The organism is Luteimonas mephitis DSM 12574, from assembly GCF_000422305.1.
GTDB classification, from domain to species: domain Bacteria; phylum Pseudomonadota; class Gammaproteobacteria; order Xanthomonadales; family Xanthomonadaceae; genus Luteimonas; species Luteimonas mephitis.
The window spans coordinates 57,202-112,450 of record NZ_KE383817.1 but is presented as its reverse complement, the minus strand read 5'-3'; the positions used below and the strand labels follow the sequence as shown (position 1 = coordinate 112,450).

Genomic DNA, 55,249 nt, shown 5'->3' with positions numbered 1-55,249 from the left:
GCGGCGAGCGGCGGGCGTCGCCGAACTTCTTCGCGTCGGCGAGCAGTTCGTCCTTGATCAGTTTGCGCAGCTTCGCCTTCGAGCCGAGGGTGGCGATCAGGCGGTCGCGTTCGCTGTCCAGTTCGTCCTGCTCGCCGCGGATCTTCATTTCCTCCAGCCGCGCCAACTGCTTGAGCTTGGTTTCGAGGATGTATTCGGCCTGGTCGTCGGACAGGTCGAAGCGCGCGATCAATGCCGGCTTGGGTTCGTCCTCGCTGCGGATGATGCGGATCACCTCGTCGAGGTTGAGGAACGCGACCAGCAGGCCTTCGAGCAGGTGCAGGCGGCGCTCGACCTTCTCCAGCCGGTGGTTGAGGCGCCGGGTGACGGTGTCGGCGCGGAACGTCAGCCATTCGGCGAGGATCGCCTTGAGGTTCTTGACCTGCGGGCGGCCGTCCAGGCCGATGATGTTGAGGTTGACCCGGTAGCTCTTCTCGAGATCCGTGGTGGCGAACAGATGGCCCATCAGCTGTTCGGCGTCGACCCGGTTGCTGCGCGGGATCAGCACCACGCGCACGGCGTTGGCGTGGTCGGACTCGTCGCGGATGTCTTCCAGCCACGGCAGTTTCTTGGCGCGCATCTGCGCGGCGATCTGCTCGATCACCTTCGATGGCGACACCTGGTAGGGCAGGGCGGTGATGACGATGTTCGCCGCTTCCCTGGCGAACGTGGCGCGCGCGCGGATGCTGCCGGTGCCGGTCTCGTACATCGCCTGCAGGTCGGTGGCGGCGGTGATGATTTCGGCGGTGGTCGGGTAGTCGGGGCCGCGCACGTGCTCGCACAGGTCGCGCACCGTGGCGTCGGGGTCGTCGAGCAGGCGCACGCAGGCGCTGACGATTTCATTCAGGTTGTGCGGCGGCACGTCGGTGGCCATGCCCACGGCGATGCCGGTGGTGCCGTTGAGCAGCAGGTGCGGCAGGCGCGCCGGCATCCAGGCGGGCTCTTCCAGGGTGCCGTCGAAGTTCGGCGTCCAGTCGACCGTGCCTTGGCCCAGTTCGCCCAGCAGCACCTCGGCGATCGGGGTGAGCTTGGACTCGGTGTAGCGCATCGCCGCGAACGACTTGGGGTCGTCCTGCGAGCCGAAGTTGCCCTGCCCGTCGATCAGCGGGTAGCGGTACGAGAACGGCTGCGCCATCAGCACCATCGCCTCGTAGCAGGCCGAATCGCCGTGCGGGTGGTACTTGCCGATCACGTCGCCCACGGTGCGCGCGGACTTCTTCGGCTTGGCCCCGGCCGCCAGCCCCAGCTCGCTCATCGCGTAGATGATCCGCCGCTGCACCGGCTTGAGTCCGTCGCCGATGAAGGGCAGGGCGCGGTCGAGCACCACGTACATCGAGTAGTCGAGGTAGGCGCGCTCGGCGTACTCGCGCAGCGGGATCTGCTCGAAACCGTGGAAGGTGGGGCGGACGACGGAGTCGGTCATTGCGGAATGGAGGCCTGGATCGGAAGCGATCCGGCAATTCTACCGGCCGCGTCCAAGTCCGGATGGCCCGGCGCTTGCCCCGTGCAAAAAACAAAACCCCCGGCTGGCGGGGGTTCTTGGCAGCCGGGAGCGGGAGCGCGGCTTCAGCGATGCAGTTCGCCGGCCGCCTCGGGCTGGTACTTGATCGACAGCACGCGCAGGTTGATGTGCCGGTTGCCGGGCATCGGCCAGTCGATGCTCTGGCCCACGCGCAGGCCGAGCAGGGCGCTGCCGACCGGGGCGAGGATCGAAACACGGCCGGGCTCGCCGGTGGCATCGCGCGGGTAGACCAGGGTCAGCTCGCGCTCTTCGCCGCTGTTCTCGTCGAGGAAGCGGGCGGTGGAGTTCATGCTGATCACGTCGCCCGGCATCTGCGCCGGTTCGACCACGTCGGCGCTGGAGATCTCGGCTTCGAGGGCGCTGGTGTCGATGCCGCGATCGCTGGCGCTCTCGATCAGGGCCTCGATGCGGTCGTAGTCCAGGCGCGACATGACGATCGACGGACGCGCGGATTGGGGTGTTGCCATGACGGACTCCAAAGCGGAAGGGGGCGGCGCGCTGAGCGCGTCGCCCGCGGGTCAGGTGTGATGTTTCGACGTTAGCCCCGAAGCCGGCGGGCATCAAGCGGGCGCGTCGAGCCATGCCCCGCGGAACCAGCCGGCTCGCGGGGCGCGGACGCGAAAAACCCCCGCAAGCGGGGGTTTTCTACAACCTGGTGCCCGGGAGAGGACTCGAACCTCCACGGAGTTGCCCCCGCTAGCACCTGAAGCTAGTGCGTCTACCAATTCCGCCACCCGGGCGGGTGCAGGCCGCGTATGTTGCGGTGCAAGGCTGGCCTTGTCAACGTTTCCGGCACGGAGTCTTGCGAGGCGGCCGTGTAACATCCACGCGATGGCGAAAACTCCCAGCAAGCGCGGCGGTGTCCGCGGCAAGACCGGTGCCGGAAATGGCAAGCCGGCGGCGAAACGCGATGGTTCGAAACCCGCCGGCAAGGCCGCGGGAGGCAGGAAGCTGCCGGGCTGGATGCCGGACGTGGCGCCCGGACCCCGAAGCCCCGCGGACTCGAAGCCCGCGCGGCGCGGCAAGCCGGAAGCGGGCGCGGCGCATGCCGGCGCAGCGCGACCGGCCGGCGGTCGCGGCGGTGTCCATGACCCGCACGCCGAGCGCGAAGCCGGTCGCTACGAGAACCCGATTGCCAGCCGCGAGGCGATCCTGCAGCTGCTGGTCGACGCCGACGGCCCGCAGTCGGCGCAGTCCCTGGCCGAGCGCCTGCAACTGACCGAGCCCGAGCGCTTCGATGCGCTGGGCAAACGACTGGCGGCGATGGTGCGCGACGGCCAGATCCTGCAGAACCGTCGCGGCGGTTACGTGCCGGCCGAGCGGCTCGACCTGGTGCCGGGCACGGTGATCGCCAACCCCGACGGCTTTGGTTTCCTGCGCCCGGACTCGGGTGTGGGCGACGACCTGTTCCTGCCGCCGTTCGAGATGCGAAAGGTGATGCATGGCGACCGCGTGCTGGCCTCGGTCACCGGCATGGACCGGCGCGGCCGCCGCGAAGGCGCGATCGTCGAGGTGCTGGAGCGGCGCCTGAACCGCCTGATCGGCCGCTTCGAGATGGAGTCGGGGATCAGCTTCGTGGTCCCGGACGATGCCCGCGTGCAGCGCAACATCCAGGTTCCGTCCGACGCGCGGCTCGATGCGAATCCCGGCCAGCTGGTGGTCTGCGAGATCGTGCAGCCGCCGACCTCGCACCGCCCGCCGATCGGCCGCGTGCTGGCGGTGCTGGGCGACAGGCTGACCGCGTCGCTGGCGGTGGAGGCCGCGATCCACGGCCACGAGATCCCGCACGAATTCCCGCCGGAAGTGCTGTCGCAGGCCGCTGCGGTGCCCGTGGATGTCGAGGCCGCCGACGCGGCCGCGCGCGTCGACCTGCGCGCGCTGCCGCTGGTGACCATCGACGGCGAGGACGCCAAGGATTTCGACGACGCGGTGTACTGCGAACCCAATCGCAATGGCTTCCGCCTTGTGGTCGCGATCGCCGACGTGTCGCATTACGTGCGCCCCGGCACGCCGCTGGACGACGAGGCGCAAAAGCGTGCCACGTCGGTGTACTTTCCCGGCTACGTGGTGCCGATGCTGCCCGAGACGCTGTCCAACGGCATCTGTTCGCTGAAGCCGAAGGTCGACCGGCTGTGCTTCGTCTGCGACATGCAGGTGGACCGCAATGGCCAGGTGGCGGAGTCGAAGTTCTACGAGGCGGTGATGAATTCCCACCAGCGCCTGACCTACACCCAGGTCTGGAACGCGGTCGGCGACGGCGTGCCAGAGGAAGACCGCGCGCAGGCACGCGCCTTCGTCGGCGCGCAGCTGCCGCAGGTCGAGCGCCTGCACCAGCTGTATCGCGTGCTCGACAAGGCCCGCCGCCAGCGCGGCGCGATCGATTTCGAGACCTCCGAGGTGCGCTTCGTGCTCGGGCCGCAGGGCGAGGTGACCCAGGCCGGGATGATCCAGCGCAACGACGCGCACAGGCTGATCGAGGAATGCATGATCGCCGCCAACGTCCAGGCGGCGAAGTACCTGCTCGGCACCGGTGTACCGGCGCCGTACCGCGACCACGACAAGCCGCCGGAAGCCAAGTACGCCGACCTGCTCGAATTCCTCAAGGAGTTCCAGCTGCGCATGCCGCCGTGGGCCAAGGTGCGGCCGATGGATTTCCGCAAGCTGCTGGAAACCATCCGCGACCGCCCCGACGCCGCCCTGCTCGAATCGGTGGTGCTGCGCAGCCAGAGCCTGGCGGTGTACGCGCCGGAAAACATCGGCCACTTCGGCCTGGCGCTGGATGCCTACGCGCACTTCACCTCGCCGATCCGCCGCTACCCCGACCTGCTCGTGCACCGCGCGATCAAGCACGCGCTGGCCGGCGGCAACGCCGACCGCTACCGCTATTCGCACAGCGACATGGCGGCGCTGTCGCTGCAGTGCTCGGAGCGCTCGCGCCGCGCCGACGAGGCCCAGCGCGAAGTCGACGACCGCTACCGCGCGGCGTGGATGGAACAGCACGTGGGCAGCGAGTTCGACGGCGTGATCAGCGGCGTCACCAGCTTCGGTCTGTTCGTCGAGTTGGACGAATCGAAGGTCAACGGGCTGGTGCACGTCACCCAGCTGCCCAACGACTACTACCACTTCGACCCGATCCGCAAGACCCTCACCGGCGAGCGCGCCGGCCGCCAGTTCCGCCTGGGTGACCGCGTACGCATCGTGGTGCTCAAGGCCAGCCTGGAGGAGCGCAAGATCGACTTCCGGCTGGTCCGCGAGGACGGCGATGGTGGCGCGAAGCCGCTGTCGCCGCGCGGGCAGCCCGCCAAGCGGACCAAGAAACCCTATTGACCTTGCAGGAGCGCCCCACGGGCGCGATAGCCTTGCCGGGAAGGCCGTCGCGCCCATGGGGCGCTCCTACGACCAGCAGAAGACGACATGAGCAAGGAAAACCAGTGGATCGCCGGCATCAACGCCGTGGCCGCGGCGGTCGAGCACGATGCCGGCAACGTGCGTGAGGTGCTGCTCGAGGCCGGCGCGAAGAATCCGCGCATCGCCGAGATCGAGACCAGCGCGCGGCGCAAGGACATCGACGTGCGCCGGGTCGCCCAGAACGCACTCGACGGCGTCGCCGGCGGCCTGCGCCACCAGGGTGCGGTGGCGCGCTATGCAGCCGCGAAGACCTGGGACGAGGATGCGTTGCCGGGGCTGGTCGAGGCGGCGCAGGGCAAGGCCCTGCTGCTGGTGCTCGACGGCGTGCAGGACCCGCACAACCTGGGCGCCTGCCTGCGCAGCGCGGCAGCCGCGGGCGCAACGGCGGTGGTGATCCCGAAGGACAAGGCGGTGCAGGTCAACGCCACGGTGCGCAAGACTTCGGCCGGCGCGGCGGACAGCGTGCCGGTGGTGCGCGTGACCAACCTGTCGCGCACGCTGCGCGAGGTGCAGAAGCTGGGCGTGTGGATCTACGGACTGGCCGGCGACGCAAGCGCGTCGCTGTACGCGATCGACCTGCGCGGCAACGTCGCGCTGGTGCTCGGCGGCGAGGCCGACGGCCTGCGCCGGCTGACGCGCGAGCACTGCGACCAGCTGGTGACCATCCCGATGCCGGGTGACGCCGCGCAGGGCGTGGAAAGCCTCAACGTGTCGGTCGCTGCGGGCGTGACGTTGTTCGAGGCGGTGCGCCAGCGGCTGGGTTGATTGTCCCCGCCCCAGCCCGTGTAGGAGCGGCGGAAGCCGCGAGCTCTCGCCCTGGTTCGTACCCGCAGTAGCCGGAAAAGGCTGCGCGGGGGCCGCGGTTTGCGCTGAGCCCAAGTGACCTTCCCAAGCCTTCCCACCTTTGCAGGGGAACCAAGGCTCGCGGCTTCCGCCGCTCCTACGGGGTCGCGGGTCGTGCGGCGCGTGCGGCGCCGCCGGCCATCGCCCGCGGCCAGGCATTGGCGATCCTGCAGAACACCTGCGCGGTGCGTTCGGTGTCGTAGACGGCCGAATGTGCTTCCTCGCTGTTCCACTCCAGACCTGCGGCCCTTACCGCGCGCGCGAGCACGGTCTGGCCGTAGGCCACGCCGGCCAGGGTCACCGTGTCGAACACGCTGAACGGGTGGAAGGGATTGCGCTTGTGGCCCACCCGCGCGACCGCGGCATTGAGGAAGTGGAGGTCGAAGTGGGCGTTGTGGCCGACCAGGATCGCGCGCTGGCATTCGTGCCTGCGCACGGCTTCGCGCACCGCGGCGAAGATGTGGTCGAGGGCCTCGCGTTCGGGTTTGGCGAAGCGGAACGGATGGTCGAGGTCGATGCCGGTGACTTCCAGCGATTTCGGATCGATCTCGGTGCCGGGCGCGGGGATGACGTGGGCGCTGGCGACCTCGCCGGGCACCAGTTCACCGGCGTCGTCGAGTTCAAGCGGGATCGCGGCGATTTCCAGCAGCGCGTGGCGGTTCCAGTCGAAGCCGCCGGTCTCCACGTCGACCACCACGGGCAGGTAGCCGCGGAAGCGCTCTGACATCCTGCGGAAGGCGGGTGCGGCGGCGTCGGTCTGCGTCATCGTGTCAAGCCTAGCAGACGGTCTTTTGCAGCGTGGTGGGATGCCGATTGGTAACCGGAGAAAAGCCGTCGGCGGCGTAGGAGCGCCCCATGGGCGCGAGACCATGCCGGAAAACGCATCGCGCCCATGGGGCGCTCCTACAGGCGGGTGCCGAGGATCGTGCCTTCGCGATGCAGCTGGGCCAGCATCGCGGCGCCGTCGTGGAGGAAGGTGCCGGCATCGCCCGCGCCGGCTTCGGCGGCGAGCGCAAGCAGCTGCTCGCGCCCCGACAGGCCCGGCGCCTGATCCAGCCGCTGCAGCAGCCGGAACGTCAGCGCGCCGAGGGTGTGGAAGCTCACGCGGCCATCGGATTCGCGACGCAGCAGCAGCAGGGTCGGCTCGGCGGGCCTCTCCAGCGGCCGGTGGTCCGGTCCGATGCGGTGCACCGGCCAGGCGTACGCCAGCGGCCAGGCCAGCGGCGAGGGCAGCGGACGTCCGGCCAGCAATGCCTGCGCCGGATCCGCCCCGGGCTTGTCGAGCGGGTCGTGCGGGATGTCGTCGCGCGTCGCCTCGCTGATCTGCAGCGCAAGCTCCACCCATTCGTAGTGCGCCAGTTCGCGCAGCCACGGCATCGCCAGGTCTTCATCGCGTGATTCGAGGAAGCGCAGGAACTCGCGCGGCAGCTCGGTGAACAGCGGCGTGCGGCTGCCATGGTCGCGGTAGAACGCATGCACGAGCGCCTGCCAGGCAGCGTCGCCGTGGATGCGCCGCAGCACCGGGAAGTTGCCGCCCAGCAGGCCGGAAACATTGTTGAAGAACAGTTCGCGGTAGACATCCAGGCGCCGTTGCTCGATGCCGGGCGGTGGCGCGTGGGTGGCCGGTTCGCGGATCCATGCCGCGAGCGCGTCGAGCTGCGCCTGCAGCGCGCCGCCGGGCGATGGCGCCGGGGAGCTTTCAGGCGACATGGCGCGCTCCGCTTCCGGCATCCGCGAGGTGCTGGCGCACGATGCCGAGTTCGTCGACGAGCTCCGCGAACGGCGGGAAGTTGAAGTCGCGCTCCAGCAGCGTCGGCCGGCGGCCGTGGATGCGGTAGGCCTCCGCCAGCAGCGCCCAGACCGGGTCGGACACGGCGGCGCCGTGGGTGTCGATCTTCAGGTCGGGCGCCTCGTCGCGATGGCCTGCAACGTGGATGTAGCGGATCCGCGCGGAGGGCAGGGCGCGCAGGAAACCGCTGGCGTCGTAGCCGTGGTTGGTGGCGTTGACGATGATGTTGTTGACGTCGAGCAGCAGTTCGCAGTCGGCTTCGGCGAGCACGGCGTTGACGAAATCGATCTCGGCCATCGTCTGGAACGGCGCGGCGTAGTAGGAAATGTTCTCCACCGCGATGCGCCGGCCGAGGAGGTCCTGCGCCTGGCGGATGCGCGCGGCGACATGGGCGACCGCTTCCTCGGTGAACGGCAGCGGCAGCAGGTCGTAGAGCTGGCCGTGGCTGTCGCCGCAGGCGCTCAGGTGTTCGCTGTAGATCGCGACGTCGTGCGCGTCGAGGAAGCGGCGCAGCCGGCGCAGGAAGGTCTCGTCGAGCTCGGCCGGGCCGCCAAGCGACAGCGACAGGCCGTGGCAGACCAGCGGATGGCGCGCGGCGAGCGCGGCGAATGCGTCGCCCAGCGCGCCGCCGACGCCGATCCAGTTCTCCGGCGCGGCTTCGAGGAAGTCGAACGTGCCGGCCGGTGCGGCCTGCAACGCTCCCAGCAGGGAGCGCCGCAGGCCCAGGCCCACGCTGTCGTCTTTCAGGCCCATGGCCGCGGGCGCGTCAGCGTCGCCCGGTGGCAGCGTGCAGCCGGTGATGAAGCGCGTGCATCACATCCCGCCGCACTTGCCCTCGCCGCACTTGCCTTCCATGCCGGCCTTGTCGCCCGCTTTTGCGTCGCCGGCCTTCTTGTCGGAGCCGCAGCGACCTTCGTGGTGCGCCTTGTGTTCGGCGTCGTCGATGAAGCCGTCCTTGTTGGTGTCGATGCCGTCGAACTTGTCGGTCTTGCCGGCGTGCGCGGCTGCGAATTCGTCACGCGAGATCTTGCCGTCCTTGTCCGAGTCCATCGCGGCGACGCCGCACTTGCCTTCCTTCATCTTGCCGGCGCCGCAGGAGCCTTCCTTCATCTTGTCCGCGCCGCAGGAACCTTCCTTCGCCTTTTCGGCCGGGGCGGCTTCCTGCGCGCCGAGCAGGTAGCCCTGGGCGAGCGGGGTGGAGGCGAATGCGGAGCCGGACAGCATCAGTCCGCTGGCAAGGGTGGCGCCGATGGCGAGCGCGACGGGTTTCCTGTTCTGGGACATGGCTTCTCTCCTGGGGTACGGGCGGGGGCCCGGGTGTGGAGTGGCGATGTTAACCCGATGCCGTGCGTGCGATTCGTCCTGGCCGGCCGGGCATCGGCCGGTGCATGGCAAGCCTTCAGGCAGGCCGGGCGACGCGCCGCCGCAGCGGCCGAGGAGATCGACACGTGTACAGGTTGCGATCAGTTCCGTGCCTGCCTCGGGGCGCTGGGATGGGCATCGACTGGTTTCGCGCGCGGAGCAATCGTCGGCCTGCCTCACGTGGCGGTGTTGGTCTCGTCGCGCTTCTCGCGCGGCGGCAGCGGGGCGTCGGCGTGGACCTGGAACCAGATGTTCTCGGCGATGTTGGTGGCGTGGTCGCCGATGCGCTCCAGATTCTTGGCCATGAACAGCAGGTGGGTGCACGGTGTGATCGCGCGCGCGTCTTCCATCATGTAGGTCAGCAGTTCGCGGAACAGGCCGGTGTACTCGGCATCGAGTTCCGCGTCGCGGGCGCGCACCCGCTGCGCCGCCTCGGCGTCGTTGTCGCGATAGGCCTCCAGCACCGCCCGCACCTGGCGCACCGCCAGCATGCCCAGCGCGTGCAGGCCGCGGATGTGCGGCAACGGCGGCGACAGGTTCAGCGCCTTTGAGCGCTTGGCGACGTTGGCCGCGTAGTCGCCGATGCGCTCGATGTCCGAGGCGATGCGCAGCGTGGCGAGGATCTCGCGCAGGTCGCGCGCCATCGGCCCGCGCAGCGCCAGGGTCATGGCGTCGTGGCTGATCGTGGTTTCCAGCGCATCGATGGCTTCATCGTTGGCGACGATGCGCTCGGCGGCGCGGTCGTCGCGGCGCTCGACCACGTCCAGCGCGGCCTCAAGCTGCGACGCGGCCATCTCGCCCATGCGCAGGATCTCGCCGATGACGCGGTTGCGCTCCTCGTCGTGGCTTTTGACGATGTGGTCGTGGGGTTGGGTGGTCATGGTGTGTCCTGGATGAGGGCTTGGCTCGATGGTCCGCTGCTGCCATCCATGGCGAAACGACGTGGGCTTCGGGTCGCCCGGCCCGGCCATCCATGGCCGGGCGTTCGGGGACGCAGCCGATGCCGATAGGGCATCGGCCGGGCGCGTCCCCTCACCCAAACCGCCCCGTGATGTAGTCCTCGGTCTGCCGCTTCGAGGGGTTGGAGAAGATCGTCTCCGTCGGCCCGTGCTCGACCAGGTCGCCCAGATACATGAAGGCGGTGAAGTCGGACACGCGCGCGGCCTGCTGCATGTTGTGGGTGACGATGGCGATGGTGTAATCGACCTTCAGCTCCTCGACCAGCTGTTCGATGCGGCTGGTGGAGATCGGGTCCAGCGCCGAGGTCGGTTCGTCGAGCAGCAGCACGTCGGGCTTGAGCGCCACCGCGCGGGCGATGCACAGCCGCTGCTGCTGGCCGCCGGACAGGCCCAGCGCGCTCTGGCCGAGCTTGTCCTTGACCTCGTCCCACAGCGCCGCCTGGCGCAGCGCCTGCTCGACGCGAACGGCCATCTCCGCCTTCGACAGTTTCTCGTGGTGGCGGATCGCGTAGGCGATGTTCTCGAAGATCGTCATCGGGAACGGCACCGGCTTCTGGAACACCATGCCCACCTTGCTGCGCAGCCGGTTCATCGGGTACTTCGGCGACAGGATGTCCTCGCCGTCGAGCAGTACCTGGCCGCTGGCGACCAGCTTCGGGTAGAGCGCGTAGATGCGGTTGAAGATGCGCAGCAGGGTCGACTTGCCGCAGCCCGACGGCCCGATCAGCGCGGTCACGCGCTTCTCCGGGATCTCCAGGTCGATGTCCTTCAGCGCGTGGAACCTGTCGTAATGGAAGTTCAGGCCGCGCGCGGCCAGCTTGACCGGCGCCGCCGCGCCTGCCGTGCGGGCGGTCGTGGCGACGGCGATCCGCGGCGACGCGACGTCAGTGGCGTGGAGGTCGTTCATGGCGTTGTTCCGGGAGGAAGAGGTGAACATGGCGATCTTCAGTCGTTGACGATGCGCTTGCGAAGCAGTAGGGCGCGCGCGCCGAGGCTGACCAGCAGCACGAACACCGTGAGCACCAGCGCACCGGCCCAGGCCAGCTGCTGCCAGGTCTCGTAGGGGCTGCCGGCGAACTGGTACATCACCACCGGAACGCTCGCCATCGGCTGCATGACGTTGCCATTCCAGTACTGGTTGCCGAAGGCGGTGAACAGCAGCGGCGCGGTCTCGCCGCTGATGCGGGCGAGCGCGAGCAGGATGCCGGTGACGATGCCCGCCGACGCGCTGCGGTACAGCACCTGCACGATCACCTTCCATTGCGGCACGCCGAGTGAGAGCGCAGCCTCGCGCATCTGCACCGGGACGAGGCGCAGCATCTCGTCGGTGGTGCGCACCACCACCGGCAGCACGATGAAGGCCAGCGAGATCGCGCCGGCCAGGGCCGAGAAGTTGCCGCCGGTCTGCATCACCACCAGGGTGTAGACGAACAGGCCCAGCACGATCGACGGCGCCGACAGCAGGATGTCGTTGACGAAACGCACCACCGTGCCGACCTTGCGCGCGTTGCCGTACTCGGCCAGCCAGGTGCCAGCCGCCACGCCCAGCGGCGTGCCCATCGCGATCGCCAGCCCGCACATCACCGCGCTGCCGAAGAAGGCGTTGAGCAGTCCGCCCGTTTCCATCGGTGGCGGTGTCATCTGGGTGAACAGCGCCAGGTTGATGCCGCCGGCGGCCTTGGCCACCAGCGTCCACAGGATCCACGCCAGGAAGACCAACCCGAACACCGCGGCCACGCACGAGAGCGTCAGCGCGGCCCGGTTGAGCAGCTTGCGGCGCGTGTAGAGCCGGTCGGCGACGGCGAATTCGCGTGAGACGGCGTTCATCAGTTGCCCTCCCGGCGCGCCAGCTGCGCCAGCATCAGTCGCGCCAGCGCCAGCACCACGAAGGTGACGATGAACAGCACGAAGCCGAGCAGCAGCAGCGCCGAGCGGTAGGTCTCCGTGGCCTCGCCGAAGTCGTTGGCAATCAGCGCGGCGATGGTGGTGCCGGGCTCCAGCAGCGAGGGCGACAGCCGCACCGCGTTGCCGACCACGAAGGCCACCGCCATCGTTTCGCCGAGCGCACGGCCCAGGCCAAGGAAGATGCCGCCGATCACCGCCGAGCGCGTGTACGGCAGCACGATGTCCCAGCTGACTTCCCAGCGCGTGGAGCCGAGCGCATAGGCCGATTCCTTCAGCCGCGTCGGCACGGTGAGGAACACCTCGCGCATCACCGAGGTGACGAACGGGATCACCATGATTGCCAGCACGAATCCCGCGGTGAGGATGCCGATGCCCAGTGGCGGCCCTTGGAACAGCGCGCCGATCAGCGGCAGCGTTCCCAGGTGGTCGTTGAGCCACGGCGTGACGTGCTCGGTCATCACCGGCACCAGCACGAACAGGCCCCACATGCCGTAGATGATCGAGGGAATGCCGGCGAGCAGTTCGATCGCCGTGCCCACCGGCCCGCGCAGCCAGCGCGGCGCGACTTCGGTGAGGAACAGCGCGATGCCGAAGCTGATCGGCACGCCGATCAACATCGCGATGATGGCGGTGACGACGGTGCCGTAGATAGGCGCCAGCGCGCCGTACCTGTTCTCGACCGGGTTCCATTCGGCTGAAAGGAAGAAGCCCAGCCCCTCGTGCGCGAGGACCTCGCGCCCGCCCCAGAGCATCGACAGCGCCGCGCCGGCCAGTGCGACCAGCACGAACACGACCGCCGCGGCCAGGGTGCGGCGGAACAGCCTGTCGTTGCGGGCATCCCGCACGTCGCGCCCGGTGGGTGCGACGGCGGTGGAGAGGACGGATGCGTTCATCGGGAGGCCGGTGGCGTGCGATTACCTGGCGAACTCGGTCGACCAGTAGGCCTCGATCTGCTGCACCAGCTCCGGCGGCAGGGCCACGTAGTCGAGCGCTTCGGCCTGCTGCTGGCCGTTCTCGAAGGCCCACTTGAAGAAGGCCAGCGCGTTGGCCGAGCGCTGCGCATCCTGCGGCTGCTTGTACATCAGGATGAAATTGGTGGCGGTGATCGGCCAGGCCTGGTCGCCGGGCGCGTTGGTGATGACCAGGTTGAAGTCGCTGGCGTTCTTCCAGTCGGCACCCGCGGCCGCGGCCTGGAACGTCGCGGCGTTGGGCTGCACCCAGTTGCCGGCGGCGTTCTGCATCGACAGGTAGTTCATCCTGTTCTGCAGCGCGTAGGCCAGTTCGATGTAGCCGATGGAGCCCTTGATCTGCTGCACGTACGAGGCCACGCCTTCGTTGCCCTTGCCGCCGACGCCGCCGGTCCACTGCACCGACTTGCCTTCGCCGACCCTGGACTTCCACTCCGGATTGACCTTGGACAGGTAGTTGGTGAAGTTGAAGGTGGTGCCCGAGCCGTCGGAACGATGCACGAGGTTGATCTTCAGGTCGGGCAGGGCGACGCCCGGGTTGAGCGCGGCGATTGCCGGGTCGTTCCAGCTGGCGACCTTGCCCAGGTAGATGTCGCCGAGCACGGCGCCGGTGACGCGCAGCTTGCCGGGCTCGAAGCCTTCCAGGTTGACCACCGGCACCACGCCGCCGATGGCCGAGGGGAACTGGCCGAGGCCGGCTTCGGCCAGCTCCTCGCTCGACAGCGGCGCATCGGACGAACCGAAATCGACCGTGCCGGCCTTGATCTGGGCGATGCCGCCGCCGGAGCCGATCGACTGGTAGTTGACCTTGTTGCCGGTCGCCTTGTTGTAGTCGGACGACCACTTGGAGATCAGCGGATAGATGAAGGTGGCGCCGGCGCCGGTGATGTTGGCCGCGACCTTGTCGCCGGCTCCGGTGCCGCCGCTGGCGCCCGGAGCGCTGGCCTCGCCTGCCGGCGCCTGGTCGCCCGTGGGCTGGCAAGCCGCGACGAACAGCAGGGTGGACAGGGCGAGCGTGGTGGTGCGGAAGATCGACGTGTTCATGTGGGCTCCGTGTGGGGCGCGGTCGCGCCTGCTGGGGATGCGCACATGAAATGATGTTTTTGTTACACCACGATGACAGTGGCGCCGCAATCGTCATCGGCGATATCGAAGCCATGTGGGGACTTCAGCCGTTCCGCGGGATGGTGGGCGCACCGGGCGCGAATGCCCTTCGGCGCGAATGTCCCCCGGCGTCGGCCTCCGGCCGACGCCTCCTCCTTGAGTTCGCACCAAAGGGCATTCGCACCCGTCGTCCAGATCTGGACGGTGGTTCCAAAGGCGAAAAAGCAGGGAGCCTGGCTCTTTCCGGCAAGCTTGATGGGACAAGTCCTTCCCAAGCATCAAGCGAAGAAAAAAAAGCGGGCCCGAAGGCCCGCATCAAGGAGAGAGAAACCCGAATGGAGGTAAAACCCGGGTCGGGGGCGACCCGTCTGCTACGTCGTGCCGGAGGCGTCGCTCAGTACGCCATGTTCTGCGACCAGTACGCCTCGATCTGCGTCACCAGTTCATCGGGCAGCGGCACGTAGTCGAGCGCCTTGGCCTGTTCGTCGCCGCTGGCATAGACCCACTGGAAGAACTCCCTCGCGTTCTTCGCGCTGGCGGCGTTCTTCGGCTGCTTGTACATGAGGATGAAGTTGGTGGCGGTGATGGGCCAGGAGTTTTCGCCCGGCGCGTTGGTCATCACCAGGTGGAAGTCCTTCGCGCTGGCCCAGTCGGCGCTGGCGGCCGCGGCGGAGAAGGTCTCGTCGCGCGGTTGCACGAAGTTGCCGGCGGCATTCTTCAGGCGGGTGAAAGTCAGCTTGTTCTGCAGCGCGTACGACAGCTCGACATAGCCGATGCCGCCATCGATCTGCTTGACGTAGGCGGCCACGCCCTCGTTGCCCTTGCCGCCGATGCCGGTCGGCCATTTGACCGACGTGCCTTCTCCGACCGTTGACTGCCACGCCGGGCTCACCTTCGACAGGTAGTTGACGAAGTTGAACGTAGTGCCGGAACCGTCGGAGCGATGGACCACGGTGATCTTCTTGTCGGGCAGCTGCACGCCGCCGTTGAGCGCGACGATGGCCGGGTCGTTCCACTTCCTGACCTTGCCGAGGAAGATGTTGGCCAGGGTTTCGCCGTCGAGCTTCATCGCGCCCGATTCGATGCCCTTGACGTGCACCACCGGCACCACGCCGCCGATCACCGACGGAAACTGGGCGAGGCCGAATTTCTCCAGCTCCTCCGGCTTGAGCGGCGCGTCGGACGAACCGAAGTCCACGGTGCCGGCCTTGATCTGGGCGATGCCGCCGCCGGAGCCGATCGACTGGTAGTTGACCTGCTTGCCGGTGGCCTTGTTGTAATCCGAAGACCACTTGCTCATGACCGGATAGATGAACGAAGCGCCGGCGCCGGTGACGTCCGCGGCCTGCGCGTTGAAGGTGAAGGCGAGGGCCGCGCTGGCGACGGCGGCATGGAGGATGGAGGGTGTGCGCACGGATGACTCCTGGAGTGGATGCTGACGGGCCTTGCCCGCTCGCGATGCATTTCATATCTCCGACGTGACAGCGCCATGTCTTGCATGTGTCGGTTCGATGACGCCGGGTGTCGCGGGCGCTTCATTTCATCGGTGGGATCACCAATGAGCCCCTTTTCCGCCAGCCGGGAAAAGGAGCAAAAAAAAGGGGCGCGGCTGCCGCCGCGCCCCCGCAGGACGGGTGAGGGCGAACCCGTCGCCTTACCAGTAAAACTGGGCGCGCGCCTCGACGATGTCCGGGTCGTCGCTCAGGCCCTGGCGTTCGCTGTTGACCTTCACGTAGTTCAGCGCGAACTTGAAGTTGGAACGCCAGTACCAGTTCACGCCTGCGGTCCAGGTGTTCATCTTGCCGCCCTCGACCGCGCCGTCGTTGAGGTCGATGGTGTCGTAGCGCAGGCCCAGCTGCCACATGCCGCTGCCGGGTTCGCTGGGCAGCGGCGTTGAAGGCACGCCGCCCTTGTAGCCCCAGGTTTCGCCGGTGATGTTCCAGAGTCCCTGGATATAGCCCGCGGTACTGGTGTAGTCGCTGTTGGCCAGGCGCTTGATGTCGCTGGTGTAGTACTCGCCCTGCAGCTTGAACGGCCCGTTTATCCACATGGCCTCGAGGCTGGTGGTCGCGACGCGGTCGGTGTCGGTCATGTTGCCGGTGTCGACCAGGCGCACGCTGGCGAGGTCGGCATCCGGGCGTGCACGCAGGCGGAAGGTGTCGGCGTCGGTGTCGTAGTTTGCGTACGCCAGGCCGATGTGCACGATGTTGCCCTTCTCGTTGATCGGCGCCCAGGTGCCACGCAGGCCGTAACCGCTGCCATGGGCGAGGTTGCGGGTGAGTTCGCGGCCGAAGTAGCTGGCGTTGATGCTCCAGCTGTCGGTGCCGAAACCGTAGCCAACGCCGAGCCTGCGCCCGATCGCATAGGTGTTGGTGGCCACGGACTTGGAGATGAAGTCGTTGTTCTTGGTCGAGGACGACTCTTCCATGCTGTTGGGCTGCTTGAACTGGCCCACCTGCACGAAGTGGCTGCCGTTGCCGCCGAGCTTGTACTTGACGTTTGCGTCGAGGAACTTGTCGGCCTTGGCGTCGTAGCCGATGACCCATTCGTAGTTGCCCGGGCCCTTGCCCTTGAGGACGATCTCGGCGCGGCGCAGCTCGAACTCGCTGTCCTTGCCGTTGTTGCCGATGCCGTTGAGGTCGGCCAGGTCGTTGTTGAACCAGTTGCCGTCGGCCTGGATCAGCCCTTCGAGGCTGACATCGGAACCGGCGATCGAATCGATCGTGATTTCGGCGCGGGCGGCGGGTGCCGCGAGCGCGGCGAGCAAGGCGAGGCTGAGGGTGAGGCGGGGAAGGTTCATGGCGTGCCCTGGGGCGTGGAGAGGAGACGCCGCGCAGACTATGGCGTGAATATTTCGTTGGCGTGACAGGAAGAAGCCGGATGCGTCCGATCGCACCACGCCCCTGGCAGCGGCTGTCGTTGCCGGCGAGGGGGCGCAGCCGCCGCGAATCGCGAGACATGCGCATCGCCGGTCCGGGGCCGCGCACGGCTGCGTGGCGACGTCATGTTTCGCCCCGATGATCGGCGCATGACAGCGGCATCCTTTCAATCTTCGGGATCGCCGGCGGTCTTGTCGGGGAACCGGCACAGGTCGCGGATTACGCAGCGCGGGCAATCCGGCTTGCGTGCCTTGCAGGTGTAGCGGCCGTGCAGGATCAGCCAGTGGTGCGCATCATGCCGATACTCGGCGGGCACGACCCTGAGCAGCCGGTCCTCCACCGCGCGCACGTCCTTGCCGCGCGCCAGGCCGGTGCGGTTGGACACGCGGAAGATGTGGGTATCCACCGCGATGGTCGGTTCGCCGAACGCGGTGTTGAGCACCACGTTGGCGGTCTTGCGGCCGACCCCGGGCAGCGCTTCGAGCGCTTCGCGGGTGCGTGGGACTTCACCGCCATGCAGGTCCAGGAGCTGCCGCGACATCGCCACCACGTTCGCGGCCTTGGCGTTGTACAGGCCGATGGTGGAGATGTACGGCTTGAGCCCTTCGACGCCCAGCGCGACGAGCTGCGCAGGCGTATTGGCGACCGGGAACAGCCGTTGCGTGGCCTTGTTGACGCCCACGTCCGTGGCCTGCGCGGACAGGATCACCGCGACCAGCAGTTCGAACGATGTCGAGTAGGCCAGTTCGGTGGTCGGCTTCGGGTCGAGTTCCTTCAGCCGCGCGAACAGTTCGTGCACTTCGGCGGGGGACAGGTTGCGGCTGCGTCGCGCAGCCTTCGGTGCCGGACTCATGGCTTCTGCGCGGCCCTGGCCTTGGCGCGCGCCAGCGCCGCTGCCGCAGCCGGTGGTAGAGCGGGCTTGCGCGTGTCGGTCGTTGCCGCGGGCGCTCGCCGGGCGGCGCGCTCGGCGGCACGACGTTGCAGGCGCGCATCGCGGGCGCGATGGCGGTCGCGTGCCGCCCAGGCATCGCGCAGGCGCTGCTGCGCGTCGGCGACCAGCGCGTGCGCATCGGCGTGGGCGCCGCGTCGGGTGCATTCCGGGCAGGGGATGAAATCCATCAGCCCCGCTTCGATCGCCGCATCAACGTCACCCTCGCGCAGCAGGCCCGCGAGCTTCCCGGCCAGCGTGGCGCCGGTGTCGTTGCAGGCAGGGCAGGCGGTCACGTCGGGATTCCAGGGGCGCGCAGGTGGACGGTCATCGCGCCGTGCGTCAGTGGCCGCGGAATGCCGGCTTGCGGCGTTCGAGGAAGGCGCGCGTGCCTTCGCGCATGTCGTCGGTGGAGAACACCAGGCCGAACTGCGCGCTTTCGTATTCCAGTGCTTCCTCGAGGCTGCACTCGGCGCCGACGTTGACGCAGTCGAGGATGCCGCGCAGCGCCAGCGGCGCCGCGGCGGCCAGCTGCGCGGCCAGCGCCATGGTTTCGGCTTCCAGTTCGGCCGCCGGCACCACCCGGTTGACGATGCCAAGCTGCTGCGCGCGCGCGGCGTCGACCGGGGCGCCGGCCAGGCACAGCTCGAGCACCGCGGCGCGCCCGGCCAGGCGCAGCAGCCGCTGGGTGCCGCCGAAGCCGGGAATCAGGCCCAGGTTGATCTCCGGCTGCCCGACCTTGACGGAATCCGCGGCGATGCGCAGGTGGCAGCACATCGCCAGTTCCAGGCCGCCGCCCAGCGCGAAGCCGTTGATCATCGCGATCACCGGCTTGGGCATTTTCTCCACGCGCCGCATCATCCGCTGGCCGCGCAGCGAGAAATCGCGCGCCTGCACCGGCGTCAGCCCGGCCATTTCGGCGATGTCGGCGCCGGCGACGAAGGCTTTCGGGCCGGTGCCGGTCAGCACCACGGCGCGGACCGAATCGTCCGCGGCCGCGGCATCGAAGGCGGCGTGCAGCGCGTCCAGGGTGGCGGCGTTCAGCGCATTCAGCTTGTCCGGGCGGTGGACGGTGATCAGGCGGACCGCATCGTGGTCGGCGATCAGCAGGGGGGAGTCGGGCATGGGGCTGTCTCGTGAGCGAGCGCCGGCTTGCGGAACTTGCCGGGCCGGCGCGGGTCGGAAGGCGGTCGTCAGTGGCGGTTAAGCCCTGCGGCCGTTATCCTACCCCGTCCAAATGGGGCGGCTCGACCGCCCCAATTGCATGATGGCCCGCCCACATGCCGGACCCTTACGGACCACATCCTGGAGATCCACCGAATGAAGTTGCGTTTGCTCGCCGCCGCCCTCGCGGCTCTGACCCTGGTCGCCGGCTCTGCATCGGCCCAGGACACCTCGTCCGAGAAAGGCCAGTTGAGCTACGCGCTCGGTTATGACCTCGGCCGCAACCTGATCGAAAGCGGCGAAGCCGTCGACGTCAACACCGTGATCAAGGCCGTCCAGGACGGCTACGCCAAGAAGGAACCGACGGTTCCGGTCGAGCAACTGCGCACCGCGGTGCAGAACATGCAGAAGCGCCAGATGGCCAAGGCCAAGGCGGAATTCGACAAGGCATCGGCCGCCAACAAGGCCAAGAGCGACGCCTTCCTGGCGCAGAACAAGGCCAAGGCTGGCGTGAAGACGCTGCCCAGCGGCGTGCAGTACCGCGTCGTCACCAACGGCACCGGCGCCAAGCCCACCCAGGCCAGCGAAGTGCAGATCAACTACAAGGGCGCGCTGCCCACCGGCCAGACCTTCGTCGATACCTTCAGCCCGCCGCAGGGCCAGAAGCCCGGCCCGGTCAGCCTGAAGGTCAGCCAGGTGCCGCTGGTCGGCCTGCGCGAAGCGCTGCTGCAGATGCCCGCCGGCTCGCGCTGGGAAGTGGTGCTGCCGGCCGACCAGGCCTATGGCAACACGCCCGAATCGCCGATCGGCCCGAACCAGGCCGTGGTGTTCGACGTCCAGCTCGTCAGCGTCAAGTGACGCATCGGCGCGCGCTTCAGCGCGCCTTTGCCGATGGGCCACCTCCGCGCAGGCGGGGGCTACAATGAACGGGTACGCATCCTGGCCGGAACATCCGGTCACCTGATGTCACCGGGCTGCGTCGATCACCTCGACGCAGCCTTTTTCATGCGCGCACCTGCCGCGCATCGAGCAGAAGGAAGCAATGAACTCCGTATTCCGCGCCGTGCTCAGCCCGTGCACCGGCGTTTGCACGATGGCCGACGACGGCTACTGCCACGGCTGCCACCGCACGACCGCCGAAATCGCAGGCTGGATCCGGATGGACGATGACGAGCGCCTGCGGCTGATGGAAACCGTGCTGCCCGAACGGGAAGCACGGCGGGGCTGATTCGATGGTTTCCGGCTCCACCGCACCGATCACCCTGTCGCGCCTGCGCGAGGCGCTGTACCCGCTGGCGGCGCTGCCAACCGGCGACGCCTGGAACCACGGTGAACTGGACGACCTGCTGCTGCCGCAGGCGGCCGTCGCGGAGGCGGCGGTGCTGGTCCCGCTGGTGCCGCGGGCGCCCGGGCTGCGCGTGCTGCTGACCCGGCGCACCGACGCGCTGCGCCATCACCCCGGGCAGGTCAGCTTTCCCGGCGGCAAGGTCGAGGACGCCGACGCCGACGTGGTGGCCGCCGCCCTGCGCGAAGCCTCCGAAGAGGTCGGGCTTGCCCGGTCGCAGGCGCGGCCGCTGGGCTATCTCGATCCGCTGGCCACGATCACCGGCTTCCGCGTGCTGCCGGTGGTGGCGTGGATCGATCCGGCCTTCGTCGCCGTGCCCGACCCGTCGGAAGTGTCGGACGTGTTCGAAGTGCCGCTGGACTGGCTGATGGCGCCCGGCAACCTGCAGCACATCGCCATCGACTATCGTGGCCGCAATCGCAAGGTGCTCGAGTTCCTGCGCCCGCCGGCCGCGCCTTCGCAGCGCATCTGGGGCGCGACCGCCTCGATCCTGTTCAACCTGCGCGAAAGACTGGAGCGACTGCCATGACCACGCCGTGGACCACGCTGGTGGATGCCGGAACGCTGGCCGGCGCGCTTGATCGCGACGACCTGGTCGTGCTCGATTGCCGGTTCTCGCTGGCGGCCCCCGAGGCCGGCCCGGCCGCGTATGCCGCCTCGCACCTGCCCGGTGCGCTGTACGCGCACCTGGACCGCGACCTGTCCGACCATCGCAAGCGCGGCGGCGGCCGCCACCCGTGGCCCGACGCGGCGGATTTCGACGCGCGCCTGGGCGACTGGGGCATCACCCCCGACCACCAGGTAGTGGCGTACGACGACGGCGACGGCGCGCACGCGGCGCGGCTGTGGTTCCTGCTGCGCGCGCTGGGCCACCAACGCGCCGCCGTGCTCGACGGCGGCTGGGCGCGCTGGATGGCGCTCGGCCTGCCCACCCAGACCGGCGTGCGTGACGTCACCCGCGTTGCCCGCACCGAACGCTTCGATGGCAATCGCCTGCTCGACGCAACGCAGGTGCAGGCGCACCTGGCGCACGGCGGGATGCTGGTCGACGCGCGTGCGCGCGAACGTTTCCGCGGCGATGTCGAACCGATCGACCGCGTCGCCGGCCACGTGCCCGGCGCGGTCAACCGTCCCTATGCCGACAACCTCGCCGGCGGCCGCTTCAAGTCGCGCGAACAGCTGGCCGGGGAATTCCGCGAACTGCTCGGCCCGCACCGAGCCGACGACGTGGTGGTGATGTGCGGTTCGGGCGTCACTGCCTGCCACCACCTGCTGGCGATGGAGCACGCCGGACTGCCCGGCGCGAAGCTGTTCACCGGCTCGTGGAGCGGCTGGATCGAGGATCCGCAGCGCCCGGTCGCAACCGGCCCGTAGGAGCGCCCCACGGGCGCGATCGTTGTATTGCGCGATCGCCTTACCGGCAACGCCATCGCGCCCATGGCGCGCTCCCGCGGTGTCGCGGGTGCACCGCGGTCATTTGCCGAGCTTGGCGACCAGTGCCCGCAGTCCCGCCTGCGTATCTGGATCACTCCACGCATCGACGAAGCGGTCGAGCCGGATGTTCTCCGGCTGCATCGCTTCGACCACCTCGGCCCGGGCGATCGCGCGCGTCGCCAGCACCGGCTTGCGCGGCAGCTGCAGCAGCTGTTGCAGCCACGCCAGCGCGCGCGCCGGCACTTCGTCGATGCCGGCCAGTTCGTCCACCAGGCCCATCGCCAGCGCCCGCTCGGACTCGACCAGTTCGCCGGAAACCAGCAGGCGTTCGGCGCGGTGCGCGCCGACCACGCGGCGCATCAGGCGCTGGATGCCGTCCGGTGCGACCAGGCCCACCTGGGTCTCGTTGAGGCCGATGCGATACGGGCCCATCGCCATCACCCGGTAGTCGCAGCACAGCGCCAGCACGCAGCCGCCGGCCGGTGAATGGCCGTTGATGGCGGAGGCCACCGGGATCGGGCACGCGGCCAGTGCCCGCGCGGCATCGAAGAACCGCTCCCATGCCGCCTTCAGCGCGTCACGGTCGGGCAGGGTGAGCAGGAAGGGCACGTCGAGACCGGCCGAGAACACTTTCGGGCCGCCCGACAGCACGATTCCGCCGGCACCGTCGGCCACCGCCGCGCCGATCGCTTCGGCCAGCTGGTCGCAGAGCATCGGGTTGAGGGCGTTGACCGGCGCGCGGTCGAGTTGCAGTTCGCGGATGTCGCCGTGGTCGGTGCGCTTGATCAGTGTGGTCATGCCGGTCCTGTGCAGTGCGCGGCCGCTTCGGGCCGGCTGGAGGATGCCAGTGGGGAGGCGCTATCATAGGCGCATGCTCCTGCATCGCATCTTTGCCACGTTCGCATTTGCGGTTGCCTGCACGATGGTGGCCGTGTCGCCCGCGTCGGCCCGCGAATGCCAGCCGCAGGTACGCGACGGCTGGGTGCGGCTGGGGCCGGCCGGGATGCCGATGATGGCCGGCTTCGGCCGCATCGAGAACAGCTGCGCGAAGCCGATGACCATCACCGGCGCCAGCAGCCCTGCGTTCGAAAGCGCGCAGTTGCACGAGACGCGCCTCGTCGACGGCGTCAACCGCATGCGCCACCTGCCCGAGCTGCGCATCGCACCCGATGGCGTGGCCGTGCTCAAGCCAGGGGGCATGCACCTGATGCTGATGCAGCCGCACGCGCCGCTCAAGGCCGGCAGCAGGGTGGTGGTGTCGTTCCAGCTGGCGGGCGGCGGCGAGCTGCTTGGCGAGTTCGAGGTGCGCAGGCCCGACGCGCTGTAGACCGGCCGGCGCCGGCGGGCGTTGCACCGATGGAACACATTGCGCGGACACCCTGCCGCGCGCATTCCCTTTGAATCAGCCACTTGCCGCGTCGCGCTGCGCCGGCGGGCGGTTCCGCCGTGCGCGGATGTTTCATCGATGCAACGTTTTCAGCGCCGTTCCCGCCCGTTCCGGGCCAAGGCGCGGTCGTGCTGCCGATGACTTCGCGGAAAATGTTGTTCCTTCAATGGCTTGCAATGCACGTCTGCGGTTGGCATCGATCCTGCGATTGCGTTCGATGCGTCGCCGTCGATGCCCGGCTCGGGCATGGCGGCGCAAATCATCGAAGGAGAACAACAATGCGCATTCGCAAGAGCTTGATCGCAACGGCCGTGTTGCTCGCGCTTGGCTTCTCGGGACAGGCCTGGTCCCAGCAGAATGAGTCCGGACGCGGCGACAACAATTCCACCTACAACGAAGACAACAGTGGCAACAACCGCGACAACCTCGGTGTCGCCGTGGCCCTCGGGCTGGGCAACGCGGCCGCCGACAACAACAGCACGGCGACGACCAACGTGGCCGATTCGTTCAACTCCAGCTCGGCGGTGGCCACCACCAGCCTGGTCGGCGTGGTCAGCGGCAACTCCGTTTACGACATCGGCAACACTGCGCGCAACACCGGCGATGCCAATGGCGGTGACGGCGGCGACGGCGGCCTCGCGGTCGGCGGATTCGCGGCCGGCGGCGATGGCGACGGCGGCGACGGCGGCGACGGCGGCGGTGCCGGAGCACTCAGCGCGCGCGATGGCGATTCGGCCAGCACCGGCGTGGTCGGCGCGATCGGCCTGGCCGGCGCGTACGACGAGACCGATGCGCGGGCGCGTTCGCGCGAACGCGGTCCCGGCGGTTCCAGCGCCGATGCCGATGCCACCGGAAACGCCAGTGCGACAGCCGACGCTTCGGCGACTGGCGGCGACACCAGCAGCAGCAACGACGGCAGCAGCGGCGACGCGATGGCCGACGGCGGACGCGGTGGCAACGGCGGCAACGGCCGTGGCGGCGACGCCATGGCGGGCGACGGGACCGGCGGCCACGGCGGACGTGGTGGCGACGGCGGAGCGGCGTCGGCCAACGCCGGCAGGTTCGACATGTCCAATGCAATGAACGGCTCCGCGAACGCGGCGGCCGGGATCATGGTGGTTGCGCAGAACAGCGGCGCGTCGTCATTGATCCAGCAGGGCGTCACCGTGCAGGCCAACCTCAACGTGGGCGGCCCGTAGGCGACGTTCGGCGCGTCGCGGTGTTCCCCTGCGCCGCGGCGCGTCGTTGTCGTGCCCCGTGCGTACCGCCACCCCCTCGGCGGTACGCACGGTTTTCCTCCGGTGCCCGCATGGGCAGGAGAATGAAGATGCGCTCCCTGACTTCGAACCTGATCCCGACCCGCATTCCGGTATTCGTCCAGACGGTTTCGTTCCTGCTCGTCGCCGGCATCGCGCCGGGCCTGCAGGGCGTGGCATTCGCAGCCGGCCAGCAGGCGGCGGCTGCAACGGATTCCGCGCCGGCCGTGCAAGCGGCGCAGCCGGCGCCGACGATCGGACAGCCGCTTGATGCCGGCGCGCTCGATGCGCTGCGCGGCGGGCAGTCACTGGTCGTCACCGAAACCCGCAACGGCGGCGAGGTGAACGGCAACCATGCCGACAACGTCACCAGCGGCCTGAATTCCATCGACGGCGGCGCGTTCGCCAATGCCGCCGGCATCACCACGGTGATCCAGAACAGCGGATCCAACGTGCTGATCCAGAACGGCACCGCGGTGAACGTGCAGTTCGTGGACCCGATGCCGTGAACAAGGCCGCGCGCCGGTGCCGTGCCCTGGGCTGCGTGCTCGCGTTCGCCGCCTGCCTGCCCGCGCATGCCGGCTCGGTCAGCGTGCGGGTGCCGTACAGCGGCAGCTACGCGATCCAGCTGACCAGCCTCAAGGAGGCGCGCTTCAAGACCACCGTGCCGCAGCAGTACGACTTCAGCTGCGGCTCGGCGGCAACCGCGACGCTGCTGACCTACCAGTACGGCTATCCGGTCACCGAGGCCGAGGTGTTCCGGCAGATGTACGCCGACGGCGACCAGGCCAGGATTCGCAAGCAGGGTTTCTCGCTGCTGGACATGCGTCGCTACCTGCTGTCGAAGGGTTTCCAGGCGGACGGCTTCGATCTGCCGCTGGACAAGCTGTTCGAGGAGGGCTTGCCGGCGATCGTGCTGCTCAACGACCGCGGCTATCGCCACTTCGTTGTGGTCAAGGGGCTGCGCCGGAATCGTGTGCTGGTGGGCGATCCCGCGCGCGGTACGCGCGCGCTCACGCGCCGCGACTTCGAGCGGCTGTGGGACAACCGGGTGCTGTTCGTGGTCCATAACCGGCGCGACCTGGCGGCGTTCAACCAGTCGCGCGACTGGCGCACGGCGCCGCTGGCGCCGATGGAGGCCGGGATCGGCCGGCAGGGCCTGCAGTCCATCGTCATGTCCAGGCGCGGACCGGGGGATATCTGAGATGACACTGCAGATGAAATCGACGGCGCGGCGATTGATGCTGCTACTGCTGCTCGCGGCGACGGGAATCGGTTGGCCGGATCGCGCGCCCGCGCAGGCGCCGATGGAACCAGGCTGGATTCCGATCGAACCGGCAACGCTCGACGACCTGCGTGGCGGTTATCAACTGCCGTCCGGGCTGACGCTGTCGTTCGGCATCGAGCGCGTGGCCTGGATCAATGGCGAGCTGGTCTCCTACCTGCGCGTGGACGTTCCCGACATCGCCAACATCACCCCGGCGCAGGCGCAGGAGCTGTCGAAGATCGCGCGGACCCAGCTGGTGCAGGTGGGGCCCGGCAACGTGTTCAACGGTGTCGCCCATGGCGGCCTGGTCATCCAGAACACCCTCGACGGGCAGGACATCCGCGTGCAGACCACGCTCGATGTCAGCGTTGACACGCTTGGCCTGTTCCAGGCGCTGAACGTGGGCGATGCGCTGCGCAACGCGAGCCTCACCGCACCGGGAGCGCCCTGAGCGGCGCAGACGAATTGTTCGACATGTCTTGGCAACGGAAGGGATGACCATGGAGCGGAAGGCAGGGGAGATTGCGGTACTGCATACGCTGCTGGCCGCTGCGCTGTCGCTTGCGGTTGCAGGCGTGGCCCACGCGCAGTCGTCGCCACCCGACGCCGACCGCATCGGGCAGCTGGAGGCGAAGGTCGAGGCGCAGGACAGGCAGATCGAAAGCCTGCGCCGGGCGCTGGCCGAGCAGCAACGCTCTATCGATGCGATCGGCAGCCGGGACGGCGAAGTGCAGGCGCGGCAGCTCGACGCGCTGCGTGCGCGCGGTGGCTCCGCCGATGCATCGTCGCCGTTGGCGCCGGCGTTCGTGGCGGCCGGTGCGGCAGCGCCGGCCGCCACGGCAGCCGTGGCGGACACGTCCGTGGCGGGCGTGCCGGCGTCGAGCGCGCCCGCGGCAGGCCCCGTGCAGTCCGCGCGGATCGATGATGACGGGCGCATGCAGGTGGGCCGGCCGCCGGACCAGCTGTCGCGGCCGCCGGAGATCGCGCAGATCTTCGACCAGCCCGGCGTGCTCACGCCGCGCGGGAAGTTCATCCTCGAACCGTCGATGCAGTTCGGCTACTCGTCCAATGATCGCGTCGCGCTGGTCGGCTACACCATCATCCCGGCGATCCTGATCGGGCTGATCGACGTGCGCCAGGTCAAGACCAGCAGCATCACCGGGGCGCTTGCCGGCCGTTACGGCGTGAGCAACCGCCTCGAACTGGAACTCAAGGTGCCGTATTCCTGGGTCTACAGCGATACGGTCAGCCGCGAGATCTTCACCGGCACCGCGCAGGACAGCGTGTTCAACGCCGACGGCCACGGCATCGGCGACGTCGAGCTGACCGGCCGCTACCAGCTTGCCAATGCCGGTCCCGACCACCCGTACTACGTGCTTTGGCTGCGTTACAAGAGTCGCACCGGGACCGACCTGTTCGAGGTCACCACCGACTGCGTGACCCGCTGCGTGGCCAATGCGACCGGCACCGGCCTGCCGCTGGAGCTTCCCACCGGCAGCGGCTTCGCGGCGATCCAGCCGGGAGTGACGTGGCTGTACGCCTCCGATCCGGTGGTGTTCTTCGGCAGCTTCAGCTACCTGCACAACTTCAAGCGCAAGGACGTTTCGCGCACGGTGCTCACCGGCGCGCCCGAAGGCTTTCCGCAGACCACGACCGAGTTCATCGGCGAGGTATCGGCGGGGGACATCCTGGGGTTCAACGTCGGCGTCGGCCTGGCGCTCAATGAGCGGGCCGCGATCAGCATCGGCTACGACCAGAGCCTGGTCGGCAAGACCGAGCAGAACGACGAAGACACCCCGGGAGCGGTGCGGGTGATCCTCGGCACGCTCGTGCTCGGCGGCTCGTACCGGTTCAGCGATCGCACCAGCCTGAACGTGGCGCTGGGAGTCGGCGTGACCCGCGACACGCCGGACGTGTCGCTGAACGTGCGCGTCCCGATCACCTTCTGAGCGAACAGCCGCGGGCGTCGTTCGCCACTTGCCTGAATGCCGTCATCTTGGTGAACGGTTCCCTGCGCGCCGTGTCCGCCGCCTTCATGCGTCGACGTTGCCTGACATGGACGACATTTGCGGGTGCCTGAGGGGGCGGGTGCATGGAGCGAGGGGTGCATGCGAACCAGGCAGGAAACGCGCGACCTGATCGTGATGTCGGTGGCCGGCACGGAACTGGCGGGCGAGCTCGATGGATTGGCGCAACAGGGCTGGCGGCTGTGGAAGGCTGAAGGCGTCGACGACATCCTCGGGCTGCTCAAGGCCCGGCCACGGACCTGTTTCGCCGCATTGCTGGACCTGCGTGGCGCCGATCCGCGCCAGGCCGAATCCACGCACCTGGACCACCTCGTCCCGGTGCTGACCGCCACGCGCATCGGCTGGGTCGCCGGCGTCGTCCAGAAGCAACTGGAACAACCCTGGCTGCGCCAGCTGATCCATCATTACTGCCACGACTACGTCACCTTGCCGTGCGCCAGTACGTTGCTGGGCGTGGTGCTCGGGCACGCGCACGGCATGGCGGTGCTGTCGTCCGGCGATGGGCAGGACCAAGCCGACGGCCCGGACGACGCCATGATCGGCGAGAGCCCGGCGATGCGCAGCATGCGACAGATGTTGCAGAAGGCCGCGGCGACCGAAGCGCCGGTGTACATCGCAGGTGAAACCGGTACCGGCAAGGAACTCGCGGCGCTGGCCATCCATCGCCGGTCCGCGCGGCGCGAACGGCCGTTCGTGGTGATCAACTGCGGCGCGATCCCGCAAAGCCTGCTGCAGTCCGAACTGTTCGGCTACGAGCGCGGCGCGTTCACCGGTGCGACCCAGCGCAAGCTCGGCCGGATCGAGGTGGCGCACACCGGGACGCTGTTCCTGGACGAGATCGGCGACCTGCCGATGGACTCGCAGGCCTCGCTGCTGCGCTTCCTGCAGCAGGGCAGCATCGAACGCCTCGGTGGCCACGAGGAGATCCACGTCGATGTCCGCATCCTCTCCGCGACCCACGTCGACCTCGCGGCGGCGGTGGCCGAAGGTCGCTTCCGCGAGGATCTCTACCATCGCCTGCGGGTGATCGAACTGCGGCAGCCGCCCTTGCGCGAGCGTGGAGGCGACATCGCACTGATCGCCGCCCACGCGCTGTCGCACCACGCCCGCGAAGCCACGCGCAGGATCCGCGGCTTTTCGCCGTGCGCGCGGCAGGCGATGCAGCGCTATGCCTGGCCGGGCAACGTGCGCGAACTTTTCAATCGGGTGCGCCAGGCGGTGGTCATGGCCGACGGACCGTGCATCACTGCCCAGGACCTGCGCCTCGAGGCGTCGGACCTCTGTGCCCCGGAGACGCTGGACGCCGCCCGCTGCGAGGGCGAGCGCGCGGCGATCGAACGCGCGCTGCAGCGCAACGGCCACCGGCTGGCCGTGACCGCCCGCGAACTCGGGATCTCGCGCGTGACGCTGTACCGGCTGATGGCTCGGCACGGGCTGCGCGACCGCGAGGTGGCCGTCGGTGCAATCCGTCGTTCCTGATGCGATGGCTTGCCCGTTCCCTGATCCGGCAAAGGGCAAAGGGCGTGCGACATCGGCGACTGCGGCGTGTGGTTCCCGCGCCGGCGCGGCCTCCAACAGGCGGACGCCGGTATGCATGAGCGTCGGCGTGCTGGATGGTCCGTGGCTCTCCGCCCGCGCCGCGACGGCGATCCGGAGCGGGATTGTCCAGATGCTTGCGGGGCTTCCTGCCAGGAGGCCAGGGCCGGTCCTCAGCCGGCGGCGGCCTCTCCGCCCGCGGTACGGCGCACCGCATCCGGCAGTGGCGTCGGCCGTCCGCTCGCGCGTTCCACCCAGACCATGACCACGTGTCCGTCGGCGTACAGCGTCGCGCCGTCTGCGCTGGCGATGGCGTGGCCGATGGTCACGCTGCTGTTGCCCACGCGGTCGGCGAACAGTTCGACGATGACTTCGGCCGGGTAGGGGATCGGCACCCGGTAGTTCATCTGCACCGCGGCCAGCAGCGGCGCCATCGCGTCGGTCACCCATTGTTCGCCGAGCGACTCGAACCAGCGGATCCGGGCCTCTTCGAGGTAGGTCATGAAGTTCGAGTTGTTGACGTGGTTGAACGCGTCCAGGTCGCGCCAGCGCAGCGCGATCGGCATCCGGAACAGCGCCGTGCGATTGTCCAGGCTCATGCGGCGGACTTCCTGCGGGTCGCGGTCTTCTTCGCCGTCTTTGCGACCTTGCCTCCGTCCTTGCTCTTGCCCGCAACCGCGGGCTTGTCCATGCCCAGCGACTTGGCGAGGAACTGGCCGGTGTACGACTGCGGCATCCGGGCAAGCTCCTCCGGCGTGCCCTGCGCGATGATCATGCCGCCGCGGTGGCCGCCCTCCGGGCCGAGGTCGACCACCCAGTCGGCGGTCTTGATCACGTCGAGGTTGTGCTCGATCACCACGATCGTGTTGCCGTCGTCGCGCAGCTTGTGCAGCACCGCGAGCAGGTGTTCGATGTCGTGGAAGTGCAGGCCGGTGGTCGGTTCGTCGAGGATGTACAGGGTGCGCCCGGTGTCGCGGCGCGACAGCTCCTTGGACAGCTTGACGCGCTGCGCCTCGCCGCCCGACAGCGTGGTCGCCGGCTGGCCGAGCTTGATGTACGTCAGGCCCACGTCGAGCAGCGTCTCGAGCTTGCGCGCGATGTTCGGCACGGGTTCGAACAGTTTCAGCGCGTCCTCGACCGTCATCTCCAGCACGTCGTGGATGCTGTGGCCCTTGTAGAGGATCTCCAGCGTCTCGCGGTTGTAGCGCTTGCCGCCGCAGACATCGCAGGGCACGTACACGTCGGGCAGGAAGTGCATCTCGACCTTGATCAGCCCGTCGCCCTGGCAGGCCTCGCAGCGGCCGCCGCGCACGTTGAACGAGAAGCGCCCTGGCGAATAGCCGCGCGCGCGGGCCTCGGGCACCTGCGCGAACAGTTCGCGCAGCGGCGTGAACAGGCCGGTGTAGGTCGCCGGGTTGCTGCGCGGCGTGCGTCCGATCGGCGACTGGTTGATTTCCACCACCTTGTCGAACAGGTCCAGCCCCTGGATGCTCCGATGGGGCGCAGGCTTGTGCGAGGCGCCGTTGATCTCGTTGGCGGCCAGCGCGTACAGGGTGTCGTTGATCAGCGTCGACTTACCCGAGCCGGACACGCCGGTGACCGCGGTGAACAGCCCCGACGAAATCGCCAGGTCGACGTCCTTGAGGTTGTTGCCCGACGCACCCAGCAGTTTGAGCTGCATCTTCGGGTTGGGCTTGTGGCGCTGTTTCGGCACCTCGATCCGGCGCTTGCCGCTGAGGTACTGGCCGGTCAGCGAGCGCGGCGCCTTGAGCACGTCGGCGTAGCTGCCCTCGGCCACGACTTCGCCGCCGTGCACGCCTGCGCCGGGGCCGATGTCGACGATGTGGTCGGCCAGCCGGATCGCGTCTTCGTCGTGCTCGACCACGATCACCGTGTTGCCCAGGTCGCGTAGCCGGGTGAGGGTGCCGAGCAGGCGTTCGTTGTCTCGCTGGTGCAGGCCGATCGACGGCTCGTCGAGCACGTACATCACGCCCACCAGTCCGGCGCCGATCTGCGAGGCCAGCCGGATGCGCTGCGCCTCGCCGCCGGACAGGGTGTCGGCCTTGCGCTCGAGGGTGAGGTAATCGAGGCCGACGTCGACCAGGAAGGTCAGCCGTTCGCGGATCTCCTTGACGATCTTGGTCGCGATTTCGCCGCGCCAACCCGGAAGCTGCATCTGGCCGAAGAACGCCAGCGCCTCGTCGATCGGCAGCACCACCAGGTCCGGCAGCGGCCGGTCGGCGACGAACACGTTTCGCGCAGAGGCATTCAGGCGTGCGCCGCCGCAGTCGGGGCATGGGCGCTCGCTGATGTACTTCGAGAGCTCCTCGCGCACCGCCGCCGACTCGGTCTCGCGATAGCGGCGCTCCAGGTTCGGCACGATGCCCTCGAACCTGTGCTTGCGCTGGGTGCGGCCGCCGGCATCGGTGATGTAACTGAACGTGATCATGTCCTTGCCGCTGCCGAACAGCACCGCCTGGCGCGACTCCTCGGCCAGTTCGTTCCATGGCATGTCGACGTCGAAGCCGAAGTGCTTGGCCAGCGACTGGATCAGCTGGAAGTAATAGGCGTTGCGCCGGTCCCAGCCGCGCACCGCGCCCGCGGCGAGCGAGAGCTCCGGGTGCACCACCACGCGCGCCGGGTCGAAGAACTGCGACACGCCGAGGCCGTCGCAGCCGGGGCAGGCGCCGACCGGCGAGTTGAACGAGAACAGCCGCGGTTCCAGTTCCGGCAGGGCGTAGTCGCAGACCGGGCAGCTGTACTTCGAGGAGAACAGCAGCGGCACCGCGCCTTCGTCGTCGATCGCCTGCACGGTCGCCATGCCGTCGCCGAGCTTGAGCGCGGTCTCGAACGATTCGGCCAGGCGCTGCTTGATGTCGTCGCGCACCTTGAAGCGGTCGATCACAGCTTCGATGGTGTGCTTGACCCGCAGCGCCAGCGGCGGCACCGCGTCGATCTCGTGCAGCACGCCGTCGACGCGGACGCGGACGAAGCCCTGCGCGCGCAGCTGTTCGAACACCTGCGCATGCTCGCCCTTGCGCTCGCGGATCACCGGCGCCAGCAGCATCCAGCGCTGGTCCGCGGTCTTTTCATCGTTGCCGAGCGCCAGCACCTGGTCGACCATCTGGCTGACCGTCTGCGCCTCCAGCGGGTAGCCGTGGTCCGGGCAGCGCGGCAGGCCCACGCGTGCGTAGAGCAGGCGCAGGTAGTCGTAGATCTCGGTGATGGTGCCGACGGTGGAGCGCGGGTTGTGCGAGGTCGATTTCTGCTCGATCGAGATCGCCGGCGACAGCCCCTCGATGTGGTCGACGTCCGGCTTCTCCATCACGCTCAGGAACTGCCGCGCGTAGGCCGACAGCGACTCGACGTAGCGGCGCTGGCCCTCGGCGTAGATCGTGTCGAACGCCAGTGACGACTTGCCTGAGCCGGACAGGCCGGTGATCACGATCAGCTTGTCGCGCGGCAGATCGAGGTCGATGTTCTTGAGGTTGTGGGTACGGGCTCCGCGGATGCGGATGGTGTCCATCGCCATCGGGTGTGGGGACCTTGGAAGCGGGGAGGGTGCCGGTCGCCGGAATCGCGAGCGAACAGGGAAGCGTAACGAGCCCCCGATTTGGGGGCAAATGGCCGGAAATGCCAGCCTGCCGCGAAAGCGTCGCAGCCGCTGCGATGGGAGCGTTCATGCCGCCGACATCCAGGAGCAGCGGAAGTCGCGAGGCTCTTTGCAGATACCCGGAAGGCAAAGGCCAAGGCCGGTAAGTGGCGTCGGTCCGCGGATGGGACGCCGGGAGCTGCTCTTCCCTCGATCAGGGCATCCTGCCCTGACTCGGGCGCGCGCCATCCATGGCGCGCTTGCCGCAGCTCCCGGCGCCCCATCCGCCCTGCGGCGGGCGCCGGCTTGTCTGAATCCCGGGCCCTGAGCGATATCAGAGCGGCCGGGTGGGGCGGGTCTCGCGTCAAGCCGGTCATGGACGGCCGGCGCCCTCGTCGGGACAGGGTCTCCTGCCGAGGGAAGAGCGGGGCCCACCCGCCCGGCCGCGACCCGACACCCGGCCAGGGCTGCGTTCTGCGCGGTTGGGAACCCGCGGGCCTCTACCGTGGTGACGGGCAATGCTGCAGTTGGCCCCAGGGGGCAGTTGACCCTAACCCGCTGAAACCCCTACAATTCTGCTTCTGTTCGCCCTCGATGGCGCGCAGACGAAGAATAACTACAGAAGATCCACGAAATCAGGAAACGCAAACATGTACGCAGTTGTGGTCACGGGCGGTAAGCAATACCGCGTGATGAAGGGCGAGACGCTTCGCGTCGAGCTGCTCGGCGAGCACGAAGCCGGCAAGGAAATCACGTTCGACAACGTGCTCATGCTCGGCGATGGCGATGGCATCAAGGTCGGCGACGCGCTCAAGGGCGCCAGCGTGACCGCGAAGGTCGTCGGCCACGGCCGCGCCGACAAGATCCGCATCGTCAAGTTCCGCCGCCGCAAGCACCATCGCAAGCAGATGGGCCACCGGCAGCATTACACCGAAATCGAGATCACCGGCATCGCCGGTGGCAGCAAGTAAGGAGAAGCAGCCATGGCACATAAAAAGGGCGTAGGTTCCTCGCGCAACGGCCGCGACTCCAACCCGAAATACCTCGGCGTGAAGATCTATGGTGGCCAGGCGATCGAGGCCGGCAACATCATCGTCCGCCAGCGCGGCACCCAGTTCCACCCGGGCATGGGCGTCGGCCTCGGCCGCGACCACACCCTGTTCGCGCTCGTCGACGGCAAGGTCGAGTTCGCGGTCAAGGGCCCGAAGAAGCGTCGCACGGTCAGCGTCGTCACCGCCTGATCGCGGCGCGCTGATCCGCGAGGAGCCCCGCTTCGGCGGGGCTTTTCGTTTCTGCCGGTAGTTGGGCGGCCTGCGTCGCCATCCCGGCGAATGTGGGCGCCCCCTGCCGCGAGTGCCCGCTGCAGGATCACGGTCCAGCGCGAAACCGCCGGGCTCCCGCTTTCGCGGGAATGACGGCAAGCGCTTAAGCTTCTCCCGATTCCCGATTCCCGATTCCCGATTCCCGGTCCCGCCCATGAAACTCGTCGATGAAGCCGAAATCACCGTCACTGCCGGCAACGGCGGCAACGGCTGCGTGGGATTCCGGCGCGAGAAGTTCATCCCGCTGGGCGGCCCGGACGGCGGCGACGGCGGCGACGGCGGCAGCGTCTGGCTCGAGGCCTCGGAAAACCTCAACACGCTGGTCGACTTCCGCCACCAGCGGCAGTTCCGTGCCCAGCGTGGCGAGAACGGCATGGGCCAGCAGCGTTACGGCAAGGGTGGCGAAGACACCACCATCGTCGTGCCGGTCGGCACCGAGGTCATCAACGTCGGCACCGACGAGGTGATCGGCGACATGACCCGCCACGGCGACCGACTGCTGGTCGCCAAGGGCGGCAAGGGCGGCCTTGGCAACATGCATTTCAAGAGCTCGACCAACCGTTCGCCGCGTCAGGCGCTGCCGGGTTTGCCGGGCGAGGAGCGGGTGCTGCGGCTGGAGCTGAAGCTGCTGGCTGACGTCGGCCTGCTGGGCTTCCCCAACGCCGGGAAGAGCACGTTCATCCGCGCGGTTTCGGCGGCGACGCCGAAGGTCGCCGATTACCCCTTCACCACGCTGTACCCGAACCTGGGCGTGGTCAGCGTCGAGCCGGGGCGCAGCTTCGTGATCGCCGATATCCCCGGGCTGATCGAGGGCGCGGCCGACGGCGCCGGCCTGGGGAGCCTGTTCCTGCGCCACGTGCAGCGCACGCGTCTGCTGCTGCACCTGGTCGACATCGCGCCGATGGAGACGGGCGTGGATGCCGAGCCCGCCGAGCAGGTGCGCGCGATCGAGCGCGAATTGCGCAAGTACGATCCGGCGATGCTGGAGAAGCCGCGCTGGCTGATCCTCAACAAGGCCGACCTGATGTTCGAGGACGAGGCGCGGGCACGGGCCGAGGAGATCGTTGCGGGCCTTGGCTGGAAGGATCCGTGGTTCCTGGTGTCGGCCATCGGCCGCGAGGGCACCTGGCCGATCATGCTGGAAGTGCAGGCGTTCTTTGACCGCCTGCGCGCCGACGCGCTGGAGGCGGAAGCCCTGGATGCACCCGTCGACGGGCTCTGACGCGATGCAGCCCGGCGCGGCGCGGTTGGCCATGCCCGAAGCGGTGGCAATGCCCGGCCGCCGTGCCCGGCTGGCGGTGAGCGGAAGGCGCGCGCGGCGGCCGGTGCCGGCAACAAAAAACCCGGCTTGCGCCGGGTTTTCGGTCAATCGCCTGCCAATGCAATCAGGCGGCGGCCTGGATCGCCTTGATGCGCGCGGTGAGGCGGCTCTTGTGGCGGGCAGCCTTGTTCTTGTGGATCAGGCCGCGCGAGCTGAAGCGGTCGAGGATCGGCTGGGCGACCTTGAAGGCTTCCTGGGCGCCAGCGGCGTCGTTGGCGTCGAGCGCCTTGAGCACTTTCTTGACGGCGGTGCGCAGCATCGAACGCTGGCTGTTGTTGCGCAGGTTGCGCACGACGGCCTGCTTGGCGCGCTTCTTGGAGGACTTGATGTTGGCCACGATGAATTCCTGGGTGACCCGGGCGTGCCGGGTTTGAGCTTGGGACGGGGAAACGAACGGGAAATTATGGGCAATCCGCCGGTCACCGTCAACCATGAAACCGCGGGGACGCGGCGATGAGCGCGCCGAAGCCGGCCCGGGCCGGCCGCCAGGGGGGGATGCTGCGGTCGACGGCGATCTTCAGCCTGATGACCTTCATTTCACGCATCGCCGGATACCTGCGCGACTGGCTCCAGGCCAGCCTGTTCGGCGCCGGTCCGGCGGTCAGCGCCTTCGTGGTCGCCTACCGGATCCCCAACTACCTGCGGCGGATCTTCGCCGAGGGCTCGTTCTCGTCCGCGTTCGTGCCGGTGCTCTCCGAGCTCCGGCAGAAGGGCGACCAGGAGGCGCTGCAGGACTTCATCGACCATATCGCCGGTGCCCTGCTGGCCATCGTGGTCGTGGTCAGTGCGCTGGGCGTCCTGCTGGCGCCCTGGGTGGCCAAGCTGTTCCTGCTGCTGGCCAGCGCGGATGCGCAGACGGTGCCGCTGGCCGCCGACATGCTGCGCATCACCTTCCCGTACCTGACCTTCATTTCGATGACCGCGCTGGCCGGCGCCGTGCTCAACAGCTTCCGCCACTTCGGGCTGCCGGCGCTGACCCCGGTGCTGCACAACGTGGCGATGATCGCGGCGATGCTGCTGCTGGCTCGGCATCTGGAAGTCCCGGAATCATCGATGGCCTGGGGCGTGCTGGCCGCCGGCATCCTGCAGATGCTGGTGCTGTGGCCGGCGATGGCGCGGCTGGGCCTGCGCACGCGGTTCCGGTTCAACCTGCGGCATGCCGGGGTCAACCGGGTGATCCGGCTGATGCTGCCGACGATCTTCTCGTCCTCGGTGGCGCAGGTGAACCTGCTGGTGGGCACGGTGTTCGCCTCGCTGCTGGTGGTCGAGGCGCAGTCCTGGCTCTATTACTCCGACCGGCTGACGGAACTGCCGTTGGGCCTCTTCGGCGTGGCGATCGGCACGGTGATCCTGCCGCAGCTTTCGCGCCACCACGCTGACGATGATGCCGCCGGCTACTCGCGCTCGCTCGACTGGGGCCTGCGCATGGTGCTGCTGGTCGGTGCGCCGGCGGCGCTGGGCCTGGCGCTGCTGTCCGAGCCGCTGACCGCGTCGCTGTTCCGCTACGGCCGGTTCAACGACGAGGACACCCGGATGGTCGGCTACAGCCTGACCGCGATGAGCATCGGCATTCCGAGTTTCATGCTCAGCAAGGTGCTGTTGCCCGCGTTCTATGCACGCCAGGACACGCGCACGCCGATGCGCGCGGCGATCGCCACGGTCATCGCCAACGTCATCCTGACCGTCGCCTTCGTCACCCCGCTGTGGATGCTCGGATTCAAGGCCGCGCACGTGGGCATCGCCGCGGCGACGGCGCTGGCGGGCGTCCTCAACGCCGGCCTGCTGTGGCGCTACCTGCGCCGGCAGGGCATCTACCGACCGCTGCCGGGCTGGGGGCGCTGGGTGCTGCAGATCGCGGTCGCGCTGCTGGCGATGACCCTGGCGGTGCTGGCGGTGCGCGCCTGGGCGGGCGACTGGCTGGCCCTGCGCGCGGTCGTGCGCTGGCTGTGGCTGCTGGGCGCAGTGGCCGCCGGCGGCGTGGCCTATGGCGTGGCGCTGCTGGCGCTGGGCATCCGTCCGCGCCACCTGCGGCATTGACGGGCTTGGGTTTGTTGCGCCGCAGCTATACTTTTCGGTTCCGGGCAGCGCGAAACCCTCGCGGCGACTGGTCTTCCACGACCGGGCGGCCCGACATCGAGAATCCATGAACCGGCTGTTCCGCGACGTCGAAGGCGGGCCCCTGTGCCCCCACGGCAGTGTGGTCTGCATCGGCGCCTTCGACGGCCTGCACCTGGGGCATCGCGCGCTGGTGGGCCACGCGGCCGGGCGCGCGCGCGCGCTGGGCGTGCCGATGGTTGCGCTGAGCTTCGAGCCGCTGCCGCGCGAGTTCTTCGCCCGCGGCGAGCCGCCGCCGCGGCTGCAGCTGCCGCGGGCCAAGTTCGAGGGCCTGCGGGCGCTCGGCGCGGACCTGGTCGGCCTGCTGCGCTTCGACGCCCGCATGGTGGCGATGAGCGCGGAGGACTTCGTGCGCAGCGTGCTGGTGCGGCGGCTGTCGGCGCGCGAGGTGCACGTCGGCCCGGATTTCCGCTTCGGCCATCGCCGCGCCGGCGACCTGGCCACGCTGCAGCGCGAGGGCGCCGCGCTCGGTTTCACCGCAGAGGCCATAGCACCGGTCCGGCTCGATGGCGAGCGCGTATCGAGCACCCGCATCCGCGCCGCGCTGCAGGACGGGGCGTTCGACGTCGCCACGCGCCTGCTCGGTGCGCCGTATGCGATCGGCGGGCGCGTCGTGCGCGGCCGCCAGCTCGGCCGCACGCTTGGCTACCCGACCGCCAACCTGCGTTTCGACGACAAGCGGCCCGCGCTGTCGGGCATCTATGCCACCCGCGTGCACGGCGTCGGCGCGGATCCGTGGCCGTCGGTGTCGAGTTTCGGCACGCGGCCGACGGTGGGCGGCATCGAGCCGCTGCTTGAAGCGCACCTGTTCGATTTCGACGGCGACCTGTACGGTCGCCGGATCGAGGTCGAATTCGTCGCCAGGCTTCGGGACGAAGAGAAGTTTCCCGACCTGCCGGCCCTGGTCGCGCAGATGGACCGCGACGCGCAGCAGGCGCGGCGCCTGCTCACCCCCGAGCAAGAGTCCGCATCCGCGGACTTCCCACGAGCAGTATCGAGACGATGAGCCCAGCGTGAGCGCAGACAAACCCATCAAGGCGGACAACCCCTACAAGGCCACGCTGCACCTGCCGGCCACCGATTTCCCGATGCGCGGCGACCTGCCGAAACGCGAGCCGGACACGCTGGCGCGCTGGGAGTCGGAAGGGCTTTACGCGCGGCTTCGCGAAAACGCGAAGGGCCGCGACCTGTTCGTGCTGCACGACGGCCCGCCGTACGCCAACGGCGTGATCCACCTTGGCCACGCGGTCAACAAGATCCTCAAGGACATCATCGTCAAGTCGAAGTACCTGGCCGGCTTCGATGCGCCGTACATCCCGGGCTGGGACTGCCACGGCCTGCCGATCGAGATCGCGATCGAGAAAAAGTACGGCAAGGTCGGGGTGAAGCTCGACGCGGTCGAGTTCCGGCAGAAGTGCCGCGAGTACGCGAACGCGCAGATCGACGTGCAGCGCAGGGACTTCAAGCGCCTGGGCGTGATCGGCGACTGGGAAAACCCGTACAAGACCCTCGACTTCAGGTTCGAGGCCGACGAGATGCGCGCGCTGGCCAAGGTGATCGACAACGGCCACCTGCTGCGCGGAGTCAAGCCGGTGTACTGGTGCTTCGACTGCGGCTCGGCGCTGGCCGAGGCCGAGATCGAGTACCAGGAAAAGGTTTCGCCCGCGGTCGACGTAGCCTACGCCGCGCGCGACCCGCAGGCACTGGCGCGCGCCTTCGGCGCGGTGCTGCCCGAGGGCGTCGAGGTCGCGGTGCCGATCTGGACCACCACGCCGTGGACGCTGCCGGCGTCGCTGGCGGTATCGCTGGGCGCGGACCTGGAATATGCGCTGGTCGAAGGCCCGTCGCGCGGCGGCGCGCGCCGCTGGCTGGTGCTGGCCGAAGGCCTGGTCGACAAGGCCCTGCAGCGCTACGGCGTCGGCGAAGCGATCGTGCATGGCCGCGCCACCGGAGCGGTGCTGGAAGGCCAGTTGCTGGCGCACCCGTTCTATGCCGGACGCGATATCCCGCTGATCCTCGCCGACCACGTTTCGGCCGAGGACGGCACCGGCGCCGTGCATACCGCGCCGGGTCATGGCCAGGAGGACTTCGTTGCCGGGCAGAAGTACGGGCTGGTCGAGAAGTACGCCGCTGGCCAGCTCAATCCTGTGGACGGGCGCGGCGTGTACCTGCCGTCGACTCCGCCGGCGGGCGATGTCGAACTGGCCGGCATGCACATCTGGAAGGCCAACGACGCCATCGTCGAGGTGCTGCGCGGCAGCGGCGCGCTGCTCGCGCTGGCGAAGATCGAGCACAGCTACCCGCATTGCTGGCGGCACAAGACCCCGGTGGCGTTCCGCGCCACGCCGCAGTGGTTCATTTCGATGGACCAGGCCAACCTGCGCCGCGATGCGCTCGCCGCCATCAACGACGTGAAGTGGTATCCGGCCTGGGGCGAGGCGCGCATCGCCGGCATGGTCGAGGGGCGCCCGGACTGGACGATCTCGCGCCAGCGCACGTGGGGCGTCCCGATCGCGCTGTTCGTGCATCGCGAGAGCGGTGAGCCGCATCCGCGCAGCACGGAGATCATGCGCGCCGTGGCCGATCGCGTCGAGAAGGATGGCGTCGACGTCTGGTATTCGCTCGATCCGGCCGAACTGCTCGGCGACGAAGCGAAGGACTACGACCGCATCACCGACATCCTCGACGTCTGGTTCGATTCGGGCGTCACCCACGAAGGCGTGCTGCTCGAGCGTGGCCTCGGCAAGCCGGCCGACCTGTACCTGGAAGGCTCCGACCAGCACCGCGGCTGGTTCCAGTCGTCGCTGCTGACTGGGGTGGCGATCGACAAGGCCGCGCCCTACCGGCAGTGCCTGACGCATGGGTTCACCGTCGACGAGCACGGCCGCAAGATGTCGAAATCGCTCGGCAACGGCATCGAGCCGCAGGACATCATGAAGACGCTGGGCGCGGACATCCTGCGCCTGTGGATCGCATCGGCCGACTACAGCAACGAGATGTCGCTGTCGCAGGAGATCCTCAAGCGCAACGCCGATGCGTACCGCCGCGTCCGCAACACCGCGCGTTTCCTGCTCGGCAACCTGCATGGCTTCGATCCGGACAAGCACCTGCGTCCGCTCGACGACATGGTCGCGCTGGACCGCTGGATCGTGCACCGCGCGTTCGAGGTGCAGCAGAAGATCGTCGACGCGTACGGGCGCTACGACTTCGCCGGAATCGTGCAGGCGCTGCTCAACTTCTGCAGCGTCGACCTCGGCTCGTTGTACCTCGACGTCACCAAGGACCGGCTCTACACCATGCCGGAGGATTCGCGCGGGCGTCGCAGCGCGCAGAGCGCGATGTACCGCATCGCCGAAGCCTTCGTGCGCTGGATCGCGCCGGTGCTCAGCTTCACCGCCGACGAGATGTGGGGATACCTCCCCGCGTCCGTCGACGGAATCGCGCGCAAGGACAACGTGCTGTTCGCGACCTGGTACGACGGCCTGGCGCCGATGGCCGACACCGCGACGCCGTCGGCCAAGGAGTTCGAGGCGCTGCTGGTGCTGCGCGAGCAGGTGGCCAGAGTGCTCGAGCCGATGCGCGCGGGCGGCGCAATCGGCGCGGCGCTGGAGGCCGAGATCGAACTGAAGTGCGGCGTCTCGGACCAGAACTGGCTGGCGCCGCTGGCCGACGAACTGCGCTTCCTGCTGATCAGCGGGGACGTGTCCATCGTCGCCGACGACGACGCCCACGAGATCACCGTGCTCGCAAGCCCGACGCACAAGCCCAAGTGCGTGCGCTGCTGGCACCATCGCGCCGACGTCGGCAGCGATGCCGCGCACCCGCAGCTGTGCGGCCGCTGCGTGTCCAACATCGAAGGGCCGGGCGAAGACCGGAAGTGGTTCTGACGGTTCCTTCTCCCTCCGGGAGAAGGTGCCCGAAGGGCGGATGAGGGTACGCAGTACCAGTTTGCACTGTCGACGCGTATCGTCCGCATCCTCATCCGGCGCTGCGCGCCAGCTTCTCCCCGCGGGAGAAGAAACAACAACAAGAAGCGAAGGGCATCATGTCGACACACCCCAAACCTAACGCGCTGGCCTGGCTGGTCCTCTCGGCCATCGTCATCGCCCTCGACCAGTGGACCAAGGCCTGGGTGCTGTCGAGCCTGCCCGAATACACGCCGGTACCGGTGATCGACGGCTTCTGGAACTGGTACCGCACCTACAACACCGGCGCGGCGTTCAGTTTCCTGTCCGACGCCGGTGGCTGGCAGACCTGGCTGTTCTCGGCGCTGGCGGTGGGTATCAGCGGGCTGCTGGCGTTCTGGCTGTCGCGCACGCCGCGCGGCGACTGGCGCACGGCGCTGCCGTTCGCGCTGGTGGTGGGCGGCGCGGTGGGCAACGTCATCGACCGCCTCGTCCACGGCCACGTCATCGACTTCATCCAGTGGTACTGGCGCGACCACTACTGGCCGGCGTTCAACGTCGCCGATTCGGCGATCGTCGCCGGCGCGGTCGGGATCGCGCTGTTCGGCCTGTTCCAGCGCAAGCCGGCGTCCGCGTAGGAGCGCCCCATGGACGCGATCGCCTTCCCGCCGGCAACCTCGCCGCGCCCAAGCGGCGCTCCCGCCGGGTTTGCGGTGCCGGAGTAGAATCCACATCATGGATATCGTCCTCGCCAATCCCCGCGGTTTCTGTGCCGGCGTCGACCGTGCGATCGAGATCGTCAAGCGCGCGATCGAGACGCTCGGCGCGCCGATCTACGTGCGCCATGAAGTCGTGCACAACCGCTACGTGGTCGACGACCTCAAGCAGCGCGGCGCGATCTTCGTCGAGGAACTCGACGAGGTGCCCGACAACGCCACCGTGATCTTCAGCGCCCACGGCGTCTCGCAGGCGGTGCGCAGCGAAGCCGAACGACGCGGGCTCAAGGTGTTCGACGCGACCTGCCCGCTGGTGACCAAGGTGCATTTCGAGGTCGCGCGCCACTGCCGCGCTGGCCGCGACGTGGTGCTGATCGGCCATGCCGGCCATCCCGAGGTCGAAGGCACGATGGGGCAGTGGAACCGCGAATGCGGGACCGGCCGCATCTACCTGGTCGAGGACGTCGAGGACGTGGCCGCGCTGGAAGTCGGCCAGCCCGGAAACCTCGCGTACACCACCCAGACCACGCTTTCGGTGGACGACACCCGCGGCGTGATCGAGGCGCTGCGCGACCGCTTCCCCGCGGTCCAGGGGCCGAAGAACGACGACATCTGCTACGCCACCCAGAATCGCCAGGACGCGGTGCGCGATCTGGCCGCGCAGTGCGACCTGGTGCTGGTGGTGGGCTCGCCGAACAGTTCCAACTCCAACCGCCTGCGCGAGCTGGCCGAGCGCGAGGGCGTCGAGGCCTACCTGATCGACGGCGCCGACGAGATCGACCCGCAGTGGGTGGAAGGCCGCCGCCACATCGGCGTCACCGCCGGCGCCTCGGCCCCCGACGTGCTGGTGCGCGGCGTGATCGAGCGCCTGCAGGCGCTGGGCGCCGCCGCCGGCCTGCGCGAGCTGTCCGGCGAGCCCGAGAACATGGTCTTCGCGCTGCCCAAGGAGCTACGCGTGCATCTGGTCGATTGACCCTGCCCTCGTGGAAACCTAGAATCCACAGCCCGCGACCCGCCCTGGTCGCGTTTTGCAACATCGCCGGAATAGCTCAGTTGGTAGAGCGGCGCATTCGTAATGCGTAGGTCGTAGGTTCGATTCCTATTTCCGGCACCATCTTGACCGCAGTATCGAGCTATCCATGGATCCGATCGCAATAGAAGACCTTGCCCTGCTCGAGGTGCTGCAACGGGTCGACCAGTGCCTGCCGATGGACTCCGGCGACACCAGGATCCAGCAGCGCCTGATCGACAGTGGGCTGGTGACGCTGGATACCGATCCCCCACAGCTGACCACGGCCGGCATCGAGCTGTGCAAGTCGCTGCAGCATCGGGTGGCTGCCGACGCGCAGGCGGCGAAGATCATCGAGAAGCGCGAAGCCACCGGAAGCGAAACCGGGACACGGCCGGAATCGGGTTGATGCATCCTGCGCCCGGCAGCGGCGCGTCTGGCAGGCGATCCCCAGAGCAGTGCGAACCTGTCCGACGCCATCGGCCGGCTCCCTGGCTGGGCGGTGCGGAGGTCATGCCAGCATGAGCAGCGGAGCCAGCTGATCGCGGAGCGTCGAGGCAACCGGCAATCTCTCTCGCTGCGACCGCCGGCCGGTATGCTGCCGGCCAATACAGAGCTCTGGAAGAACCGATGGCCAAGGCCAGGACCGCCTACGTCTGCAGCGAATGCGGCGCCGAGTTCAACAAATGGCAGGGCCAGTGCGGCGAATGCGGGGCGTGGAACACGCTCTCGGAGATCGTGCTGGAGTCGGCTGCCGCGGCAAAGTCGCCGGCATCGCGGCGCAGCGGCTGGGCGGGGAAGGTCGACGCGCCCAAGGTGACCGCGCTCAAGGACGTCCGCCATCACGAGGATGCGCGCGTCAGCACCGGCATCGGCGAGTTCGACCGGGTGCTCGGCGGCGGCCTGGTCGAGGGCGCGGTGGTGCTGGTCGGCGGCGACCCCGGCATCGGCAAGTCCACGCTGCTGCTGCAGGCGGTCACGCAGATGGCGGCGACGCTGCCGGGGCTGTACGTCACCGGCGAGGAATCGCTGGCGCAGGTGGCGGGGCGCGCGGCGCGGCTGGGTCTGCCGCTCGACGGCGTCAACGCGCTGGCCGAAACCGGGGTCGAACGCATCCTCGAACACGCCGCCGCGCTGCAGCCGAAACTGATCATCGCCGATTCGATCCAGACCCTGTGGACCGAATCGCTGACCGCCGCGCCCGGCTCGGTCAGCCAGGTGCGCGAGTCCGCCGCGCGGCTGGTGCGCTATGCCAAGGAAACCGGCGCCGCCGTGTTCCTGGTCGGCCACGTCACCAAGGAAGGCGGCATCGCCGGCCCGCGCGTGCTGGAGCACATGGTCGACGCCGTGCTGTACTTCGAAGGCGACAGCGGCAGCCGCTTCCGCGTACTGCGCGCGTTCAAGAACCGCTTCGGCGCGGTCAACGAGCTGGGCGTGTTCGCGATGGGGGAAAGGGGCCTGAAGGAAGTGCCGAATCCGTCGGCGATCTTCCTCTCCGGCGGCAGCACGCAGCAGCCCGGCAGTTGCGTGATGGTCACGCGCGAAGGCACGCGGCCGCTGCTGGTGGAGGTGCAGGCGCTGGTGGACTCTTCGCCGCTGTCGAATCCGCGCCGGGTCGCGGTGGGCCTTGAGCAGAATCGCCTCGCCATGCTGCTGGCGGTGCTGCATCGCCACGGCGGCATCGTGGTTTCGGACCAGGACGTGTTCGTCAACGTCGTGGGCGGTATCCGCGTGCAGGAAACCGCGGCTGACCTGCCGGTGCTGCTTGCCGTGCTGTCGTCGCTGCGCGACCAGCCGCTGGCCGACAAGACTGTCGCCTTCGGCGAAGTGGGCCTGAGCGGCGAGATCCGGCCGATCCCCAACGGCGAGGAGCGGCTTAAGGAAGCGGCCACGCACGGCTTCAGGCGCGCGATCGTGCCGAAGGCCAATGCGCCCAAGGGTGGCAGCTACAAGGGCATGGAAGTGGTTGCGGTGGAACGACTGGCAGACGCGCTGGAGATCGCGGAGTAGTGGTGAAACGTACTTCACCATGACGCGAACGGCGGGCGAGTGTAAATGGGCGCCGAGTCTCCCCATTCAAGGGAGATGATCATGCCCCATCTATCCGGATGTCCTACGGCCCCCGCTGACTGCGGTGGCGATGCTTGGTGCTTGGCAATTAAGCCGACTCGATGGCATCCCGTTTGCCGGGTGCGTCGAGTGCTTTTACCAGCGCGACGCACAGTTTCTCCAGCGCATCTGGATCGATCGGCACCGGATCCGGCGATTCGGCGACCTTGTCGGAAAACGCTGCCTTATCCCACCAGCGCGCATCCTCGCGCATGATCCTCGCTGATTCGCTGTCGAGCATCGAAAGCAAATCCACATTATCTTCCCGGGTTTCCGAAAGGATATGTTCGATCAACTCCGGTGCGAGCACCCACGGCGAACTTCCGGGAAGTGCGAGTTGTTCCGACAAGATGAAATCGATCCGGCTTGCATGGGCGTGAGGCCTCAGTTCGCGGTTCCGCTGGAACAGGCGAAGGATTACGCTTGGCAAGCTCGAGTTTACCATGGGTCTCGTGTCGGGCGAATCTGTTTCCAGGATGTAGGCGTACATGTCGGCCACCACGTCATCCGGCAACAGGCGCACGGTGACAGACTTGACGCGGGGTATCGATTTCCACTCCCGCATGCGCGCACCCCACATGCTGCGCTTCAACCGATGCATCAACCATTCTTCATAAGGTTTGTCTTTCCAGGCCCCCCATTGCCACCATGCCGAATTCAACAACGGGGCATGCGGCCTGACGTATGCGAAAACATGTGCATCCAATCCTGCCTGTTCCAGGATATCTCGCCAATTTTCCGCTTGATATATCCATGCTTCCTGAGAAAGAAGAACGTCGTGCTTAATGTCCCTCAGAGCCTTTCCAATTGAGGCCAGGTCCATTCTCTTCAGTGCCATTGTCGAGGGGGATGTTCTATAGCCTCCAATTCCTGCGCTTTTGCGCAAGTGATCCCCTCGAACCAGAAGTCCTTTGGCATCGATGGCGATGTACTCGACGGTCGAACCATCACGGCGTTCGAGATTCGCGTGCTGTGTCAACGAGGACTGTATGGCGCTCGAACCACATTTGCCGGCGCCGATATGAAGAATCAGTGTCATGATCGCAAGAGATCCGCAAGAACATTATTTTATGGTCAAGGCGGGATTGTCGTCGAGCAACTGACGAATGAGCGGCGGATTGCGAGCCAACACATGATGTCAAACCGCTTGGTCATGGTCTCATGCCAAGCCGGACAAGGGCTTCCGTCGATGCTCGGGGAGAGGCGTCGGCAAGGCGGAACATGGTTTCCTGTCTGCGTCCTTGTACGCGAGGAAGCACCGAAAGCGGGAAACTACGAGGGATTGGGAGTGATGGCGGCCGAACGCCGTCGGATGATTCGCGTAGTCCGACTGCCTTGCCGCGCAGCGGCATGGCATGGAGCGATCAATGCCCGCCTGCCGCGCCGCCGCCGCCCATCTTGGCCGCAAAGGGCGGCTTGGCGAGCCAGACGAACGCGATCACGCCAATGAACAGGATGCCGAGCAGGTGGAAGAGTTCGTTGAAGCCGATCTGCGCGGCCTGCTGGGCGATCATGTGGTCGAGCATCATGGCACCGCGCTGCAGGTCGCCCTGGCCCAGCGCCTCGACGGTCTGGCGGAGCGCCGGGTCGGTGGCAGGGATGTGTTCGGTGAGCTGCGCGTGGTGGACAACGGTGCGCTCGTTCCAGGCCCACGTGGTCAGCGATGCGGCGAAACTGCCGCCCAGGGTGCGGAAGAACGTCGCCACGCCCGAACCCGAGGCGATCTCGTGCGGCTCCAGGTCAGACAGCAGGATCGTCAGCACCGGCATGAAGAACAGCGCGACGCCCAGGCCCATCCACAGCTGCACCATCGCCACGCGCTCGAAGTCGACGTCGAGGTTGAACCCGGCGCGCGCGAAGCTGGTGGCGGCCATCGCGATGAACGCAAGGCTCGCCACGATGCGCAGGTCGAAGCGGGCTGCGTACTTGCCGACCAACGGGGTCAACAGCACCGGCAGCACGCCGATGGGCGCGGTTGCCAGGCCTGCCCAGATGGCCGTGTAGCCCAGGTTGCGCTGCAGCCAGAGCGGCACGATCAGGGCCACCGAGAAGAACGCCGCGTAGGCCAGCACCAGCGCCACCGTGCCGGTGGCGAAGTTGCGGTGGCGGAACAGCCGCAGGTCGACGATCGGATCGTCGTCGGTCAGCTCCCAGATGAAGAACACGGCCAGCGCGATCGCCGCGACGATCGCCAGCACCACGATCCTGGTGGAGTTGAACCAGTCCTCGTCGTTGCCCAGGTCGAGCAGGATCTGCAGCGCGCCGACGCCGACCACCAGGGTCGCAAGGCCGACGTAATCCATCCGCGGCTTGTCGAGCCTTTCCGGACGGCCGCGCAGCTGGCGGGCGACCACGAGGCTGACGAAGATGCCGATCGGCACGTTGATGAAGAAGATCCATTCCCAGCTGTAGTTGTCGGTGATCCAGCCGCCCAGGATCGGGCCGGCGATCGGCGCGACCACGGTCACCATCGCCAGCAGCGCGATGGCCTGTCCGCGCTTGGCCGGCGGATAGATCGAGATCATCAGCGCCTGCGCCACCGGGTACATCGGGCCGGCGACGAAACCCTGCAGCGCGCGCGCGGCCACCAGCATCTCCATCGACCTGGCCAGGCCGCACAGCAGCGACGCGATCGCGAACGCGAACGTGGCCCAGATGAACAGCCGGCGCTCGCCGAAGCGGCGCGTCAGGAATCCGGTCAGCGGCAGCGCGATCGCGTTGCTGACCGCGAACGAGGTGATGACCCAGACCGCCTGGTTGGCGCTGGCGCCGAGGTTGCCGGAAATCGTGGGCAGCGAGACGTTGGCGATGGTGATGTCCAGCACCTGCATGAACATCGCCAGCGCAATGCCGATCGTCGCCAGCGCCATGTTTGGCGGGCGGAAGGGCTGCGCGGGATCGCGTGCGGACGGCGTGTCGCCGTCAGCCTGGTCGACGGTCGTGGACATGGCCGTGGATCAGTTGCGCGTGCCTTGCGGCAGGTTCTGTTCGATGATGCGCGCGATCAGCGCATTGGCATCGTCGAGCTGGCTGGCGTAAGCCTGCGTGCTCAGCAATGGCTCGGCGGCCTTGCGCGCAGTGGCCATCACCGCGCCGTCCTGGTCGCGGAGGGAAACGTCCACGGCCATGCTCAGGCCGAGCCGCAGCGGGTGTTCGGCCAGTTGCTTCGGGTCGAGCTCGATCCGCACCGGCACGCGCTGGACGATCTTGATCCAGTTGCCGCTGGCGTTCTGCGCCGGAAGCAGCGAGAACGCGCTGCCCGTGCCGAGCCCCAGGCTCGCCACCTTGCCGTCGTACTTCACGCTGCCGCCGTACAGGTCGGCGCGCACCTCGACCGGCTGGCCGATGCGCATCTTCGTCAGCTGGGTTTCCTTGAAGTTGGCCTCCACCCACATCTGCTCGATCGGCACGATGGTCATCAGCGTGGTGCCCGGCTGCACGCGCTGGCCGAGCTGCACGTGGCGCTGGGCGACGTAGCCCGACACCGGCGCGACGATCGCCGTGCGCTGGAGGTTGAGCCAGGCCTGGCGCAGCTGCGAGGCCGCGGCCTGGACCTGCGGTTGGCCCTGCACGGTGGTGGCGTCGACCAGCGCGCGGCTGCGTGCCAGCTGGCCGTGCGAGGCCGACAGCGCGGCCTCGGCGGCGGCGAGCATGTCGCGCGCATGCGCGAGCTCTTCGCGCGACACCGCGCCCGTGGCGACCAGCCCTTCGCGGCGCTTCACGTCTTCGCGCGCCTGCGCCACCGCGACCTGGCGTGCCCGGATGTCGGCCTGCCCGGCATCGACGTTGCTGTAAAGTCCGCGCACCTGGCGCACGGTGCCGGCGAGATTGGCGACGGCCTGGTCGTAGGCGACCTGGGCGTCGTTGCGGTCGAGCTCCACCAGCGGCTGGCCGGCTTCGACCTTCATGCCGTCGTCGGCGTCGATGGCGATCACCGTGCCGATCGTCTGCGGCACGATGCTCACCACGTTGCCCTGCACGTAGGCGTCGTCGGTGTCCTGGTGCCAGCGTGCGACCAGCAGGTAGTACGCCAGCCAGGCGACGCCGGCGACGAGCACGATCGCGGCGAGGATCAGCAATGCACGCTTGCGCTTGCCGTTCTTCGGCGTGGGCGCGGCGGTGGCAGTGGCGGCTTGCGGATTGATTTCGGAGGTCATGGCGTGGGGGCCCCGGCAAGGTCTGGGTTGGAATCTGGTTCGGCGGCGGCATCCCGTCCGACAGGCGCAAGGCCACCGCCGAGCGCGCGGTCGAGGTCGACCGTGGCCGCATAGCGCCGGGCGCGCAGCGCGGCGAGCTGCTGTTCAAGCTGCAGCAGCGGGCGCTGCGCCGACAGCACGTCGAGCTGGGTGCCGAGGCCGGCCTGATAGCGGGTGTCGGCGAGCTTCAGCGCGGACTCCGCGGCGTCGCGCGCCTGCGTGGCCGAGGCGATCTGCGCGTCGAGCGATCGCGCCGCCTGCACCGCGTCGGTGACTTCATGCAGCGCCGCCACCAGCGCCTGGTTGTAGCCGGCGACGGCGAGGTCGTAGTCGGCGTCGGACTTTGCCAGCTGGCTGCGCAGCGCGCCGCCGTCGAAGATCGGCAGGCTGATCGCGGGGCCGCCGAAGCCCAGCAGTGCGTCGCTGCTGAACAGGTCGGACAGGCCGGCGGACGCGAGCCCGACCAGCGCGTTGAGGTTGATGCTGGGCTTGAACGCGGCCTTGCTCGCGTCGATGCCGCGGCTCGCGGCCTCCACCCGCCAGCGGGCGGCAACGACGTCGGCGCGGTGGCCGAGCAGTTCGCTGGGCAGTACCGCCGGCACGGCGGGCGAGGGCGCGTCGAGCAGGCGCGGGCGGGTGATGTCGAGGCCGCGATCCGGACCCTTGCCGAGCAGCGCGGCCAAGGCGTTTTGCAGCGCCTCGATCTGCTGTCGCGCGGCCTGGCCCTGCTGCGTGGCCATCGCGATGGTGCTTTCCGACTGGCGCAGCTGCAGCTGGTTGTCGAGGCCGGCGTCGACGCGCTGCCGGCTCAGGTCGCGCAGGCGCGAGGCGCGGGCCTGTTCGCGCTGGGCGACGTCCAGCATCTCGTATGCCTGCGCGAGCGCAACGTAGCTGCGCGCGACGTTCGACGACAGCGCCAGCCGCGCGGCCTGCGCATCGACCTGCGCTGCGCGCGCCTGGCCGACCGCGGCCTCGTACTTCGCGCGCTTGCCGCCCCACAGGTCGGGCGACCACTTGAAGTCGAGCATCAGCACCGTGCTGGCCTGCAGGTCGCCGCCCAGGGGCGCGGGCGCGAGCGTTTCGGGCAGCTGCACCGCGGTCTCCTGCGCGCTGGCACCCAGCGTCGGCTTGCGCGCGGCGTCGGCCAGCCCGGCCTGTGCCTGCGCCTGGCGCAGGCGCGCGTCGGCGGCGGCCAGCGAAGGGCTGTCCTGCAGCGCTTCGCGGATCAGTGCGTCGAGCTGCGGATCGCCGAGGGCGTTCCACCAGTCCTGCGCCGGGAATGCGGCGTCGCTGAGCGCCGGCGCGCCCAGGCTGCGGCTGCTGGCGAGCGAATCGGCTTCGATCGGATGCCCCTCCGGTGCAAGTCCGCGGGTGCTGGCGCAGCCGGCCATGACCAGCGCGGCGGCGGATGCGCAACAGACGGAAAGCACGAAGGGCAGCCCGCGGCGCGGGCGATGGCGTTGGGCGGCCATGGTCAGGATTCCGGGGAGGTAAGGTTGTTGCGCGCGCGTTCGAGCAGTTGCGTGAGCAGGCTGCGTTCTGCCTCGCTCATCCCGGCCAGCGCGCGCTCGCGCACGCGTTCACCGCACTTGTTGATGTCCTGCCAGATGAGCAGGCCGGATTCGGTCAGGTGGATGTTGAGGGCGCGGCGGTCGGCAGGGTCGGCCGTGCGCGCGACCAGACCCTTGGCTTCGAGGCGGTCGAGAAGCCGGGTCATCGCGCCGGGATTGAGCTCGGCGGCGCGCGCAAGGTCGGTGACGCCGGCTGGACCGATCGCCAGCTTCTTCAGGGTGACGTACTGGCTGAAGGTCAGGTCGTGGCCCAGGTCGGACAGCTCCAGCTTCATCCGCGCCCACATGGCGTCGCGCAGCTGTCGGAACAGCAGGCCGAGGCTCGCGCCGCTGCCGTGGAAGGATGGGGTGTTCATGAGGGGCGGGATTTTGCTGGCTCATGCAATAGTTGTCAACGCAACTATTGTCCCGGCAACGGGATAGGCCGTCCCGGATTCCGGACGGTCCGGCTCCGCCGTCAGCCGGCGCGGTGCAGCACCAGTTCCAGCACGAACTTGCTGCCGAAGAAGGACAGCACCAGCAGCGCCATTGCCGCCAGGGTCCAGCGCACCGCGACCGTTCCGCGCCAGCCGTAGCGCCAGCGTCCCAGCAGCAGCGCGCCGAACGCGAGCCACGACAGCACGCTGAGCACGGTCTTGTGCACCAGGTGCTGGGCGAACAGGTCCTCGACGAACAGCACGCCGGTCAGCAAAGTGGCGGTCAGCAGCACGAAGCCCACGGCGATGGTGCGGAACAGCAGCGTTTCCAGTTCGGTCAGCGGTGGCAACACGCGCAGCCAGGCGTGGAAATCACGACGGCGCAGCGCGCGCTCCTGCAGCCACAGCATGATCGCCAGCAGCGCGGCAACCGCCAGCGTTGCGTAGGAGAGCAGGGCGCACCACGCGTGCAGCTGCAGGCGCACGTCCAGCCCTTCGGCCAGGTGGTGGCCGTAGCCGGCGTAGCCGCCAAGCGCGGCGGCGGAGATCGGGAACACCACCACGCCCAGCGTCGCCATCCGTCCGCGCGCGCCGACCAGCAGGGTCAGCAGCGCCATGCCGAGGCCGACCAGTGACAGTGCCGAGAAGAAGTGCAGGTCCGTACCGCCGGCCGCGCGCCATGCCATGGCGTGGTAACCGGCGTGCAGGGCCACCGCCGGCAATGCAGGTAGCAGCCAGGTGCGCCCGGTGCGGCGCTGCTCGCGCATCACTCCCACCACCAGCGCGAGCGTGGCCAGCAGGTAGAGCGCGATGGCGATGAGAACGATTGTCATCGGGGAAGTGTCGCATATGCCGCGCTCGCCGGCGCGGCCGGAAGCGTGGCCGGAAGGCTGCCGTGGCCGCCAAGCTATAATCCGCGGCCGTTTTCCCGAACCCTCCCGCACCCATGTTCGAATCCCTGACCCAGCGCCTGTCCGGCACCATCGAGCGCTTGCGCGGCCGCGGCCGGCTGACCGAATCCAACATCAGCGAGGCGCTGCGCGAGGTGCGGATCGCGCTGCTCGAAGCCGACGTCGCGCTGCCGGTGGTGCAGGCGGTAATCCAGCGCATCAAGGTGCGCGCGGTGGGCCAGGAGGTGCTCAAGTCGCTGACCCCGGGCCAGGCGCTGATCAAGGTCGTGCGCGACGAGCTGACCCTGGTGATGGGCGCGGCTGCCAGCGACCTCAACCTCAACGTGCCGGCGCCTGCGGTGATCCTGATGGCCGGCCTGCAGGGCGCGGGCAAGACCACCACGGTGGCCAAGCTTGCCAAGCACCTGAAGGACAAGCGCAAGAAGAAGGTGATGGTGGTCAGCGCCGACGTCTATCGTCCGGCCGCGATCGAGCAGCTGAAGACGTTGGCCCAGCAGGTCGACGTGCTGTTCTTCCCGTCGACCGCCGACCAGAAGCCGGAAGCCATCGTCCGCGCCGCCATCGACGATGCGCGCAAGTCCTATGCGGACGTGCTGATCGTCGACACCGCCGGTCGCCTCGCGATCGACGAAGCGATGATGGCCGAGATCAAGGCCCTGCACGGCGCGGTGAACCCGGCCGAGACCCTGTTCGTGGTCGACTCGATGACCGGCCAGGACGCCGCGGTCACCGCCAAGGCCTTCGGCGAAGCGCTGCCGCTGACCGGCGTGGTGCTGACCAAGACCGACGGTGACGCGCGCGGCGGCGCGGCGCTTTCGGTGCGCTACGTCACCGGCAAGCCGATCAAGTTCATCGGCACCGGCGAGAAGGTCGACGGGCTGGACGTGTTCCACCCCGATCGCGTCGCCAGCCGCATCCTCGACATGGGCGACGTGTTGTCGCTGGTCGAGCAGGTCGAGCAGCAGGTCGACCAGGACAAGGCGCAGAAGCTGGCCGAGAAGGTCGCCAAGGGCAAGAAGTTCGACTTGAACGACATGCGCGACCAGCTCGAGCAGATGCAGAACATGGGTGGCCTGTCCGGGCTGATGGACAAGCTGCCGGGCGTGGGCAAGATCCCCGAGCACGTCAAGGCGCAGGTCACCGGCAAGGAAGTGCCGCGGATGGTCGCGATCATCAACTCGATGACCAAGAAGGAGCGCCGCAACCCGGCGCTGCTCAACGGCTCGCGCCGCTCCCGCATCGCCAAGGGCGCGGGGCTCACCCCGGCCGACGTCAACAAGCTGATGAAGCAGTACCAGCAGATGGAAAAGATGATGGGCAAGCTGGGCCGCGGCGGCATGAAGGGCATGATGCGCGGCATGAAAGGCATGATGGGCGGCGGCGGGATGCCGTTCCGCTGAGGTCACTTTGGCCCGGCCCAGGCCTGCCGAGGGGATTCGGTGGCAGTCGCCGCTGCGGAATCGGCCATGGCCGCGATGGGCCGCATGGTGATTCGGTTGCGGACACGGGCAATGAACGAAGACGGGCGATGAACTGATGTCCGGACTTGGACGAATGCGGGCGATAGCCGTTGCCGATGGAAGGGGGCGGCCGGCAGGCGCGGCCGCCGCCGCGGAGCGTCGGCGTTGAACATCATCCTGTGCAATGGCCGGCGCGCCGATGCGGCCGACCTGGTGGCGCTGGCCATGCGCAACCACGGGCACTTCACCACCATGCAGGTGCGCGACCGTGCGGTGCGCGGGCTGGACCTGCATCTGGCGCGGCTGCGCGCGGCCACGCGCGAGTTGTTCGACGTTTCACTCGACGACACGCACGTGCTTTCAGGGCTGCGGCAGGCGCTGGACATGGTGGCTGCCGGCGACTGCACGGCACGGGTGACCGTGTGCGCGCGGGATTTCGAGCGTGCCGCCCTGGCCTCGCAGCCGCTGGCGGCCAGGGACCTCGACGTGATCGTGGCCCTGACCCCGCCGTGCGACCCGTCGCCCGAGCCGATGCGTGCCGCCAGCTTCACCCACGAGCGCGCGCTGCCGCACATCAAGCACGTGGGCACCTTCGCCCAGTTCCACCTTGCCCGCCAGGCGCGGGGCCGCGGTTACGACGACGTGCTGTTCGTCGGCGTCGACGGCCGGATCAGCGAGGGCACGGTCTGGAACGTGGGCTTCTGGGACGGGCAGGGCGTGATCTGGCCGGATGCCCCCGCGCTGCGCGGCACCTGCGAGAGGCTGCTGCAGGCCGGACTGGAGACACTGGGTGTCGCGCAGGCGAAGCGCGCGATCCGGCTCGCCGATCTTTCCGGGTTCCGGGCGGCCTTTGCCTGCAACTCACGCGGGGTGAGGGCGATCGGGGCCGTGGACGAGACCGCTTTCGCTGCGGATGACGGCCTGATGGCGCTCTTGGGTCGCGCACTGCAGGCCCGGCCGCCACAGCCCCTGTAGGAGCGCACCTCGCGCGCGACCGGGCCGCTGGCGCGGCGATCGCGCCTGCGATCCGCCGCGCCTACCCACGGCTGCGGGACTTGGCTATAATCGCCGGCTTACCTCGCCGTCCTGGCGACTGGGCAACACGAGAACATCATGGTCAAGATCCGCCTTACCCGTGGCGGCGCCAAGAAGCGCCCCTTCTACCACATCATCGTCACCGACCACCGCAGCGCACGCGATGGCCGCAACATCGAGCGCGTGGGTTTCTACAACCCCGTCGCGTCGGGCTCCGAGAAGCGTATCGAGCTCGATATCGCCCGCGTCGACCACTGGGTCGGGCAGGGCGCTCAGCTGACCGACAAGGTCCGCAACCTGTACAAGGAAGCGACCAAGGTCGCCGCGGCTGCCCCGGCAGCCGAAGCTGCCTGACGCACCGGCCGCGCCCGGCGCGGCCATCGCTTACATGGAAGCCGAGGCGCGCCGGCCCTTGCAGGGCATGGTCCTGCTGGGCAGGGTCCACGGCG

The 55,249-nt window shown here is 68.5% G+C and carries 52 protein-coding genes, 2 tRNA genes and 1 pseudogene (2 of these 55 running past the window's edge); 28 read left to right on the top strand and 27 right to left on the bottom strand.

Features of this window, described 5'->3' with window-relative positions:
- The 3 genes from parC to H570_RS0114215 form a co-directional block, all read right to left on the bottom strand.
- On the bottom strand, positions 1–1,462 hold the 5' portion of the coding sequence (gene parC, locus H570_RS0114225; RefSeq protein WP_027081328.1) for a DNA topoisomerase IV subunit A. Its footprint begins 788 nt before the window's first position; the window shows 1,462 of its 2,250 coding nt (coding positions 1–1,462); it begins with the start codon at positions 1,460–1,462; the stop codon falls past the left edge of the window.
- A 143-nt stretch (positions 1,463–1,605) separates the two neighbouring features.
- Entirely contained in the window at positions 1,606–2,028 is a 423-nt protein-coding gene (gene rnk, locus H570_RS0114220) for a nucleoside diphosphate kinase regulator (protein WP_027081327.1), read from the bottom strand.
- A gap of 186 nt (positions 2,029–2,214) precedes the next feature.
- Positions 2,215–2,301: transfer RNA gene (locus H570_RS0114215), tRNA-Leu, on the bottom strand.
- Positions 2,302–2,392: 91 nt separating this feature from the next.
- On the opposite strand from H570_RS0114215, the gene rnr reads away from it, so the two are divergent.
- Positions 2,393–4,888: a ribonuclease R gene (gene rnr, locus H570_RS0114210; protein WP_027081326.1), complete on the top strand. Its 2,496-nt coding sequence runs from the start codon at positions 2,393–2,395 to the stop codon at positions 4,886–4,888.
- A gap of 87 nt (positions 4,889–4,975) precedes the next feature.
- Positions 4,976–5,734, top strand: a complete 759-nt coding sequence (rlmB, locus tag H570_RS0114205; RefSeq protein WP_027081325.1) for a 23S rRNA (guanosine(2251)-2'-O)-methyltransferase RlmB — start codon at positions 4,976–4,978, stop codon at positions 5,732–5,734.
- A 175-nt stretch (positions 5,735–5,909) separates the two neighbouring features.
- On the opposite strand, the gene rnt is transcribed toward rlmB, so the two are convergent.
- The 9 genes from rnt to pstS (H570_RS0114160) all read right to left on the bottom strand — a co-directional run bounded on the left by rnt (position 5,910) and on the right by pstS (H570_RS0114160) (position 13,839).
- Complete coding sequence (gene rnt / locus H570_RS17715; RefSeq protein WP_051176442.1) at positions 5,910–6,578, bottom strand: ribonuclease T; 669 nt, start codon at positions 6,576–6,578, stop codon at positions 5,910–5,912.
- 137 nt (positions 6,579–6,715) lie between these two features.
- Positions 6,716–7,522 (bottom strand): HvfC family RiPP maturation protein, encoded by an 807-nt coding sequence (locus H570_RS0114195; protein WP_051176483.1) that lies wholly within the window; start codon positions 7,520–7,522, stop codon positions 6,716–6,718.
- A complete protein-coding gene (locus tag H570_RS0114190) occupies positions 7,512–8,354 on the bottom strand; it encodes an HvfB family MNIO-type RiPP peptide maturase (protein ID WP_027081323.1) in 843 nt (280 codons plus the stop codon). The genes H570_RS0114195 and H570_RS0114190 overlap by 11 nt, the downstream gene beginning before the upstream one ends.
- 60 nt (positions 8,355–8,414) lie before the next feature.
- Positions 8,415–8,885 carry an HvfA family oxazolone/thioamide-modified RiPP metallophore gene (locus H570_RS17710; protein WP_051176441.1) on the bottom strand — a complete coding sequence of 157 codons (471 nt, stop codon included), beginning with the start codon at positions 8,883–8,885 and terminating at the stop codon, positions 8,415–8,417.
- Between the two features lie 254 nt (positions 8,886–9,139).
- Positions 9,140–9,844, bottom strand: a complete 705-nt coding sequence (phoU, locus tag H570_RS0114180; protein ID WP_027081322.1) for a phosphate signaling complex protein PhoU — start codon at positions 9,842–9,844, stop codon at positions 9,140–9,142.
- Positions 9,845–9,995: 151 nt separating this feature from the next.
- A complete protein-coding gene (pstB, locus tag H570_RS0114175) occupies positions 9,996–10,829 on the bottom strand; it encodes a phosphate ABC transporter ATP-binding protein PstB (RefSeq protein WP_027081321.1) in 834 nt (277 codons plus the stop codon).
- A gap of 38 nt (positions 10,830–10,867) precedes the next feature.
- On the bottom strand, positions 10,868–11,749 hold the full coding sequence (gene pstA / locus H570_RS0114170; protein WP_027081320.1) for a phosphate ABC transporter permease PstA: 882 nt from the start codon (positions 11,747–11,749) through the stop codon (positions 10,868–10,870).
- On the bottom strand, positions 11,749–12,720 hold the full coding sequence (pstC, locus tag H570_RS0114165; protein WP_027081319.1) for a phosphate ABC transporter permease subunit PstC: 972 nt from the start codon (positions 12,718–12,720) through the stop codon (positions 11,749–11,751). The genes pstA and pstC overlap by 1 nt, the downstream gene beginning before the upstream one ends.
- A 21-nt stretch (positions 12,721–12,741) precedes the next feature.
- Entirely contained in the window at positions 12,742–13,839 is a 1,098-nt protein-coding gene (gene pstS, locus H570_RS0114160) for a phosphate ABC transporter substrate-binding protein PstS (protein ID WP_027081318.1), read from the bottom strand.
- 50 nt (positions 13,840–13,889) lie between these two features.
- Here pstS (H570_RS0114160) and H570_RS19000 point away from each other — a divergent pair, with 50 nt between their 5' ends.
- On the top strand, positions 13,890–14,363 hold the full coding sequence (locus tag H570_RS19000; protein ID WP_156899998.1) for a hypothetical protein: 474 nt from the start codon (positions 13,890–13,892) through the stop codon (positions 14,361–14,363).
- Here H570_RS19000 and pstS (H570_RS0114155) read toward each other — a convergent pair.
- The 5 genes from pstS (H570_RS0114155) to H570_RS0114135 all read right to left on the bottom strand — a co-directional run bounded on the left by pstS (H570_RS0114155) (position 14,294) and on the right by H570_RS0114135 (position 18,831).
- Positions 14,294–15,313, bottom strand: coding sequence for a phosphate ABC transporter substrate-binding protein PstS (pstS, locus tag H570_RS0114155; protein WP_156899997.1), 1,020 nt, complete (start codon positions 15,311–15,313; stop codon positions 14,294–14,296). The genes H570_RS19000 and pstS (H570_RS0114155) overlap by 70 nt on opposite strands.
- A gap of 240 nt (positions 15,314–15,553) precedes the next feature.
- Entirely contained in the window at positions 15,554–16,699 is a 1,146-nt protein-coding gene (locus H570_RS0114150) for an OprO/OprP family phosphate-selective porin (protein ID WP_027081316.1), read from the bottom strand.
- 245 nt (positions 16,700–16,944) lie between these two features.
- On the bottom strand, positions 16,945–17,631 hold the full coding sequence (gene nth / locus H570_RS0114145) for an endonuclease III (protein ID WP_027081315.1): 687 nt from the start codon (positions 17,629–17,631) through the stop codon (positions 16,945–16,947).
- Positions 17,628–18,002 (bottom strand): hypothetical protein, encoded by a 375-nt coding sequence (locus H570_RS0114140; RefSeq protein ID WP_417472974.1) that lies wholly within the window; start codon positions 18,000–18,002, stop codon positions 17,628–17,630. The genes nth and H570_RS0114140 overlap by 4 nt, the downstream gene beginning before the upstream one ends.
- A 46-nt stretch (positions 18,003–18,048) precedes the next feature.
- Positions 18,049–18,831: an enoyl-CoA hydratase/isomerase family protein gene (locus H570_RS0114135; RefSeq protein ID WP_027081313.1), complete on the bottom strand. Its 783-nt coding sequence runs from the start codon at positions 18,829–18,831 to the stop codon at positions 18,049–18,051.
- A 195-nt stretch (positions 18,832–19,026) separates the two neighbouring features.
- Here H570_RS0114135 and H570_RS0114130 point away from each other — a divergent pair, with 195 nt between their 5' ends.
- From H570_RS0114130 to H570_RS0114115, 3 genes and pseudogenes are all read left to right on the top strand, one after another.
- Positions 19,027–19,728 carry an FKBP-type peptidyl-prolyl cis-trans isomerase N-terminal domain-containing protein gene (locus H570_RS0114130; protein ID WP_027081312.1) on the top strand — a complete coding sequence of 234 codons (702 nt, stop codon included), beginning with the start codon at positions 19,027–19,029 and terminating at the stop codon, positions 19,726–19,728.
- Positions 19,729–19,912: 184 nt separating this feature from the next.
- Positions 19,913–20,744, top strand: a pseudogene (locus H570_RS17705) (NUDIX hydrolase).
- Positions 20,741–21,589 (top strand): sulfurtransferase, encoded by an 849-nt coding sequence (locus tag H570_RS0114115; protein WP_027081309.1) that lies wholly within the window; start codon positions 20,741–20,743, stop codon positions 21,587–21,589. The pseudogene H570_RS17705 and the gene H570_RS0114115 overlap by 4 nt, the downstream one beginning before the upstream one ends.
- A gap of 99 nt (positions 21,590–21,688) precedes the next feature.
- Here H570_RS0114115 and H570_RS0114110 read toward each other — a convergent pair whose 3' ends face one another.
- Positions 21,689–22,447, bottom strand: coding sequence for an enoyl-CoA hydratase/isomerase family protein (locus H570_RS0114110; protein ID WP_027081308.1), 759 nt, complete (start codon positions 22,445–22,447; stop codon positions 21,689–21,691).
- A gap of 73 nt (positions 22,448–22,520) precedes the next feature.
- Here H570_RS0114110 and H570_RS0114105 point away from each other — a divergent pair, with 73 nt between their 5' ends.
- The 7 genes from H570_RS0114105 to H570_RS0114075 all read left to right on the top strand — a co-directional run bounded on the left by H570_RS0114105 (position 22,521) and on the right by H570_RS0114075 (position 29,065).
- Positions 22,521–22,976 carry a copper chaperone PCu(A)C gene (locus H570_RS0114105; protein WP_245559622.1) on the top strand — a complete coding sequence of 152 codons (456 nt, stop codon included), beginning with the start codon at positions 22,521–22,523 and terminating at the stop codon, positions 22,974–22,976.
- 338 nt (positions 22,977–23,314) lie between these two features.
- A complete protein-coding gene (locus H570_RS0114100) occupies positions 23,315–24,235 on the top strand; it encodes a hypothetical protein (RefSeq protein ID WP_027081306.1) in 921 nt (306 codons plus the stop codon).
- Between the two features lie 128 nt (positions 24,236–24,363).
- Positions 24,364–24,801, top strand: a complete 438-nt coding sequence (locus tag H570_RS0114095; RefSeq protein ID WP_156899996.1) for a hypothetical protein — start codon at positions 24,364–24,366, stop codon at positions 24,799–24,801.
- Positions 24,798–25,496, top strand: coding sequence for a C39 family peptidase (locus H570_RS0114090; RefSeq protein ID WP_245559621.1), 699 nt, complete (start codon positions 24,798–24,800; stop codon positions 25,494–25,496). Before H570_RS0114095 ends, H570_RS0114090 begins: the two co-directional genes overlap by 4 nt.
- 1 nt (position 25,497) lies before the next feature.
- Entirely contained in the window at positions 25,498–26,010 is a 513-nt protein-coding gene (locus H570_RS17700) for a hypothetical protein (RefSeq protein WP_051176439.1), read from the top strand.
- Between the two features lie 49 nt (positions 26,011–26,059).
- Positions 26,060–27,508, top strand: coding sequence for a hypothetical protein (locus tag H570_RS0114080; RefSeq protein ID WP_036136528.1), 1,449 nt, complete (start codon positions 26,060–26,062; stop codon positions 27,506–27,508).
- 159 nt (positions 27,509–27,667) lie between these two features.
- The gene (locus H570_RS0114075) at positions 27,668–29,065 is read left to right on the top strand and encodes a sigma-54 dependent transcriptional regulator (RefSeq protein WP_036136435.1); all 1,398 of its coding nucleotides are present in this window, start codon (positions 27,668–27,670) and stop codon (positions 29,063–29,065) included.
- Between the two features lie 230 nt (positions 29,066–29,295).
- Here H570_RS0114075 and H570_RS0114070 read toward each other — a convergent pair whose 3' ends face one another.
- The gene (locus tag H570_RS0114070; RefSeq protein ID WP_027081301.1) at positions 29,296–29,721 is read right to left on the bottom strand and encodes an acyl-CoA thioesterase; all 426 of its coding nucleotides are present in this window, start codon (positions 29,719–29,721) and stop codon (positions 29,296–29,298) included.
- Complete coding sequence (gene uvrA, locus H570_RS0114065) at positions 29,718–32,654, bottom strand: excinuclease ABC subunit UvrA (protein WP_027081300.1); 2,937 nt, start codon at positions 32,652–32,654, stop codon at positions 29,718–29,720. The genes H570_RS0114070 and uvrA overlap by 4 nt, the downstream gene beginning before the upstream one ends.
- A gap of 710 nt (positions 32,655–33,364) precedes the next feature.
- Between uvrA and rplU the strand changes: the two genes are divergently transcribed.
- The 3 genes from rplU to obgE all read left to right on the top strand — a co-directional run bounded on the left by rplU (position 33,365) and on the right by obgE (position 35,258).
- Complete coding sequence (rplU, locus tag H570_RS0114060) at positions 33,365–33,685, top strand: 50S ribosomal protein L21 (protein ID WP_027081299.1); 321 nt, start codon at positions 33,365–33,367, stop codon at positions 33,683–33,685.
- A gap of 12 nt (positions 33,686–33,697) precedes the next feature.
- Complete coding sequence (gene rpmA / locus H570_RS0114055; RefSeq protein WP_027081298.1) at positions 33,698–33,955, top strand: 50S ribosomal protein L27; 258 nt, start codon at positions 33,698–33,700, stop codon at positions 33,953–33,955.
- Between the two features lie 235 nt (positions 33,956–34,190).
- Entirely contained in the window at positions 34,191–35,258 is a 1,068-nt protein-coding gene (gene obgE / locus H570_RS0114050) for a GTPase ObgE (protein ID WP_027081297.1), read from the top strand.
- Between the two features lie 163 nt (positions 35,259–35,421).
- On the opposite strand, the gene rpsT is transcribed toward obgE, so the two are convergent.
- Positions 35,422–35,694 carry a 30S ribosomal protein S20 gene (rpsT, locus tag H570_RS0114045; protein ID WP_027081296.1) on the bottom strand — a complete coding sequence of 91 codons (273 nt, stop codon included), beginning with the start codon at positions 35,692–35,694 and terminating at the stop codon, positions 35,422–35,424.
- Positions 35,695–35,810: 116 nt separating this feature from the next.
- On the opposite strand from rpsT, the gene murJ reads away from it, so the two are divergent.
- From murJ to radA, 8 genes are all read left to right on the top strand, one after another.
- On the top strand, positions 35,811–37,394 hold the full coding sequence (murJ, locus tag H570_RS0114040) for a murein biosynthesis integral membrane protein MurJ (protein WP_084500280.1): 1,584 nt from the start codon (positions 35,811–35,813) through the stop codon (positions 37,392–37,394).
- A gap of 106 nt (positions 37,395–37,500) precedes the next feature.
- Positions 37,501–38,478: a bifunctional riboflavin kinase/FAD synthetase gene (locus H570_RS0114035; RefSeq protein WP_027081294.1), complete on the top strand. Its 978-nt coding sequence runs from the start codon at positions 37,501–37,503 to the stop codon at positions 38,476–38,478.
- An 82-nt stretch (positions 38,479–38,560) separates the two neighbouring features.
- Positions 38,561–41,359: an isoleucine--tRNA ligase gene (gene ileS / locus H570_RS0114030; protein WP_051176482.1), complete on the top strand. Its 2,799-nt coding sequence runs from the start codon at positions 38,561–38,563 to the stop codon at positions 41,357–41,359.
- Between the two features lie 158 nt (positions 41,360–41,517).
- Positions 41,518–42,015, top strand: a complete 498-nt coding sequence (lspA, locus tag H570_RS0114025) for a signal peptidase II (RefSeq protein WP_027081292.1) — start codon at positions 41,518–41,520, stop codon at positions 42,013–42,015.
- A gap of 97 nt (positions 42,016–42,112) precedes the next feature.
- Complete coding sequence (gene ispH / locus H570_RS0114020; protein WP_027081291.1) at positions 42,113–43,066, top strand: 4-hydroxy-3-methylbut-2-enyl diphosphate reductase; 954 nt, start codon at positions 42,113–42,115, stop codon at positions 43,064–43,066.
- 65 nt (positions 43,067–43,131) lie between these two features.
- A tRNA-Thr gene (locus tag H570_RS0114015) sits at positions 43,132–43,207 on the top strand.
- Positions 43,208–43,232: 25 nt separating this feature from the next.
- A complete protein-coding gene (locus H570_RS0114010) occupies positions 43,233–43,511 on the top strand; it encodes a hypothetical protein (RefSeq protein ID WP_027081290.1) in 279 nt (92 codons plus the stop codon).
- Positions 43,512–43,732: 221 nt separating this feature from the next.
- Positions 43,733–45,112: a DNA repair protein RadA gene (gene radA / locus H570_RS0114005; RefSeq protein ID WP_027081289.1), complete on the top strand. Its 1,380-nt coding sequence runs from the start codon at positions 43,733–43,735 to the stop codon at positions 45,110–45,112.
- Positions 45,113–45,260: 148 nt separating this feature from the next.
- On the opposite strand, the gene H570_RS18995 is transcribed toward radA, so the two are convergent.
- The 6 genes from H570_RS18995 to H570_RS0113975 all read right to left on the bottom strand — a co-directional run bounded on the left by H570_RS18995 (position 45,261) and on the right by H570_RS0113975 (position 52,227).
- Entirely contained in the window at positions 45,261–46,250 is a 990-nt protein-coding gene (locus tag H570_RS18995; RefSeq protein WP_156899995.1) for a hypothetical protein, read from the bottom strand.
- Between the two features lie 325 nt (positions 46,251–46,575).
- A complete protein-coding gene (locus tag H570_RS0113995; RefSeq protein WP_027081287.1) occupies positions 46,576–48,159 on the bottom strand; it encodes a DHA2 family efflux MFS transporter permease subunit in 1,584 nt (527 codons plus the stop codon).
- A gap of 9 nt (positions 48,160–48,168) precedes the next feature.
- Positions 48,169–49,368: an HlyD/EmrA/EmrK family protein gene (locus H570_RS0113990; RefSeq protein ID WP_027081286.1), complete on the bottom strand. Its 1,200-nt coding sequence runs from the start codon at positions 49,366–49,368 to the stop codon at positions 48,169–48,171.
- Complete coding sequence (locus H570_RS0113985; RefSeq protein ID WP_084500278.1) at positions 49,365–50,879, bottom strand: efflux transporter outer membrane subunit; 1,515 nt, start codon at positions 50,877–50,879, stop codon at positions 49,365–49,367. The genes H570_RS0113990 and H570_RS0113985 overlap by 4 nt, the downstream gene beginning before the upstream one ends.
- Positions 50,880–50,881: 2 nt before the next feature.
- Positions 50,882–51,334, bottom strand: coding sequence for a MarR family winged helix-turn-helix transcriptional regulator (locus H570_RS0113980; protein ID WP_027081284.1), 453 nt, complete (start codon positions 51,332–51,334; stop codon positions 50,882–50,884).
- 101 nt (positions 51,335–51,435) lie between these two features.
- Positions 51,436–52,227 (bottom strand): cytochrome C assembly family protein, encoded by a 792-nt coding sequence (locus tag H570_RS0113975; RefSeq protein ID WP_027081283.1) that lies wholly within the window; start codon positions 52,225–52,227, stop codon positions 51,436–51,438.
- A 113-nt stretch (positions 52,228–52,340) separates the two neighbouring features.
- Here H570_RS0113975 and ffh point away from each other — a divergent pair, with 113 nt between their 5' ends.
- From ffh to rimM, 4 genes are all read left to right on the top strand, one after another.
- On the top strand, positions 52,341–53,705 hold the full coding sequence (ffh, locus tag H570_RS0113970) for a signal recognition particle protein (RefSeq protein WP_027081282.1): 1,365 nt from the start codon (positions 52,341–52,343) through the stop codon (positions 53,703–53,705).
- A gap of 225 nt (positions 53,706–53,930) precedes the next feature.
- Positions 53,931–54,740, top strand: coding sequence for an aminotransferase class IV (locus H570_RS0113965; protein ID WP_027081281.1), 810 nt, complete (start codon positions 53,931–53,933; stop codon positions 54,738–54,740).
- 138 nt (positions 54,741–54,878) lie between these two features.
- The gene (rpsP, locus tag H570_RS0113960; RefSeq protein ID WP_027081280.1) at positions 54,879–55,154 is read left to right on the top strand and encodes a 30S ribosomal protein S16; all 276 of its coding nucleotides are present in this window, start codon (positions 54,879–54,881) and stop codon (positions 55,152–55,154) included.
- A gap of 34 nt (positions 55,155–55,188) precedes the next feature.
- Positions 55,189–55,249, top strand: the 5' end (the start) of a protein-coding gene (gene rimM, locus H570_RS0113955; RefSeq protein WP_051176438.1) for a ribosome maturation factor RimM. Its footprint extends 467 nt past the window's final position; 61 of the gene's 528 nt are visible here — the first part of the coding sequence; its start codon is at positions 55,189–55,191; its stop codon lies off the right edge, out of view.

Excerpts from the sequence above, each read along its gene's own strand:
- rnk (WP_027081327.1), bottom strand. The coding sequence starts at position 2,028 with ATGGCAACACCCCAATCCGCGCGTCCGTCGATCGTCATGTCGCGCCTG.
- rnr (WP_027081326.1), top strand. The coding sequence starts at position 2,393 with ATGGCGAAAACTCCCAGCAAGCGCGGCGGTGTCCGCGGCAAGACCGGT.
- rlmB (WP_027081325.1), top strand. The coding sequence starts at position 4,976 with ATGAGCAAGGAAAACCAGTGGATCGCCGGCATCAACGCCGTGGCCGCG.
- rnt (WP_051176442.1), bottom strand. The coding sequence starts at position 6,578 with ATGACGCAGACCGACGCCGCCGCACCCGCCTTCCGCAGGATGTCAGAG.
- H570_RS0114195 (WP_051176483.1), bottom strand. The coding sequence starts at position 7,522 with ATGTCGCCTGAAAGCTCCCCGGCGCCATCGCCCGGCGGCGCGCTGCAG.
- H570_RS0114190 (WP_027081323.1), bottom strand. The coding sequence starts at position 8,354 with ATGGGCCTGAAAGACGACAGCGTGGGCCTGGGCCTGCGGCGCTCCCTG.
- H570_RS17710 (WP_051176441.1), bottom strand. The coding sequence starts at position 8,885 with ATGTCCCAGAACAGGAAACCCGTCGCGCTCGCCATCGGCGCCACCCTT.
- phoU (WP_027081322.1), bottom strand. The coding sequence starts at position 9,844 with ATGACCACCCAACCCCACGACCACATCGTCAAAAGCCACGACGAGGAG.
- pstB (WP_027081321.1), bottom strand. The coding sequence starts at position 10,829 with ATGAACGACCTCCACGCCACTGACGTCGCGTCGCCGCGGATCGCCGTC.
- pstA (WP_027081320.1), bottom strand. The coding sequence starts at position 11,749 with ATGAACGCCGTCTCACGCGAATTCGCCGTCGCCGACCGGCTCTACACG.
- pstC (WP_027081319.1), bottom strand. The coding sequence starts at position 12,720 with ATGAACGCATCCGTCCTCTCCACCGCCGTCGCACCCACCGGGCGCGAC.
- pstS (WP_027081318.1), bottom strand. The coding sequence starts at position 13,839 with ATGAACACGTCGATCTTCCGCACCACCACGCTCGCCCTGTCCACCCTG.
- H570_RS19000 (WP_156899998.1), top strand. The coding sequence starts at position 13,890 with ATGATGTTTTTGTTACACCACGATGACAGTGGCGCCGCAATCGTCATC.
- H570_RS0114150 (WP_027081316.1), bottom strand. The coding sequence starts at position 16,699 with ATGAACCTTCCCCGCCTCACCCTCAGCCTCGCCTTGCTCGCCGCGCTC.
- nth (WP_027081315.1), bottom strand. The coding sequence starts at position 17,631 with ATGAGTCCGGCACCGAAGGCTGCGCGACGCAGCCGCAACCTGTCCCCC.
- H570_RS0114135 (WP_027081313.1), bottom strand. The coding sequence starts at position 18,831 with ATGCCCGACTCCCCCCTGCTGATCGCCGACCACGATGCGGTCCGCCTG.
- H570_RS0114130 (WP_027081312.1), top strand. The coding sequence starts at position 19,027 with ATGAAGTTGCGTTTGCTCGCCGCCGCCCTCGCGGCTCTGACCCTGGTC.
- H570_RS0114115 (WP_027081309.1), top strand. The coding sequence starts at position 20,741 with ATGACCACGCCGTGGACCACGCTGGTGGATGCCGGAACGCTGGCCGGC.
- H570_RS0114110 (WP_027081308.1), bottom strand. The coding sequence starts at position 22,447 with ATGACCACACTGATCAAGCGCACCGACCACGGCGACATCCGCGAACTG.
- H570_RS0114105 (WP_245559622.1), top strand. The coding sequence starts at position 22,521 with ATGCTCCTGCATCGCATCTTTGCCACGTTCGCATTTGCGGTTGCCTGC.
- H570_RS0114100 (WP_027081306.1), top strand. The coding sequence starts at position 23,315 with ATGCGCATTCGCAAGAGCTTGATCGCAACGGCCGTGTTGCTCGCGCTT.
- H570_RS0114095 (WP_156899996.1), top strand. The coding sequence starts at position 24,364 with ATGCGCTCCCTGACTTCGAACCTGATCCCGACCCGCATTCCGGTATTC.
- H570_RS17700 (WP_051176439.1), top strand. The coding sequence starts at position 25,498 with ATGACACTGCAGATGAAATCGACGGCGCGGCGATTGATGCTGCTACTG.
- H570_RS0114080 (WP_036136528.1), top strand. The coding sequence starts at position 26,060 with ATGGAGCGGAAGGCAGGGGAGATTGCGGTACTGCATACGCTGCTGGCC.
- H570_RS0114075 (WP_036136435.1), top strand. The coding sequence starts at position 27,668 with ATGCGAACCAGGCAGGAAACGCGCGACCTGATCGTGATGTCGGTGGCC.
- H570_RS0114070 (WP_027081301.1), bottom strand. The coding sequence starts at position 29,721 with ATGAGCCTGGACAATCGCACGGCGCTGTTCCGGATGCCGATCGCGCTG.
- uvrA (WP_027081300.1), bottom strand. The coding sequence starts at position 32,654 with ATGGCGATGGACACCATCCGCATCCGCGGAGCCCGTACCCACAACCTC.
- rplU (WP_027081299.1), top strand. The coding sequence starts at position 33,365 with ATGTACGCAGTTGTGGTCACGGGCGGTAAGCAATACCGCGTGATGAAG.
- rpmA (WP_027081298.1), top strand. The coding sequence starts at position 33,698 with ATGGCACATAAAAAGGGCGTAGGTTCCTCGCGCAACGGCCGCGACTCC.
- obgE (WP_027081297.1), top strand. The coding sequence starts at position 34,191 with ATGAAACTCGTCGATGAAGCCGAAATCACCGTCACTGCCGGCAACGGC.
- murJ (WP_084500280.1), top strand. The coding sequence starts at position 35,811 with ATGAGCGCGCCGAAGCCGGCCCGGGCCGGCCGCCAGGGGGGGATGCTG.
- H570_RS0114035 (WP_027081294.1), top strand. The coding sequence starts at position 37,501 with ATGAACCGGCTGTTCCGCGACGTCGAAGGCGGGCCCCTGTGCCCCCAC.
- ileS (WP_051176482.1), top strand. The coding sequence starts at position 38,561 with ATGCGCGGCGACCTGCCGAAACGCGAGCCGGACACGCTGGCGCGCTGG.
- lspA (WP_027081292.1), top strand. The coding sequence starts at position 41,518 with ATGTCGACACACCCCAAACCTAACGCGCTGGCCTGGCTGGTCCTCTCG.
- ispH (WP_027081291.1), top strand. The coding sequence starts at position 42,113 with ATGGATATCGTCCTCGCCAATCCCCGCGGTTTCTGTGCCGGCGTCGAC.
- H570_RS0114010 (WP_027081290.1), top strand. The coding sequence starts at position 43,233 with ATGGATCCGATCGCAATAGAAGACCTTGCCCTGCTCGAGGTGCTGCAA.
- radA (WP_027081289.1), top strand. The coding sequence starts at position 43,733 with ATGGCCAAGGCCAGGACCGCCTACGTCTGCAGCGAATGCGGCGCCGAG.
- H570_RS18995 (WP_156899995.1), bottom strand. The coding sequence starts at position 46,250 with ATGACACTGATTCTTCATATCGGCGCCGGCAAATGTGGTTCGAGCGCC.
- H570_RS0113995 (WP_027081287.1), bottom strand. The coding sequence starts at position 48,159 with ATGTCCACGACCGTCGACCAGGCTGACGGCGACACGCCGTCCGCACGC.
- H570_RS0113990 (WP_027081286.1), bottom strand. The coding sequence starts at position 49,368 with ATGACCTCCGAAATCAATCCGCAAGCCGCCACTGCCACCGCCGCGCCC.
- H570_RS0113985 (WP_084500278.1), bottom strand. The coding sequence starts at position 50,879 with ATGGCCGCCCAACGCCATCGCCCGCGCCGCGGGCTGCCCTTCGTGCTT.
- H570_RS0113980 (WP_027081284.1), bottom strand. The coding sequence starts at position 51,334 with ATGAACACCCCATCCTTCCACGGCAGCGGCGCGAGCCTCGGCCTGCTG.
- H570_RS0113975 (WP_027081283.1), bottom strand. The coding sequence starts at position 52,227 with ATGACAATCGTTCTCATCGCCATCGCGCTCTACCTGCTGGCCACGCTC.
- ffh (WP_027081282.1), top strand. The coding sequence starts at position 52,341 with ATGTTCGAATCCCTGACCCAGCGCCTGTCCGGCACCATCGAGCGCTTG.
- rpsP (WP_027081280.1), top strand. The coding sequence starts at position 54,879 with ATGGTCAAGATCCGCCTTACCCGTGGCGGCGCCAAGAAGCGCCCCTTC.